The organism is Paenibacillus vini, assembly GCF_018403325.1.
In the GTDB taxonomy this organism is placed as follows: Bacteria; Bacillota; Bacilli; order Paenibacillales; family Paenibacillaceae; genus Fontibacillus; species Fontibacillus vini.
The window spans coordinates 117,284-174,954 of record NZ_BOSL01000010.1; the positions used below are offsets into that span (position 1 = coordinate 117,284).

Annotated in this window: 52 protein-coding genes and 1 riboswitch (1 of these 53 cut by a window edge); of the genes, 14 read left to right on the forward strand and 38 right to left on the reverse strand. The window is 51.2% G+C overall.

Annotation, left to right across the window (positions count from 1 at the left end):
- The 11 genes from KJS57_RS16000 to KJS57_RS16050 form a co-directional block, all read right to left on the reverse strand.
- On the reverse strand, positions 1 to 816 hold the 5' portion of the coding sequence (locus tag KJS57_RS16000) for an ATP-binding cassette domain-containing protein (RefSeq protein WP_306434237.1). The gene continues 108 nt to the left of window position 1, outside the view; only the first 816 of its 924 coding nucleotides appear in the window; it begins with the start codon at positions 814 to 816; its stop codon lies beyond the left edge, outside the window.
- Positions 813 to 1,226, reverse strand: coding sequence for a GntR family transcriptional regulator (locus KJS57_RS16005; RefSeq protein ID WP_211023789.1), 414 nt, complete (start codon positions 1,224 to 1,226; stop codon positions 813 to 815). The genes KJS57_RS16000 and KJS57_RS16005 overlap by 4 nt, the downstream gene beginning before the upstream one ends.
- 42 nt (positions 1,227 to 1,268) lie before the next feature.
- Positions 1,269 to 1,991, reverse strand: a complete 723-nt coding sequence (locus KJS57_RS16010) for a hypothetical protein (protein ID WP_213655560.1) — start codon at positions 1,989 to 1,991, stop codon at positions 1,269 to 1,271.
- A gap of 555 nt (positions 1,992 to 2,546) precedes the next feature.
- Entirely contained in the window at positions 2,547 to 3,011 is a 465-nt protein-coding gene (locus tag KJS57_RS16015; RefSeq protein ID WP_211023792.1) for a DUF420 domain-containing protein, read from the reverse strand.
- Positions 3,012 to 3,045: 34 nt separating this feature from the next.
- A complete protein-coding gene (ctaG, locus tag KJS57_RS16020) occupies positions 3,046 to 3,960 on the reverse strand; it encodes a cytochrome c oxidase assembly factor CtaG (protein WP_213655561.1) in 915 nt (304 codons plus the stop codon).
- 319 nt (positions 3,961 to 4,279) lie between these two features.
- Positions 4,280 to 4,600, reverse strand: coding sequence for a cytochrome C oxidase subunit IV family protein (locus KJS57_RS16025; RefSeq protein WP_213655562.1), 321 nt, complete (start codon positions 4,598 to 4,600; stop codon positions 4,280 to 4,282).
- A gap of 3 nt (positions 4,601 to 4,603) precedes the next feature.
- On the reverse strand, positions 4,604 to 5,233 hold the full coding sequence (locus KJS57_RS16030; RefSeq protein ID WP_213655563.1) for a cytochrome (ubi)quinol oxidase subunit III: 630 nt from the start codon (positions 5,231 to 5,233) through the stop codon (positions 4,604 to 4,606).
- Positions 5,230 to 7,080: a cytochrome c oxidase subunit I gene (ctaD, locus tag KJS57_RS16035; protein WP_211023926.1), complete on the reverse strand. Its 1,851-nt coding sequence runs from the start codon at positions 7,078 to 7,080 to the stop codon at positions 5,230 to 5,232. The genes KJS57_RS16030 and ctaD overlap by 4 nt, the downstream gene beginning before the upstream one ends.
- Positions 7,081 to 7,174: 94 nt before the next feature.
- Positions 7,175 to 8,233, reverse strand: a complete 1,059-nt coding sequence (coxB, locus tag KJS57_RS16040) for a cytochrome c oxidase subunit II (RefSeq protein WP_211023801.1) — start codon at positions 8,231 to 8,233, stop codon at positions 7,175 to 7,177.
- A gap of 363 nt (positions 8,234 to 8,596) precedes the next feature.
- Complete coding sequence (gene map, locus KJS57_RS16045) at positions 8,597 to 9,352, reverse strand: type I methionyl aminopeptidase (protein WP_213655564.1); 756 nt, start codon at positions 9,350 to 9,352, stop codon at positions 8,597 to 8,599.
- A gap of 150 nt (positions 9,353 to 9,502) precedes the next feature.
- A complete protein-coding gene (locus tag KJS57_RS16050; protein WP_114498473.1) occupies positions 9,503 to 9,691 on the reverse strand; it encodes a hypothetical protein in 189 nt (62 codons plus the stop codon).
- Positions 9,692 to 10,107: 416 nt separating this feature from the next.
- Here KJS57_RS16050 and KJS57_RS16055 point away from each other — a divergent pair, with 416 nt between their 5' ends.
- Genes KJS57_RS16055 through KJS57_RS16065 form a run of 3 tightly spaced genes read left to right on the forward strand, consistent with a single transcriptional unit; the run spans position 10,108 to position 12,634 of the window.
- Complete coding sequence (locus KJS57_RS16055; protein ID WP_213655565.1) at positions 10,108 to 11,061, forward strand: serine hydrolase domain-containing protein; 954 nt, start codon at positions 10,108 to 10,110, stop codon at positions 11,059 to 11,061.
- A 16-nt stretch (positions 11,062 to 11,077) separates the two neighbouring features.
- A complete protein-coding gene (locus KJS57_RS16060; RefSeq protein ID WP_244861590.1) occupies positions 11,078 to 12,253 on the forward strand; it encodes an MGDG synthase family glycosyltransferase in 1,176 nt (391 codons plus the stop codon).
- 42 nt (positions 12,254 to 12,295) lie between these two features.
- On the forward strand, positions 12,296 to 12,634 hold the full coding sequence (locus KJS57_RS16065) for a DUF4870 domain-containing protein (RefSeq protein WP_211023808.1): 339 nt from the start codon (positions 12,296 to 12,298) through the stop codon (positions 12,632 to 12,634).
- A gap of 39 nt (positions 12,635 to 12,673) precedes the next feature.
- Here the strand turns inward: KJS57_RS16065 and KJS57_RS16070 are convergent, their stop codons facing one another.
- The 4 genes from KJS57_RS16070 to KJS57_RS16085 all read right to left on the reverse strand — a co-directional run bounded on the left by KJS57_RS16070 (position 12,674) and on the right by KJS57_RS16085 (position 16,512).
- Positions 12,674 to 14,008, reverse strand: coding sequence for a nucleobase:cation symporter-2 family protein (locus KJS57_RS16070; RefSeq protein WP_213655566.1), 1,335 nt, complete (start codon positions 14,006 to 14,008; stop codon positions 12,674 to 12,676).
- 78 nt (positions 14,009 to 14,086) lie between these two features.
- Positions 14,087 to 14,677: a xanthine phosphoribosyltransferase gene (locus KJS57_RS16075; RefSeq protein ID WP_213655567.1), complete on the reverse strand. Its 591-nt coding sequence runs from the start codon at positions 14,675 to 14,677 to the stop codon at positions 14,087 to 14,089.
- A gap of 171 nt (positions 14,678 to 14,848) precedes the next feature.
- Positions 14,849 to 14,948: riboswitch (purine riboswitch) on the reverse strand.
- A gap of 132 nt (positions 14,949 to 15,080) precedes the next feature.
- Entirely contained in the window at positions 15,081 to 15,386 is a 306-nt protein-coding gene (locus KJS57_RS16080) for a hypothetical protein (protein WP_211023814.1), read from the reverse strand.
- Positions 15,387 to 15,711: 325 nt separating this feature from the next.
- Complete coding sequence (locus KJS57_RS16085) at positions 15,712 to 16,512, reverse strand: zinc-ribbon domain-containing protein (protein WP_213655568.1); 801 nt, start codon at positions 16,510 to 16,512, stop codon at positions 15,712 to 15,714.
- 218 nt (positions 16,513 to 16,730) lie between these two features.
- Here KJS57_RS16085 and KJS57_RS16090 point away from each other — a divergent pair, with 218 nt between their 5' ends.
- A complete protein-coding gene (locus KJS57_RS16090) occupies positions 16,731 to 17,102 on the forward strand; it encodes a hypothetical protein (RefSeq protein ID WP_213655569.1) in 372 nt (123 codons plus the stop codon).
- 283 nt (positions 17,103 to 17,385) lie between these two features.
- Positions 17,386 to 18,096: a GTP pyrophosphokinase gene (locus KJS57_RS16095; protein ID WP_244861591.1), complete on the forward strand. Its 711-nt coding sequence runs from the start codon at positions 17,386 to 17,388 to the stop codon at positions 18,094 to 18,096.
- Positions 18,097 to 18,145: 49 nt separating this feature from the next.
- Here KJS57_RS16095 and KJS57_RS16100 read toward each other — a convergent pair whose 3' ends face one another.
- Entirely contained in the window at positions 18,146 to 19,126 is a 981-nt protein-coding gene (locus KJS57_RS16100) for a hypothetical protein (RefSeq protein WP_213655570.1), read from the reverse strand.
- Positions 19,123 to 22,260, reverse strand: a complete 3,138-nt coding sequence (locus KJS57_RS16105; protein WP_213655571.1) for a DEAD/DEAH box helicase — start codon at positions 22,258 to 22,260, stop codon at positions 19,123 to 19,125. Before KJS57_RS16105 ends, KJS57_RS16100 begins: the two co-directional genes overlap by 4 nt.
- Before the next feature lie 209 nt (positions 22,261 to 22,469).
- Between KJS57_RS16105 and KJS57_RS16110 the strand changes: the two genes are divergently transcribed.
- The gene (locus KJS57_RS16110; protein WP_211023827.1) at positions 22,470 to 23,225 is read left to right on the forward strand and encodes a TspO/MBR family protein; all 756 of its coding nucleotides are present in this window, start codon (positions 22,470 to 22,472) and stop codon (positions 23,223 to 23,225) included.
- 122 nt (positions 23,226 to 23,347) lie between these two features.
- Here the strand turns inward: KJS57_RS16110 and KJS57_RS16115 are convergent, their stop codons facing one another.
- The 5 genes from KJS57_RS16115 to KJS57_RS16135 form a co-directional block, all read right to left on the reverse strand.
- Positions 23,348 to 23,725 (reverse strand): RidA family protein, encoded by a 378-nt coding sequence (locus KJS57_RS16115; RefSeq protein ID WP_213655572.1) that lies wholly within the window; start codon positions 23,723 to 23,725, stop codon positions 23,348 to 23,350.
- A 39-nt stretch (positions 23,726 to 23,764) separates the two neighbouring features.
- A complete protein-coding gene (locus tag KJS57_RS16120) occupies positions 23,765 to 25,246 on the reverse strand; it encodes an ATP-binding protein (RefSeq protein WP_213655573.1) in 1,482 nt (493 codons plus the stop codon).
- Between the two features lie 130 nt (positions 25,247 to 25,376).
- Complete coding sequence (locus tag KJS57_RS16125) at positions 25,377 to 25,646, reverse strand: hypothetical protein (RefSeq protein ID WP_211023831.1); 270 nt, start codon at positions 25,644 to 25,646, stop codon at positions 25,377 to 25,379.
- Between the two features lie 96 nt (positions 25,647 to 25,742).
- Complete coding sequence (locus KJS57_RS16130; RefSeq protein ID WP_211023833.1) at positions 25,743 to 25,943, reverse strand: CsbD family protein; 201 nt, start codon at positions 25,941 to 25,943, stop codon at positions 25,743 to 25,745.
- Positions 25,944 to 26,107: 164 nt separating this feature from the next.
- Positions 26,108 to 27,607, reverse strand: a complete 1,500-nt coding sequence (locus KJS57_RS16135; RefSeq protein WP_306434242.1) for an HD-GYP domain-containing protein — start codon at positions 27,605 to 27,607, stop codon at positions 26,108 to 26,110.
- A gap of 166 nt (positions 27,608 to 27,773) precedes the next feature.
- On the opposite strand from KJS57_RS16135, the gene KJS57_RS16140 reads away from it, so the two are divergent.
- The 5 genes from KJS57_RS16140 to KJS57_RS16160 all read left to right on the forward strand — a co-directional run bounded on the left by KJS57_RS16140 (position 27,774) and on the right by KJS57_RS16160 (position 34,067).
- The gene (locus tag KJS57_RS16140; protein WP_213655575.1) at positions 27,774 to 29,294 is read left to right on the forward strand and encodes a potassium/proton antiporter; all 1,521 of its coding nucleotides are present in this window, start codon (positions 27,774 to 27,776) and stop codon (positions 29,292 to 29,294) included.
- A 294-nt stretch (positions 29,295 to 29,588) separates the two neighbouring features.
- Entirely contained in the window at positions 29,589 to 30,497 is a 909-nt protein-coding gene (locus tag KJS57_RS16145; RefSeq protein ID WP_211023839.1) for an FMN-binding protein, read from the forward strand.
- A 50-nt stretch (positions 30,498 to 30,547) separates the two neighbouring features.
- A complete protein-coding gene (locus tag KJS57_RS16150) occupies positions 30,548 to 32,425 on the forward strand; it encodes an NAD(P)/FAD-dependent oxidoreductase (RefSeq protein WP_213655576.1) in 1,878 nt (625 codons plus the stop codon).
- 158 nt (positions 32,426 to 32,583) lie between these two features.
- Positions 32,584 to 33,036, forward strand: a complete 453-nt coding sequence (locus KJS57_RS16155) for a hypothetical protein (RefSeq protein WP_213655577.1) — start codon at positions 32,584 to 32,586, stop codon at positions 33,034 to 33,036.
- A 44-nt stretch (positions 33,037 to 33,080) separates the two neighbouring features.
- Positions 33,081 to 34,067, forward strand: coding sequence for a polyprenyl synthetase family protein (locus KJS57_RS16160; RefSeq protein WP_213655578.1), 987 nt, complete (start codon positions 33,081 to 33,083; stop codon positions 34,065 to 34,067).
- Positions 34,068 to 35,469: 1,402 nt separating this feature from the next.
- Here the strand turns inward: KJS57_RS16160 and KJS57_RS16165 are convergent.
- The 8 genes from KJS57_RS16165 to KJS57_RS16200 all read right to left on the reverse strand — a co-directional run bounded on the left by KJS57_RS16165 (position 35,470) and on the right by KJS57_RS16200 (position 43,525).
- Positions 35,470 to 36,342, reverse strand: a complete 873-nt coding sequence (locus KJS57_RS16165; protein WP_211023849.1) for a UbiA-like polyprenyltransferase — start codon at positions 36,340 to 36,342, stop codon at positions 35,470 to 35,472.
- Positions 36,326 to 37,654: an aspartate aminotransferase family protein gene (locus KJS57_RS16170; protein WP_213655579.1), complete on the reverse strand. Its 1,329-nt coding sequence runs from the start codon at positions 37,652 to 37,654 to the stop codon at positions 36,326 to 36,328. The genes KJS57_RS16165 and KJS57_RS16170 overlap by 17 nt, the downstream gene beginning before the upstream one ends.
- Positions 37,655 to 37,922: 268 nt before the next feature.
- Entirely contained in the window at positions 37,923 to 40,010 is a 2,088-nt protein-coding gene (locus tag KJS57_RS16175; RefSeq protein ID WP_213655580.1) for a peptidase U32 family protein, read from the reverse strand.
- A 39-nt stretch (positions 40,011 to 40,049) separates the two neighbouring features.
- Complete coding sequence (locus tag KJS57_RS16180; protein WP_211023855.1) at positions 40,050 to 40,850, reverse strand: energy-coupling factor transporter transmembrane component T family protein; 801 nt, start codon at positions 40,848 to 40,850, stop codon at positions 40,050 to 40,052.
- Positions 40,851 to 40,852: 2 nt separating this feature from the next.
- On the reverse strand, positions 40,853 to 41,746 hold the full coding sequence (locus tag KJS57_RS16185) for an energy-coupling factor transporter ATPase (protein ID WP_213655581.1): 894 nt from the start codon (positions 41,744 to 41,746) through the stop codon (positions 40,853 to 40,855).
- Positions 41,722 to 42,561: an ATP-binding cassette domain-containing protein gene (locus KJS57_RS16190; RefSeq protein WP_213655582.1), complete on the reverse strand. Its 840-nt coding sequence runs from the start codon at positions 42,559 to 42,561 to the stop codon at positions 41,722 to 41,724. The genes KJS57_RS16185 and KJS57_RS16190 overlap by 25 nt, the downstream gene beginning before the upstream one ends.
- A gap of 33 nt (positions 42,562 to 42,594) precedes the next feature.
- On the reverse strand, positions 42,595 to 43,149 hold the full coding sequence (locus KJS57_RS16195; protein ID WP_211023862.1) for a Gx transporter family protein: 555 nt from the start codon (positions 43,147 to 43,149) through the stop codon (positions 42,595 to 42,597).
- The gene (locus KJS57_RS16200; RefSeq protein ID WP_211023864.1) at positions 43,133 to 43,525 is read right to left on the reverse strand and encodes a NusG domain II-containing protein; all 393 of its coding nucleotides are present in this window, start codon (positions 43,523 to 43,525) and stop codon (positions 43,133 to 43,135) included. Before KJS57_RS16200 ends, KJS57_RS16195 begins: the two co-directional genes overlap by 17 nt.
- 231 nt (positions 43,526 to 43,756) lie before the next feature.
- Here KJS57_RS16200 and KJS57_RS16205 point away from each other — a divergent pair, with 231 nt between their 5' ends.
- Entirely contained in the window at positions 43,757 to 44,848 is a 1,092-nt protein-coding gene (locus KJS57_RS16205) for an FAD:protein FMN transferase (RefSeq protein ID WP_213655583.1), read from the forward strand.
- A gap of 478 nt (positions 44,849 to 45,326) precedes the next feature.
- Here the strand turns inward: KJS57_RS16205 and KJS57_RS16210 are convergent, their stop codons facing one another.
- The 3 genes from KJS57_RS16210 to KJS57_RS16220 form a co-directional block, all read right to left on the reverse strand.
- Positions 45,327 to 46,589, reverse strand: coding sequence for an ABC transporter substrate-binding protein (locus tag KJS57_RS16210; protein WP_211023868.1), 1,263 nt, complete (start codon positions 46,587 to 46,589; stop codon positions 45,327 to 45,329).
- 78 nt (positions 46,590 to 46,667) lie between these two features.
- Positions 46,668 to 47,504 (reverse strand): carbohydrate ABC transporter permease, encoded by an 837-nt coding sequence (locus KJS57_RS16215; protein ID WP_211023870.1) that lies wholly within the window; start codon positions 47,502 to 47,504, stop codon positions 46,668 to 46,670.
- Positions 47,504 to 48,385, reverse strand: coding sequence for a carbohydrate ABC transporter permease (locus tag KJS57_RS16220; RefSeq protein WP_211023872.1), 882 nt, complete (start codon positions 48,383 to 48,385; stop codon positions 47,504 to 47,506). The genes KJS57_RS16215 and KJS57_RS16220 overlap by 1 nt, the downstream gene beginning before the upstream one ends.
- A gap of 152 nt (positions 48,386 to 48,537) precedes the next feature.
- Between KJS57_RS16220 and KJS57_RS16225 the strand changes: the two genes are divergently transcribed.
- Positions 48,538 to 48,696 (forward strand): asparagine synthase, encoded by a 159-nt coding sequence (locus tag KJS57_RS16225; RefSeq protein ID WP_114499079.1) that lies wholly within the window; start codon positions 48,538 to 48,540, stop codon positions 48,694 to 48,696.
- A 76-nt stretch (positions 48,697 to 48,772) separates the two neighbouring features.
- Here the strand turns inward: KJS57_RS16225 and KJS57_RS16230 are convergent, their stop codons facing one another.
- The 3 genes from KJS57_RS16230 to KJS57_RS16240 all read right to left on the reverse strand — a co-directional run bounded on the left by KJS57_RS16230 (position 48,773) and on the right by KJS57_RS16240 (position 51,742).
- Positions 48,773 to 49,783, reverse strand: a complete 1,011-nt coding sequence (locus KJS57_RS16230) for an anti-sigma factor (protein ID WP_213655584.1) — start codon at positions 49,781 to 49,783, stop codon at positions 48,773 to 48,775.
- A gap of 2 nt (positions 49,784 to 49,785) precedes the next feature.
- Complete coding sequence (locus KJS57_RS16235; protein ID WP_213655585.1) at positions 49,786 to 50,280, reverse strand: RNA polymerase sigma factor; 495 nt, start codon at positions 50,278 to 50,280, stop codon at positions 49,786 to 49,788.
- A gap of 130 nt (positions 50,281 to 50,410) precedes the next feature.
- Complete coding sequence (locus tag KJS57_RS16240; RefSeq protein ID WP_213655586.1) at positions 50,411 to 51,742, reverse strand: ankyrin repeat domain-containing protein; 1,332 nt, start codon at positions 51,740 to 51,742, stop codon at positions 50,411 to 50,413.
- 470 nt (positions 51,743 to 52,212) lie between these two features.
- On the opposite strand from KJS57_RS16240, the gene KJS57_RS16245 reads away from it, so the two are divergent.
- Entirely contained in the window at positions 52,213 to 56,082 is a 3,870-nt protein-coding gene (locus KJS57_RS16245) for a carbohydrate binding domain-containing protein (RefSeq protein ID WP_213655587.1), read from the forward strand.
- Positions 56,083 to 56,145: 63 nt separating this feature from the next.
- Here KJS57_RS16245 and KJS57_RS16250 read toward each other — a convergent pair whose 3' ends face one another.
- Together KJS57_RS16250 and KJS57_RS16255 are read right to left on the reverse strand one after the other, a co-directional pair.
- A complete protein-coding gene (locus KJS57_RS16250; RefSeq protein ID WP_213655588.1) occupies positions 56,146 to 56,904 on the reverse strand; it encodes an SDR family oxidoreductase in 759 nt (252 codons plus the stop codon).
- Positions 56,905 to 57,060: 156 nt separating this feature from the next.
- The gene (locus KJS57_RS16255) at positions 57,061 to 57,648 is read right to left on the reverse strand and encodes a TetR/AcrR family transcriptional regulator (RefSeq protein WP_213655589.1); all 588 of its coding nucleotides are present in this window, start codon (positions 57,646 to 57,648) and stop codon (positions 57,061 to 57,063) included.
- Between the last annotated feature and the right edge of the window lie 23 nt (positions 57,649 to 57,671).

Sequence of the window (57,671 nt, forward strand, 5' to 3'; positions counted from 1 at the left end):
CCATTCTTCAAACTCCAAGCTATCGCTTACTACAAGCTTCGTAATGGAAGGACCGTCCTCCCTGCAGGTCAAAACGCCGGGAATGCTCTTCAGCTCATCTGATTGCGCTCCGCGAATCCAGACCTCTTTCCAACTGCCAAAAAGAGCGTCCTTCTCAGCCATGCCTACAATCTGTCCATGATGGACCAGTACGATATAATCGGCGAGTCGTTTGACTTCCTCCACGATATGGGTGGACAGGACGATCGTCACATCCTCCCCGTCCAAGCACGCCCGAAGCTCATCGATCATATCCTTCCAGGCGAACGGATCGAGTCCGGACGATGGTTCATCCAGCAGCAGCAGCTTCGGCTTGGCCGCGAGTACGGCAGCGATTTCGAACTTGCGCCGCTCCCCCTTCGACATCCGGTTCAGCCGTTCGCCGCGCGGTACTTCAAACCGGGTCATCAGTGCTTCAAACCGCTCCCAATCCCAGGTCGGATACCAGTGGGCTCTGAATTTAGCCGCACTTTCAGCGGTCATAAAGTGCTCTTCCCGCGTCGGATTCTCGGGAACGTACCCGATTTGCTGTCTTATCGACAGGGGCAGGGCTTCTTTAGCCTTTTCCCCAAACCAGGAAATCTCACCGGCATCCGGATGAATGGTTTGCAGCATTAGGTTCAGCATAGTGCTTTTGCCCGAACCGTTGGGGCCGACTAGAGCGACTACATAACCTTGTGGAATCTGCAGGTTAATCGGCCCGATCGGTTTTCTCGTTCCTCTTTTTAAGGCGCCGTTAAACTCGATGGCCATCTTCTGTTCCATTATTCCATTCATTGGGATGCCCCCTTTCCGTCAGTGCCTTTGTACTTTTTATTTAAAATTTGTAAAAACAACTGCTTCAGTTCTTCCTCTCCATACTGGACCGAAATCCCCGTGTCCACGGCCACTTCCACCGCCTCTTGAACGACTGTCCGGCGATATTCATCGCGTTCCCCCGCTCCGACGCTCGCCACAAACGTCCCGGTCCCCTGCCGCGTCCGCAGCAATCCTTCATTCTCCAGATCTTGATACACCCTTCGGACCGTAATGACGCTGCAATTCAAGCTGCCGGCAAATTCACGAATGGAGGGAAGCAGAGTTCCTTCTTCGATTTGTCCGCTTACTATTAATGACCTGAGCTGTGTTTCGATTTGATGATACAATGGCTCAGCGCTGTTTTCATTGATTTGAATGGGAATCCACACCTTCCTAACTCACCTCCGCTTTTGGCGACACACCCACATTCTTCATCGTGCCAAATCCCGCTTATTCAGCGACCTCCGTGTTATCGAACAGAATATGCTCAAAATCACGGCTCCTACTACTAGAGTTCCCCACATGACCGGGGACAAAAGCGCATGCCGCTCGGAATAATCCAGCGTCCATTGCAGCAAATTGCCGTCAAACCAGCTGACCGCAAAGGCGCCTACAGCGATAACAACCAATTGGAGCACCATCATCCACAAGTAGGTTCTGCCTTTTTTCATAAATTCAAAATAGATATAAAGACCGTTCATTGCCAGCACATAACCGATCCAAGTCAATACAAAGGCGAGGTACTGGGCCAAGCCCATCTTGATGCCCATCGCAACGAACATGAAGTAGACCGTCGTGAACAAGATCAGGCTGTTTAACGGAATTGCCGTGGCGAGCTGGATCAAACGGCTCTTCATAATCGTTGTGTCCGGAATCGGCAGTGTTCTGTAATGGAGAAGCATTTTGGTGTACGAATCCTCTTTAATGTAGTTGAATGATCTTCTGGAAAAATAAAATCCGACCATCGGCACCAGTATCAGCAAGAGGAAATCCGCCATCGGATTCATCACCGCCCGGGCCTCTTCCCGGGAGTGGAACAATGTGCTCATCATGATTCCGGTGTAAATCATAAAGACTAAGTTCCATACTAGATACATCCGGTCTAGCCGCAAATCCTTTGCAAAAATTATCCAGGCGTCTTTCCATTCCTTCAAGTTCAATCACCCTTCTTCAGCTAAAAATGTAATCCGGCGACACTGTGAATCGCGCCCGGCTTATAAGTGTTCCTTTAGTGTTCACTAGGTGTGCTTACTGTTTATATCTTTATACACAGTATATACTGTGCTTATCCCTCCGTCAACCCTATTTTTTCCACAAAATAAAATGGCAACTTCCACCCCACACGTCCTCTACCTACCTGCGGTTTGTTCTGACCTCACGCATTTAACGAACCCAGCAAACCTTATTTGGTCATAATTCCGCTGATTGTGATTCTAAGGAACTCCAGTAACCTTATTCCGAGCAAAGAGCCACTTCTGACGCCTAAACTAGCTCAATAACGCCGCTGGAGTTCGTTAGATTAGGTAATGGGCCATTTTTCTGCTAATAAGCACACTACGGTTCGTTAGAGTGATGGGCCGGCATAGGAGAGACAGTGCATGAAAGACGGTACATGAGCGACAGTGCATGAACGACGCTACACAATAAAAGCAGCACAAAAAAACCGCCGGAGCAAAATCGCTCCAGCGGCTTCTTGGCTAAGTCCAGCTCTATAATCCAAAAATAACTTCCCATACCGGCTTCGTATGTCCGCCGGGATACAGCATGTACAGCAGCACGTATACCATCACACCGGTAATTGCGGTGAAGAACCAAATTACCGAAGTGGTTCTGCCCCATTTGCGGTGTTTCGCATACTTTGCCTTGAATCCGAGAACGAGGGTCGTAATCCCGAATACCGCAGCCACCGTGGCCAATATGATATGAAAAACGAGGAATACTTGGTAATAGACCTTCAAATGTTCAGGTCCGCCCCATGACGTATTGCCGATAAACACGGTCCGCGACATGTAGATGATAAAAAAGAGCAGCGCCGCAACGGCCGCGGCGATCATCGTTTTCTTGTGCGCCTCCCGTTTTCCCTTGATAATCAAGCCCCAGCCAATCGCAACAAGCACGGCGCTGATTACGATAAACGAGGTGCTGATCGTCGGGAATAAGGTAAACAAATCCATTTGAATCCTCCTGTCCACAATGCTTCCATCAATATCAAATTTGATTCAGTTTTAAATCGTCGGGCAGCTGTTCGTCCTCTTCCTCCCGGTTCTCCTGCCTGTACCATTGGAAGAATACATAAGCCAGCATCGATGCAAAGATGATCTCCTGAATGAATTTCATCAGAATGCCCCCGACCTGCTGGTCGATCCGCGGCTCCAGATAGCCGAAGAACTCAGGTCCTCCAAAACGGTCAAGCAACATCGACGTATCTCCGGGAATGCAGTATCCCATAGCCTTGGACCAAATGACAGGATCGCTGTAGGTAGCATACAAGGTTTCCGGCGCAAAAATAATCAGTCCGCACGCAGGCGTCAGCAAGACCATATTGAGGAAGATGAAGCCCATCTTCTTCAAACCCTGCGCATCACCGTGAGCCGGCAACGGTTTGACGAGCGTCCACCACATGAGCACCGCGGCTATGAACAGTACGATGTAATACAGGCGGTGAATCCCAAAATGAAGCATCACATAATCATGTACCACAGGCAGGTGATAAAAGGAAAACAGCCCGTTAAACACGACGGCGGCAACGACCGGGTGAGTCAAAAACTTCAAGCGGCGCAGCGGGCCCTTGCCAAGAAAGGACGAAATCCCGCGCCAGATCCACTCGGGAAGACCGAGCATCAGGAGCGGCGGGGCGACCAGATAAGACAGCGCCATGCTGATCATGTGGAAGCTGAACATCATATGCCCCAATAGTTCCACAGGCCCGCCCTGAGCCATATACAGCACGCCCATTCCCAGCACGAATAAAACCTTTTTACCGGCGGATACAGGCTTTCCTTGTCCGAATTTCTCGTTAAGCGGTCCCGTCAGCACCAAATAACCCGCCGTGATGAGCAGCATGACCGCCAGAAATACAGGGCTCCAAACATCCGCAAATTTAAAGTATTCTAACCCCAGCACGCTTAACCCTCCCTCCGTCGCTTTGTTTTTCTGTCCAATTTGTGAACTGGCCCTAATAATACGAATTCAAAAAGTCTGGTTTGCAGGACCAAAGCAAATCCTTCCGAAGTGCGTTTTTACAAAACGCTTTAGGTTGAATAAAGCTAGGGACTGAGTAGCGGAGCGTACAAAGGTACGTGAGCAACGGAAGGCCCGGCTGAATTCAAGATTCGACGTCGAATCCGCTTCATAATCTGCTTCGTCGTGGAAAGTTGACTTTTTGAATAACCTCTAATAGGAAGAAAGAGGCGGCTTGGTATCAAGCCCACCTCTTTGTATTCTACCACCACATCCAATATAGCGCGGCAATAATCGCAAGTCCTGCGACAAAAAATCCTCCGGCCATGAATAAGATTGGCATCATATGGCCTTTATCTTTCAAATGCATCCAATACCCGAGCTGGACCAGTACCTGAAGTACTGCCATCACCAGCAGGAGCAGCACCGTAAACGCGATGTTGACGCCGCCGGCGGCCACTGTAGCGAAGGCGATCAAGGTCAGGATGATAGAGAAGACGAAAGCAATGATATGCTTTTGCGGTCCCTCATGACGATGGCGGTGCTTAACCGCGCTTCCGTCGTTCAAATCGTGGTTTGTCATCTTTTACCCTACCACCTTTCCGAGCAGGTAAACCACCGTGAAGATGAATACCCACACGACGTCGATAAAGTGCCAGTACATAGCGGATACGTATACTTTCGGTGCCGTAACCACGGTCAATCCTTTCTTGAACAACTGTCCGATCAAAATCGAAATCCAGAGAATCCCGAACAATACGTGCGCCCCGTGAAACCCGACGAGTGTATAGAACGCCGAGCTGAACGCACTCGTGGTCATTCCATAATCATCGTGAATTATATACTCCGCGAACTCGTATATTTCCAGAGCCAGGAACGCAAGACCTAGCAATACGGTAAGTCCGAGCCAACGAACCAACGATGTCCGGTTGCCCCGATGCATCGCCTGAATTGCAAAGACGCTCGTCAAGCTGCTGACTAGCAGGATGAACGTAGCGGCCGCGGTAATCGGCAGACTGAACAATTCGCTTGCGGAAGGCCCATCGGCCACTTGATTCCGAAGCGTCAGGAAGGTAGCGAACAGGGTTCCGAACAATACCGCCTCGCCCCCAAGAAAGAGCCAGAAGCCAAGCACTTTGTTGCGTCCTTCCAGCGTCGCTTTCTCCGGTTCATGGGGAAGCGCGCTGGAAGCCTGTTGTGCATGAGGTGTCGTCATGCTTTTACCCCCTTGTCGTTCAATTCTTCGGGTTCAACATGCCAGCCGTGATCGTCGAAGAGCGAGCGAAGCAGCATGGAACCGAAAGTAATTGCCAGGCCGATGCCTGTAATAATGTAGTTGCCGAACAGGAAGTTCAGCAAGCTGTTGCCAAAGTCGTCATTCGTGAACATGAAGCCGAGACCGGCGATGAACAATCCAACCGACATGACGAACGGTAAAATCGTCGGGGACGGCATATGAATCGGACCGACCGGTTCAGCAGGCGTCATTTCTTTATTGCCGGCCATCTTTTCTTTCCAGAAAGCATCGATTCCGCGAACAAGCGGAGTCTGCTTGAAGTTATATTCAGGCGGAGGCGAAGGAATCGCCCATTCCAGCGTACGTCCGTCTTTCCACACGTCGCCGTCCACGCCTTTCGGTTGCTTGAACGAAATTGCAATATTGATCAGGAAGACAATAACGCCAACGCCCATCAGGAACGCCCCGATTGTACTGATCAAGTTCATCAGGTCAAAGCCCTGATTCGGCAAATACGTAAATACGCGGCGTTGCATCCCGATAAGACCAAGGAAATGCTGGATGAAGAACGTCAAATGGAAACCGATGATGAACGTCCAGAATTCCAATTTGCCGAGTCCTTCATTCAATACGCGCCCGAACATTTTCGGCCACCAATAATGCAACCCGGCGAACAAGCCGAGTACCAGACCACCAACGATAACATAGTGGAAATGCGCTACTACGAAATACGTATCATGGTATTGATAATCCGCCGGCGCCGAGGCGAGCATCACCCCGGTTACCCCGCCCATTACGAAAGTCGGGATAAATCCGGCAGCAAACAAATTAGCCGTATTGAAAGTAATTTGTCCGCCCCACATTGTAAACAGCCAGTTGAAGATCTTGATCCCTGTCGGAACCGCGATCAGCATCGTCGCGATGGAGAACAGGGCGTTCGCCACCGGTCCCATACCTGTCGTGAACATGTGATGCGCCCAAACCATGAAGCCCAGGAAGGCGATCAGGATCGTAGCGAATACCATCGAGCTGTATCCGAACAGGCGCTTGCGCGAGAAGGTACTGACTACCTCGGAGATAATCCCGAACGCTGGCAGAATCAGTATGTAAACCTCAGGGTGACCGAAAATCCAGAAAATATGCTGCCACAATACCGGGTTCCCGCCCTGGGCAACATCGAAGAAGTTTGCGCCAAGGATCCGGTCGAAGGTCAGCAAGACGAGACCAACTGTGACTGCCGGGAATGCGAACAAAATCATGGCCGAAGTGACAAAAGCGGTCCATGTGAACATCGGCATACGCATAAAGGACATACCCGGTGCACGCATCGTAATAATCGTCGCCAGGAAGTTAATCCCCCCGATCAGCGTACCGAGACCGGCGATTTGCAGACCGATCGTGTAGAAGTCCACCCCGTGAGTCGTACTATACGTCGAGGATGACAGCGGCGTATAAGAAGTCCATCCGGCATCCGGAGCACCGCCCATAACCCAGCTAAGGTTAAGCAGCAGTCCGCCGAACAGAAATGTCCAGAACCCGAGAGAGTTCAAGAAAGGGAACGCTACGTCCCGCGCCCCGATTTGAAGCGGTACTACCGCGTTCATGAGGGCGAAGATAATAGGCATAACCCCTAGGAAAATCATGGTCGTTCCGTGCATCGTAATCAATTCGTTAAATTGCTGGGCTGTTACGAAATCATTCATAGGTTTGGCAAGCTGTACCCGGATCATCAGCGCCTCAATCCCGCCGATGCCGAAGAACAATCCGCCCGCTACCAAATACAGGATAGCGATTTTCTTGTGATCGACCGTTGTAAGCCAATCCATCAAACCCTTGTGCCGCTTGACACTGTGAGCGTGAGCCAAGGTTTGTACCCCCTTTAAGTTCCTATACCATCAATGCCGCCAGAGGCACCAAAGATTAATATGATAATTTGTAATCGGCCAGATATTGGGCAATGGCGTCGATTTCCTCATCCGTAAGACCAAGATCCTCTTTCGGCTGAGGCATTTTGTTGCCTGGCTTCACCTTTTGCGGATCGGTCAGCCATTCAACCATATTATCCTTCACCGGCTTGCCTCCGACCGGTTTCCCGGAACCTTCCTCGTTGAGCAAAATGCTGGCTACGGATTCCCTGCCGCCTATACCCGTAAGGTTTGGTCCGACAGGACCGCCTTGGTCACCTACAGCGTGGCAAGTCAAACATTGATTCTTGAACACTTCGGCAACGGCCGGATCTTCCGGCAGCACCGCAGGCGCCTTCATGGATTCCACCCAAGCTTTAAAGGAATCCTCACTGACCGCCTTCACTTTAAATTCCATGAATGCGTGCGAAGGGCCGCAAAGCTCCGCGCACTTCCCGAGATAGACGCCTTCATTTTTAGCTTCAAGCCAGGCGTTATTGATGGTTCCGTCCGTATTGGTATCGGTTTTACCCGCCAGAGACGGCACCCAGAACGAATGCAGCACGTCGGCTGTTTTCAGTTCAAGCGCGATTTTCTTACCAGTCGGAATAATCAAGTCCTGAGCGGTGGTCACGCCATATTCCGGATAGGAAAATTCCCACCAGAACAAATGGGAAGTAACCTTCACCTTGACCGCATTCTTGTCGTTAGAATAATTTTCTCCATACGCAAACACTTTTTGAACGGTTGCAACGGCCAAAATCAGTACCAGTACGAGCGGAATAGCCGTCCAGATGATTTCCAGCTTAAAATTGCCCTCCACTTGCTTTGGAACATCGGTTTGTCCCGGTTTCCGGCGGAATTTAATCCAAACATAAGCTGCAATCCCGAACACAATGATCATGACCGCCACCATGATCGTGATCGAAAGTTTAATCAAACCCAATTGTCCCTCAGCTACCGTACCCTGTGGTCTGAGCACCGACAAGTCCTCACGGCCGCATGCGGACAACAATAGCGCTAGCCCGACAAACAGAGGTACGAGCCGCTTTACAGCCTTCCACGGTTTCATCATTGATCTACCCCACTTTTCCGTTTTCTTCCGGTTATGTACAGGCATTTGGCATATCCAGTTAAATACTACCTGCCCTATCACGGAAACTGTATTCCTGTCAATTAAAACAATCACCTATTAAATATATGATTGAACCCCTCCTTTGTCAATGATTCAAGGGGAGTTCACAAATTGTTCAAAAAGCCGGAGAGGCGCATCACAAAAGGGTTTGCGAACGTTTTCACCTATGGATTACCCGCCCGCTTGACTCCTGAACCGAATCTGCTCCTTCCGGATTTCAGCGAGATGTACTCTTCATTCATTTTTGACATTTCCTCAAACTTTATTAACAAATTCAAAAAAAAAGAGAGCATCGCTCTCTTTTCAGGACGTAAGGATCACCGGGCCGTCTTCCAGAATTGCCAAAGTATGTTCATAATGCGCTCCCAGACTGCCGTCTGCCGAACGAATCGTCCAGCCGTCATTGTCCCAAAACACCGCTCCGGTTTCGCCAAGCGTAAAAATCGGCTCTATGGTAATGACCATCCCCGGCTGAAGCTTCGCTCCGGTATGCGGCCGCCCGAAGTTGGGCACATCCGGCGGCTCGTGCATCCGCTGACCGATTCCGTGTCCGATGAGCGGTTTAACAATGCCGATGCCCGCTTCCTGCGCAACTCGCTGGACCGCATACCCGATATCGCCGACGCGATTACCCGGCAGCGCCTGCCCGATTCCGGCAAAGAGCGCCTTCTCAGTCGTCTTTAAAAGGTGCTCTGCCTGAGGGCCAACCTCCCCGACCCGGTAAGACCATGCCGAATCGGCGAGCCATCCCTTCTTGTTGACGACCATATCGATCGTAACGATATCTCCCTTTTGCAACTTCTGGTCTCCGGGAAAACCATGACAAACGACTTCGTTAATTGAAGCGCAGGTGGCGTAAGGAAATCCCCGATATCCTTTCTGTTCGGGAGTCGCTCCTTTTCCGGCAAGAAAGGACTCGACGAAGGAATCGATTTCCTCCGTCGTGATGCCCGGAGCGATCAGCTTGGCAATCTCTCTGTGGCATTCGGCCAATATCGAACCCGCTTCGCGAATGCGTGCAATTTCTTCTTTGGACTTTAAATTGATTTTCAAATGCATAAACTCCCTTCGCGGCACTTAGCTGCAGACCTAGAAAAATAAAATCATAATACTCTAATATATGTAGAATTCGGAATCCAATGAAAAAACGCCCCGGCTTCAGCCGGGACGGTAGCTACCCCATTTGATTTCAATGTTTTCCACAATGTATCAAGAGACGGATGAGTCCAGCTTGCCCATCTCCATTTCCACCAGATGAGTCAATTCTTCCTCATAACCTCCGGTAATCCGGTATTTACGGACGTATTCCTTCACGAACTTTTTCGGGTCTTTCGGTTTGAATATCCGGGTCATCTCCCGCAAACTTTCCTTCACCTCATTGTGACCTTTCGTTGCCATACCAAATTCCCTCCCAGAACGATTCTAGTTCAATGCTCCGATCTCGAGAATGCGTAACAAGCAGTAATTCATGAAGTAGCTCGCGGTCGAACCTGTTTAGCTGGCGCATGACACTATACATACCCGAACGAATTGCCGATGAATCATGCACGTTAAGGACAGCGTCTTGCAAATTGTATTCCGGTCTTAACGAATACCATTTGTGGAAAAGACCTCTACCTCCCATATTGTAACATATTCAGCTTGTTGTTACAGCTTTCTTCCAAATACCTATTTCTTTAACGCTTAAAATTTTTGTTATTTGGATTTGTCCGGGCTGGTTAAGATAAGGTTAGATCGAAATAATTTTGCGCCCCCGTCCCATTTAATCCGGGGTTAATCTAACTGCTGTACACTCGATTGGAGGGCATGTGCCAATGAACTCCGCAATCGCAGATAACTCCTTTTTGCCTGCCGATAAAGCCATTTGTAAAAGCTATCCCGGTATACGCAGCTTTCTCGTCGCGCAAGAAGGAACCTTAAGATTTGAAAACTACTACAACGGATATCATTCCTTGACGCTGCATGACCTCAGGTCCGCGACCAAGAGCGTGATATCCTTACTGCTCGGAATCGCCGAAGCGCAGGGTCGTTTGCCGGCCCTCGACCGTCCGGTCTGGGACAGTGTCAAGGAGCATGCACCGCAGCGTCCCGACCCCTCATGGGCGGAACTGACGCTGCGGGAACTGCTGACGATGACAACGGGTCTATACTGGCAAACCGGCCCCCGACTGGGGGAACGGTTTATCCGGCGCTTCCATCAGAGCCGCAGATGGGCCGACTTTATTTTACGGCTTCCGGTAGTACCGGAGCGGCGCGGAACCTTTCAATACTGCAGCGCCGGCTCCCATTTACTCTCGATACTGCTTACGAAATGGACAGGGTTTAGCGCGCTTGAATATGCGAGCCGGTACTTATTCAGCCCCCTGGAAATATCCCATGTTGCCTGGGACAGCAGTCCGGAGGGACATTCCAGCGGACACATCGGGCTTCACATGACGGCGCGCGATATGCTGAAAATCGGCCTTCTCTGCCTGGGAAAAGGAACATGGGAAGGCCGGAGCTTGCTGTCCGCTCATTGGCTGGATGAATCCATGGCACCCCACTGTACCCCATTTAACAATTATGGGCGATACGGGTTTCATTGGTGGAGCGCAGAAAGCGGCGGAACGCACTACAGTTACGCCCATGGTCATGGAGGTCAGCAAATTTATGTAATTCCCGAACTGGAAGCCGTCGTCGTGTTCACCTCGGAGAGCCGGGTCAACCGGTTTAAAAACCCGAAGGGCTTGCTGGAAAAATTCATTTTACCCGCGCTCCAAAAAACGTGAACAGGAGGAATCTCCATTGATCGATAAACCTCCCAAAATCATGATCCTGTACGCAAGCTACGGAGACGGGCATCTGCGCGCCTCCAAAGCGGTAGAGACATGCTTTCACAGCAAAGGGATCAAGGATGTCGTGCTGCTCGATTTGTTGGCAGAAGCGCATCCGATGCTGAACGAGCTAACGAAGTTCATCTATTTAAGCAGCTTCAAGGTACTTCCGGCCGTCTACGGAGCCGCTTATGAAATAACGAAGGATCTTCCGCCCAAGGCTTCCTTTCTGCGGGCGCTGAACTTCTTTGGAACAGGAAAGCTGAAAGAGGCCCTACATCTGCATGAACCCGACCTCGTCATCCATACTTTTCCGCAAATGACATTACCGGGCATGATCAAGAAAACGGGCAGGAGCCTGCCGCTCGTTAATATCATCACCGATTTCGACGTTCATGCCAGATGGCTTCATCCGGAGATAGACCGGTATTATGTAGCAACCGAGGATATGAAAAGAGAAATGATCAACCGCGGAGTATCCGGGGATCGCATACTTGCCAGCGGAATCCCGCTGCGGCCTGATTTTTGCCATCAGCCAGAGGAGACGGCCGAATTCCGTATCAAGCTGAATCCCGACAAAAAAACCGTGCTGCTCATGGCCGGAGCCTACGGTGTCATGCAAGGAAACCGGGATATCTGCAGAACACTTTTGGAAAAAGGCGATTATCAAATTTTGGCGGTCTGCGGACGAAACAGGGAATTGTACAAGGATCTCGAATCCCGGTTCGGGGAATATCCGGACTTTCACTTATTCGGATTTGTGCAAGAAGTTTCTCTCTTGATGCAGGCCAGCGACTGCATTATTACGAAGCCCGGGGGAATCACGCTGTCGGAAGCGCTGGCCTGCCGGCTGCCGATCTTCCTGTATCGGCCCGTTCCCGGCCAGGAGCTTAACAATGCCCGATATCTGCGTAATAAGGGTATCGCCTTCATTGCGGAGGACGCTCCGTCGCTTTGCCAGGGGATCGATACTCTGCTCCTTGACGAAGACCGTCTATCCCTCGTCCGGGCAGAAATGGAAAACCTCCGCAGGCCGGAAGCCGCAGAGGTCATTGTAAACGATATTCTGGAGAAATGGTTCGGGTCAGAGACCCGTAAAGCGCCTGTCGAAATCGGTTCTGCCCGCCCTAGGCTCGTCATACATTGAGACTATGGAAGGTTATCCGTTATTGGAAAGCAGGTGTTTACCGTGTCCCATTTCAAGTCTTCGACAGGCCTGTCCGAGAATTTCGCCGGATTTCTATGTTATTTGTTTGCCTTCGTGGGCGGCATCGCCTTTCTGGCCATAGAACGCAGAAGCCGCTTCGTGCTCTTCCATGCCTTGCAGTCCGTCATTCTGTTTGCCGGATTGATGGTCTTCCATGCCTTGGCCGGCTTTTTGCCGATCATCGGCATCGTGGTAGGCCTGCTCCTTTCCCTGCTGGGTCTGGTGCTCTGGCTGATTCTTATGCTGGCCGCGTTGCAAGGAAAATGGTTGAAGCTCCCCTGGATCGGAGAATTGGCCGAAAAACAGTTAAACCGCATGTAATCCAGGCGTTACTGCACGGCCTATCGATGTTAAGGGCGGCTATTCCTCCGTCACGGGAGCCGGTTTCCGTTGGCCGCCCTTCAATCCGTTAAACAGCAGGTTCATTACAATCGCGGTAAAGCTTCCCGCCACGATGCCGTTATCGACCAAAATGCGAAGCCAGGCCGGCAAAGCATCAAAAATTTGCGGCACGACCGTAACGCCGAGCCCCATACCTACCGAGCAAGCAATGATAAGCAGATTCTCGTGCCGGTTGAGATCCACTTGATCGCCCAGCATCCGGATTCCCGAGGACAGCACCAGACCGAACAACGCGATCATTGCTCCGCCAAGCACGGAAGTAGGCACGAGTTGGGTCAGGGCTGCAATTTTCGGGACAAAGCCGATCAGAATCAGCAAGCCGCCGGCAACAACGATAACGTCCCGGGTTTTGACCTTGCTCATTTGGACGAGTCCTACATTTTGCGAATAAGTCGTATATGGAAATGAATTAAATACGCCGCCGAGCATGATGGCAAGGCCTTCGGCGCGGTAACCGCGCGAAAGGTCTTTCGAGGTGATATCCTTATCCACGATTTTGCCAAGCGCCATAAATACCCCGGTGGACTCCGCCACGCTGACGATGGCGACAAGGATCATCGTTAAGATGGCCGAGGCATGAAACGTCGGAACTCCAAAATAAAACGGCTGGACCATATGGAACCAACTCGCTTCCTTCAGTGGCGTCAGATTGACTTCGCCCATCAGAGCCGCTACCAGCGTCCCCGCTATCAATCCGATCAGAACGGAAATGGATTGCAGGAATCCCTTGGCGAACCGGTTCATCAATATAACGAAGATAAGTACCCCAAAACCGAGCGCCAAATTGGTCGGACTGCCGAAATCCTTCTGGGTAACGTCCCCGCCGCCAAGGTCGGTCAGCGCCACGGGAATCAAGGTGACCCCGATAATCGTAACCACCGAACCGGTAACGACCGGCGGGAAGAAAGCGATCAGCTTGCCGAACAATCCCGAGAACAGGAACACGAACAACCCGGAGGCGATGATCGCCCCGTAGATTGCCGTTACGCCCATCCCCTCTTCTCCTCCGATAGCAATCATCGGTGAGACGGCCTGGAACGCGCAGCCTAGCATAACCGGCAGCCCGATGCCGAAGAAACGGTTACCCCAAACCTGCAATAAGGTCGCTACCCCGCAGGCAAGCAGGTCAATCGAAATCAAGTAAGTCAGTTGCTGATGAGAAAATTCGAGTGCCCCGCCGACAATCAGCGGTACGATGACTGCTCCCGCATACATAGCCAATACATGCTGAATTCCCAGCGAAAACGTTTTGAACGGGTGCCGGTTTCTTTGAAAAATACGCTCGCGTTCCATCTGAATATGGCTCCTCCCCATGATGACTCATGATATCTGTCTGTTTTTAGACTCCTATGTTATATAGCCTTGTTATCGTTATAAGCTTTCATGCACTTCGTCAACAAAAGTAACCGTTCCGTTCTCCAGAGAAGCAATACGAACTAGCGAATCGACGCGGTAGCCCGCTTCTCCCAACAATCGCGCGCCCGGCTGGAACGATTTTTCGATCACAATGCCTATGCCTGCCACGCTCGCCCCTACCTGCTCCGCAATCCGTGCCAAACCGAACGCCGCTTCCCCGTTAGCCAGGAAATCGTCGATGATCAGCACCCGGTCCCCGGGAAGCAAAAACTTCTTCGACACCGTAATTTCATTAGTTTCCCGTTTAGTAAACGAGTACACCTTTTCGACCAGAATATCGTCTTTCAAAGTAAGCGATTTATGCTTTCGGGCGAAGATCATCGGTACCCCAAGCTCCAAAGACGTCATGATTGCCGGGGCAATCCCTGACGATTCAATCGTCAACACTTTAGTTATGCCTTCTCCGGCAAATCTCCGGGCGAACTCACTCCCTACTTCCCTCATCAGTACCGGATCCATTTGATGATTCAGGAAAGAATCCACTTTGAGCACCTGATTCCCGAGCACGATGCCCTCCGTCATCACTTTGTCTCTCAACAATTTCATTTGGCGTTTCCTCCTCGTGTTATTGCTTGATGCTATTGAAAATAATTAGGTTTACAGCATGAAAAGCCCATTTCCCATACCGGAAAATGGACTGACAAAAGGCAAAAAAACAGGCTGCGCCACGCTGTTCAACCCGAGCCGACTAGACAAGCCCGTCGACCGGCAACCGCCACAACCATGAATTTTGCCCGTAGTCCGATCATTCCGGTGATCGGGTAGAGACATGCAGGCCTATTCCTGCACATATACGAGAAAATATATGAAAACAAATGTCGATTTTCATGCAATGTTAGAAGTATAACGCAAACCGGGCCGGGAAATAAAGAGGAAATTTTTTATTCCACTCGGTCTCTTATAGTGCGTATCTGCTTCGTCGTGGAAAGATGACTTTTTGAACAACCTCTTAAATCGGTCTGGACTCTCCTTGGAGGAAATTGCCTAGCAAAGAACGCAGTTCCGTATCCTCCTTGTAGCTCTTCACTCCCGTATCAAGACGCCGAATCCGTATTTTACTGTAATTCGCTCCGGCCTCTACCGGTTTGAACACCAGATTATCCCTGTCTTCCAGACGGAGCTTATACCCCATTTCCTCGAACATTGTCAGAAAGTCCCTTTCGGACGGCACCTGGCCTTCCTTTAAAAAGATCAAACCTCGCAATTCTTTGATTTCATTCGGATGATGTACCTCAAAGTGAACAATGCATTCCATGGTTCAAGCTCTCCCTTCATTCTGATTCTAAACTTAAGCGTTCCCCCGCCGGCGTTGCCTCATCCCGAAGACTGCGCAATAGAAGTGCGTGTTCAAAAAGTAATTCAAGATTCGACGTCGAGTCCGCATCCTGATCTACTTCGTCGTGGAAAGATGATCTTTTGAACAACCTCTAAACGGGTAAAACGCAAGCGGCACGGTGCAAGAGAATAATCTCTGCTCCCCGTGCCGGCGGAAAAACTGCGCCTAACTCCTACTACGGATCATACCGCAGATTGCATGGCGCCACTTATTACAACTTGGTGAATCTTTCGAATACGAAGCTTCAGATTTGCTCAGCGCCGCAATGCGGGCACCATTTCGTCCCCTTGACCAGGGCGGCGGAGCAGATTTGACAATCTGCCGTCGGGATCCCGGTTTCCATCGAGGATGAAACTTGCTCACGCGGCTTTTCTACGTCCTCTTTCCAGGTACGGATACGACGGTCCAGTTCCTCCTGGCGCTCCCGTTCCCGTTCCAGTTCACGCAAACGCCGTTCTTCATGCTCCCGGTCCACAGGAGGCTGCTGCTCCTTAGGTTCTTTATAAATGAGGGTCTCATCCGTCACAGGCCCCTCGTACAAAGAAAGCGGATCGATAGGCGTCTTGGCTTCCTTGACCGGTTCCGGATCTCTTGGATACTCCCTTGAATACTCTTCTGAAGGCTCTTTCGAAGGCTCTTTCGAAGGCTCACGTTCAGGCTCATTCACCCGACTCGCCGTTGAGGGCTTCGGTTTCTCCAGCTTATGGCCGCAGTATTGGCAGAACAGCGCATCCTCTGTAATCGCTTTGCCGCAAGCCCCGCACAAACGTTCATTTTTCAGTTCGGCGATTTTGGCCCGGATTTCATCCCGCTCCTCCGACAGCAGATCGCAGGTTTTGGCGAGCTCTACCATTTCCTTTTCCGCGTTGGACATATCCTTACGGGTATACCCTTCATAGAAAGCCTCGCCCATCCTTTGAAAATAAAGCCCCATCTCTCGTTCGATATTCGAAATTTGTGTGTTCAGACGCCCGATTTCCACGGCATTTTGCGCGCGGTCGGTCACTTTCCCAGCACCGTCTCTAATTCGCTGTAAAAAATTCATGACTGAAGTCCTCCCATTCATCTGCTTCCTCCTAAGTCATCCGCAAGGAAGCTATTTACCCTTTTCAATAGTTTAAACAGTTAGTATAAATATGAATTCTAGAAGTTATCATACCAGATTTACAGCTTCTGTGAAAATCAGTCCTTTGATTCACAAGAATAGGCTCCGTGTAAAAAAGAGTAGAATCGCATCCCATCCAAGAGAGGAGGAATCGGCAAGTGACCATTCCAAGAACCCCATACTATGTATCCGTTACGCACCGGCTCATTCAGGAAGTGCCGAACGATTCTACCGAGTTCGAAGTGCTTCTTGACGAAGAAGAGCTAACCTTGCTAAGGGATAAAATCGCCGGGCTGCATGACGAAGACGAATACACCTTAAAACGCGCACCAGTGCCGTTCAAATCCGCGGACCATGACGAGGCTCCGGAACAGTTCAACCGACAGCTGACCGAACTTTACGTACTCCTTTACCGGACCGGAAGCGAGCGGACCCGCAAGGCCATCATGGACATGGGCGTACTGAACAACCTGTCAAATACGGACTACAATCATCCCGGATACGGCGAAGGCTCGCCCTTGAACAAATAACGTGCATTGCGGTTGGAGCGGAGCGGTATCAAATCGGGAAAGCTGTCTTGGGGAGTTGGATAACTACCCCTAGGCGGCTTTTTTTGCTGTGTTATGGTGCCGTTGCCGGAGGTTTCCCCTCTATTTCTCATCATAGATGAGATGGCGTTAGATTAGACCCAAAAAATCCCCCTAATTATATACACCCCCATTAAAGATTGAATCTTATTTTGAAATCTACAAGCCGATCACGTTACAATAAGAAATAGGTACGACAAAAGAAATGGGAGTAGATCAGACGAGTATGTCAAACGAAGATAACAAGGATGGCCTGCTGAACAAGTTGGATTTACGGGAACTGTACCGGTGGGAGATCGGCGATGACGAGCTGCGCAAGCTGGAAGAATGGAAGAAGCTTCCGATCCTGTATCAGCTTGCACTGGATGAATTAAAGAACAAAATTAAGCTGATTCAGAGCGAGTGGAAAATCCATAACGGGTACAGCCCGATAGAGCACATTAAAACCCGAATCAAGGAGCCAAGAAGCATCCTGGAGAAGTTGGAGCGCAAAGGCTTCGAGTTGAATGTCGACAGTATGGTGAATAAAATCCATGATATCGCGGGTATGCGGATCGTGTTCTCTTTTGCCCAGGATATTTACAGTTTACTGGAGCATCTCCGCCAGCGTGAAGATATCCGGATTCTTGAGATTAAAGATTACATCATGAATCCAAAACCTAACGGTTACCAAAGCCTGCATGTGATCGTCGCTGTTCCGCTTACATTATTCGAAGGGCAGCGCTGGATGAAGGTGGAGATCCAGATGCGTACGCTAGCTATGGATTTTTGGGCCAGCATGGAGCATATCTTATTTTATAAATATGAAAAGCAAGTGCCGCCCCATGTCATCCGGGAGCTCACTGAAGCCGCCAAAGCGGCGGACGCCCTGGACAAAAAAATGCACGGGCTCCGCAAGGAGATTATGGGAGCCGCCGGAGCGCCGCTCCCTCAATAGCAAGAGCCTGCGGCACGATTCTCCGCAGGCACAAGAAAGCCGCGCCATTTCAGCGCGGCTTGTTTTGCTGCGCAGCGGCGAGTTCCGCCGCGCGCTCCATGACCCGGCCGGCGACCAGGGACAAACCCCTGGCCGCTCCGGAAACGCCGGGCAGCAGCGCTGCCCACGGGGCCGAATCGGGCCCCGGCTCGCGGCTGGTGCTGGCGGGTTCCACGGTGCGTGCGCGGCCAGCCTGCGGGACAGCCGGTTCCCCTGCCGCCGCAGGGGAACCAAGCTCCCGCAGGGCCGCCTTCACATCGTGGAACTGCGGCCCGGGCTGGTGCAACCGCCCCTGCCCCGCCATCTCCGCGAGCCATTCCGCGATGTTCGGCCCATCGCCCGCGCCCCCGCGCGATGCTGCCTCCGGCCCTCCCGCCGCCTGGCGGAGGGCCTCTTCGGGATCGGGCAGCGGCTGAAGCGCTGCCCACCGGTCCAGGACGGCCGCCGCCAGCGTCTCCGGCGTCCAGCCGAGCAGCGCCAGCCGCAGGCCGGCGTCGGCCGCCCAGGCGGCGTCGCCATAGACCATGGCGCGCTCGGCATGGCCGCAGCCGGGGGCGCCGCAGGTGCACGCCGCCGGGCCGGCAACGGCCGCCGCTTCCGAGCCGGGTCTCGCTTCTGGCGACCCGGCCTTGCCAACGCCAGCTGCCGTTGCTGCGCCGCCGGCTTGAGTCGCAACGCCAGGCTGGCGCCAAGGCGGCTGCACGGGCAGCAGGGCGTCCAGCACCCCCGCCCCTTCCTCGAGAAGCCCGGCCAGAACAAGCGGGCTGCTCTCCAACTGCCGCAGCAGCTCCCGGCTCTCCAAGCCGCCGGGCGAATATGCCGGAAGTACGACCGTGCAGACCGGCACCTCATCATTCCCTTGAGTAGCAGTGCCGCTCGCTCGTCGCGGACGCTTTCTGTCTTCCGTCATCTCAACAGGAAGTACGATCTGCAGTCCTCCCGGCACGGGCTCCATATGAACGTTCTTTGGAACAGCAAGTGTCCGGCTCATCTCACTTCCTCCTCAATGATGCTCCCCGATTGAAGCGCGATCAGATTACGGAGCTCGTCGTCGGACATTTCCGTCAGCCATTGCTCGCCTGAGCCGACGACCTGTTCCGAAAGCGATCTTTTGCGCTCGATCAACTCATCAATCCGCTCCTCTAACGTTCCCTGGCATATCAGCTTGTGGACCTCCACATTTTTCTGCTGTCCGATCCGGAACACCCGATCCGTCGCCTGATTCTCGACCGCCGGATTCCACCACCGGTCATAGTGGATCACATGATTCGCGCGTGTCAGATTCAGCCCGACTCCGCCAGCCTTAAGCGAAAGTACGAAGATCGGGACTCCCGAGCCTTCCTGAAAAGATCTGACCATTTCGTCGCGCTCCTGCTTTACGACCCCGCCGTGCAGAAAAAACGGAGTTTTACCGTAACGCCGGGCCAACTCTTCCCGAAGCAGCTCGCCCATCTGCACATACTGCGTAAATATGAGCGCCGCTTCGCCATTATCCATAATGATATCCAGCAGCTCCGTCAACCGCTCCATTTTGCCTGACCGTTCCATCCCCGCGGCAGCACCCGATAAAGGTCTTCCGGCTGCCAACCGCGGGTGATTACAAATCTGCTTAAGCCGGGTCAGCGAGGACAATACAAGTCCCTTGCGGGCGATTCCCCCGCTTTCTCCGATTTTGGACATCAGCTCCGCCGTTACCGCCTCGTACATTCCGGCCTGCTGCGCAGTCAGGGAACAGTATGACTTAAGCTCGATTTTCTCCGGCAAATCCTTGCGGATATCCGGATCGCTCTTTAACCGCCGAAGCAGAAACGGAGCTACCAGCCTCCGCAGCCGGCCCAGCTCGGCTGGCTGTCCTTCTCCGGAGGATGTGTATTTGGCACGGAACGAGGCGCTCGTTCCCAGATAGCCGGGATTCAAAAACTGAAAGATCGACCACAGCTCGCTCAACCGGTTCTCTACCGGCGTACCCGTCATGGCGATCCGCTGCGGCGCACTCAGTTTCATTACGCTCTGAGCCTGCTTCGTGCCATAATTTTTAATATACTGCGCCTCATCGAGGACGATGGTTTTCCATTCCAGATTGCGGAGCTCCATACCGTCCCGTCCGGCCAATTGGTAGGTTGTCAGAACCACATCGCTCTCATGGCATTCTCTCATTAGGGGTTCTCCATGCAGCCGATCGCTCCCGTGATGAACATACACCTTCATTTCCGGGGCAAATCGCTCCAGCTCCCGCTGCCAATTCCCAAGGAGCGAGGTGGGGCAAACAATCAAGCAGGTACCCGGTGAAGTTTCCATTCCGTCGAGCAGCTCCGTGATGACCTGGACCGTTTTACCGAGCCCCATATCATCCGCAAGCAGCGCACCAAAACCAAGCTGACGCATCGACGAGAGCCATTGAAAGCCTCTCTCCTGATAAGGGCGGAGCGTTCCGTTCAGCGCTTCGGGCACCTGGCGTGACGAAAATGACCGTACCGTTTCTCCGGACATCAAAACGGCCAGCAGTCCTTCCGCTTCCACCGTCTCCACTTGCAAACCATCGAACCGGTTATCCTGATCGGCTCCGGAAGCCAGATACATTAACTCCCGAAACGTCATGGTCCCGCTCTCTTGACGTTTCATGAATTTCAGCACCTGGCGAATTTCCTTAACGTCAATCTCGATCCACTCTCCGCGGAAAAAGACGAGCGGGGATTTGGAGGCGGCCAGCTCCGCCAGTTCCTCCCGGCTCAGCTCCTCCCCATTCAGCACCGCTCCGGCTTCAAAAGCAATCAACTGTCCGATTCCAAGCCCCGTTTCCGGCTCTTTATCCCCCCGCTCCTTCTCCCAGCCTGACGCCTTGATTTTCACGCCGGCGCTGCGTCTGCCTTCCCGGGTCCACCGGGAAGGCATTTGCACGTTCACGCCATGCTTGCGAAGCAGGGCAACGGAGCGGCTCAGGAAGGAATACATCTCCTCGGGATACAGCTCCAACACTTCGGGCCGGGCCGTTTCCATCGCAGCGGCCAGCTCGTTTGACAAATCCGCCGCCTTTTTCAAACGAAGAAGAAAATTCTGGTGCACATTCCGATACTTCCGTCCGCGGATGTTCATATCCGGAGCCGGATAACTCCAGATTAAACCCGCAGGAAGCAGCACTGAGGGATCCTCTGTTCCTTCTCCCCATAACGACAGCTTCCAACGGAAATCCTGCTCCCGTTCAAATCCGCCGTTATCCAGAATCGGTTCGACTCTCAAGCATAATCTCAGCGAGCCGGCGTCTCCATCTCCCCCATCTTCATCTGCCGCGCTCGGCCGCGCTCCCCCGGCTTCCGCAATCTCCTCTGTCAGATGCTCAATTTCAGCACTGTTTCCTTGAATATCCGGCTGAATTGCAGCACTGAGCAGTCCGTTCCACCACAGCTCGGTAAGCGGAGAATATCCCCTGCGATAATCGGCCCGCGCCGGATTCAGCTTCCGTCCCAGGTCCATGACCGCTTTTCGGACCTCATAATCTATCATCGCTGTCAAAAAGGAATGCAGCAGCGCTAGCTGCCGATCACCGAGTGAGCCGTTTTCCAATAACGCAAGCGGCTGTACTGCGGCCAAAGCCACGGGGGGCATGGAACCCGCCAACTGACGAAAAGTCACCTCGTCATCATCTATCAGGTACGGTCCCCAAACCGCACTTATGGCGGCCTGCGTTCCCCGTCTGCGCCCCAGCACACCCACTCCCGGCTTCGAACCCGGAACGATTTTGCCCCGCAGCAGCAAATCCAGCGCAAACCGGGCCGCCACACTCCAGTACTCCAGTTCTGGACCCGGCTCTATTCCGTTAGCTGCAAAATAGCTCTCATCCCAGTTCAACAACAACTGCCAAGTTTCCTGAACCGGCAAAGCCAGCCCTTCCAGCGTTCTGCCAATCAACCCTTTGCGGTCGCCGGTTGCCGTCATTCTGCGCCCCGAGGAGACCGGGTACCGAATTTCCGCAAGTCTTAGCGCGGCATGCTGAAAAGGGCGTACTCCGGTTGTCGGCTCCAGCGGTCTGACCGCCGCCGTCCACGCATCGACTTTGGTTTCTGATATTTCACCGGAGAAACAAAACAATACATCTCCGAGCCAAATTCCATAAAGGCGTTGATTCATGATGATCTCCTGTCATTTCCTGATTCGTGTCCAATGGACTAAAAAAACGCACTAGTTCTATCTTATACGAAACCGTGTCTATATAAAACCGCAGCCGAATCCCTGTTTTCTTTTTCATCGATCCGGAAATCATTTCCTGCGTTTTGGGTATATTCATATAGTAAACGGGAACAACCCTCTTATAACTGCCCGAAGGAGGTTTCTATAATATGTTCAAAACAAAGACCCTTCTGTGGTGGAACTGCCTGTTCTTTCTGGCCGTCATCGCCATGAATATTCTCGCGGAGGCCATCCCGCTGGGCGGGGCTGGTACCGGTGAGCTGTCAAAACGTTATTTCACCCTGCTGACACCTGCCGGTTATGCCTTTATGATCTGGAGCCTCATCTATGTGCTGGTCGGCTGCTCCCTAGTGTATCTCTTTCGCCGTAAAGGCTCCCGGGATCCCTGGATTACTTCCTACTCGTTATGGTTTATTCCGTCCTGTCTGTTAAATATGGGATGGCTTCTGCTCTGGCATTATGAATACCTTGTTCTTTCCTTTATCGCCATGGTGCTGCTGCTCATTTCGCTTGCGGGGTTATACCGGCTCACGCGGACAATCGAACGCCCTACCTTAGGGGAAACCTGGTTCCTAAGGCTCCCGTTCAGCCTATATACGGGCTGGATCGTAACAGCCACTTTGGTCAACCTGCAGGTCATCATTCAACACGCCGGGCTGTTTCCCGGTCTTGCTCCTTCCACATCAGCGATCGCCTTGCTTATCATCGGGGCCATCGCCATTATTCTCATCGGCAGCATGACAAGGGACGGTGTTCTCCCTCTTCCCGTCGCCTGGGGATTTGCGGCTATAGCCGCTAAACACTATGAAGAACGCATCCTATTTTTCACCGCCGGCTTGGCGGCCGCCATCCTCTTGGCGTTTGCCATAGGCCTGCTTTTCATCCGGGCCAGGGATCGTGACTGAAGCTTCTTTGGTTTCATCAGATCAAACAGAGGATCAGATTTACAATTCTACGAAGACAAAGGGGTACAAACCATTACAGGTCTGTACCCCTCTTGTTATTGGGGCTATGGCCCCAGTCTATCTTATTTAGAAGCGATCACTTCGATCTCCACCAAACCGTCTTTAGGCAAGCGTGCTACTTGGACCGCACTGCGGGCAGGGAAGGGCTCGGAAAAAAAGCTTCCGTAAATTTCATTCACTTTGGCAAAGTCATTCATATCTTGCAAGAATACCGTGGTTTTAACGACCTTATCCAATCCGGATCCCGCCGCTTCCAATATAGCACCTACATTGCGCAGCGCCTGAAGCGTCTGTCCTTCAATGCCTTCGGCAAGTTCGCCGGTCTCGGGAATCAAGCCCAGTTGCCCCGATGTAAACACAAAATCGCCGATTTGAACAGCCTGTGAATAGGGTCCGATCGCTCCTGGTGCTGATGTTGTTGAAATGACTTGCTTATTCATTTGCTATCCCTCTTTTGCTAGAATTTCTTATTATTGTAGCTAGGAATGGCTGCCTAAAGCAACCGTATCCGTTTTTATCGGATCGATCTCCCTGGTTCCTTGCTCCTTCATTTCCGAAGTCAGAGGTAAATAAAGGGAAAATGTACTGCCTAAGCCAACCTTGCTCTGCAAACGGATGAACCCTCCGAGCAATCGGGCCAAGTCTCTGCTGATCGGCAATCCGAGACCCGTTCCCCCGTATTTACGGCTGATGGAACCATCCGCTTGACGGAAAGCTTCAAAAATGGTCGTATGCTTATCTTCGGGTATCCCGATCCCGGTGTCGGTTACGGCAAAGACAATCCACTCTCCCTGCATCATGTCGCTTGCACCCGTCTTGCGGATTTCCAGTTTGACTTGTCCCTTCTCGGTGAATTTAAAAGCATTGGACAGCAAATTACGCAAAATTTGCCCGATCCGCTGAGCATCCGAAAGAATGGTGCAGGGGAGGCCTTCCTCAATGCGGATTTCAAACGCCACGTTCTTCCGATCCGCCGCATGTTCGAAGTGCATGTCCAGCATCTGCGCCATCTCAGCGATGACGACATCCTCCTGCACAACCTCCAGTCGGCCCGCTTCCACCTTGGACAGATCCAAAATATCATTGATCAGCTTAAGCAGATCTTGTCCCGACTTATAAATGATCGTCCCGTAATTAGGCGTGTCATCTCCATTCGCAGCCTCGTCCCCGCCTTCGCTTTCGGAGATAATCTGGGCCAGATTGATGATTCCATTCAATGGCGTTCTCAGTTCATGAGACATGTTGGCCAAAAACTCCGACTTATACTGCGAAGCCAGCGCAAGCTGATTCGCCCGTTCTTCCAGTACGATTTTCGCCGTGCGTAGTTCTTCCGTCTGCTTACGCAGTAATTCATTAGCGTACTTGAGTTCCAGCGTTTGCCTCCGTTCAATCTGGAAGTCCCAGAGAATCAGCGCAAATACCACGCTAAGCACCAACGTCAACGGAAAGGTAACCGGCACGATCTCCAGCATGTACTTTTTCATCGGTAGAACGCCGAATACGGCTATGTTAATCGTGTTAAGAATATTAACGATCCCTATCGTAATAGCTCCCTTTACTATAAGCCGATAGTTGCTTCGTCTCATCCAAATACTTAGACCGGCACAAACAACCCCTAGTATCGAAAGGTTGATAAGGCCCGCAATAGCGGCATCATTCACGCCGAAGGTCAATCTTGCCAGCCCGATCCCTACACCGATAACCATAAGCGCCAGCGGTTGCATATAGACGCCCGATGCAATAATCAAAGGTACGACGCGTAGGTCAAAAATTACATCTTTGTTTAATTGAAAACCGAATTTCATGCAAACCCAGCCTGCGAAAATGAATAAAGCCAACGATAAAAAATAATTGATTTTAAAAGAAATTTTGGTGAAAGCATATTTGTATATTACATTTACCAGATAAGCAACCGTGATCAGCAGCCCCAAATTAAGCAGAAACATCTTGCCAAAGCCCATATGCTCACTCCCGTAGGTCATGTAGTTCTTCGCAGCCTATTTCCATATTAACACATGCAGAAAAAAGCAAAATGAGTCAATTGGCATTTTTTCGGAAAATAGTTGATTTTTGCACAAAAAAAAACGCAAATCAGATGCGATTCGCGTCTTTTTTCCAAAATAACGGCCAGGGAAGAAATGCGGTCCCTGCGCCCTCTCGTGCCCAGCGTCGAAATCGGCTTCGGAGTCCGCCGGGTTCGGGACAGAGCTCGGGACTTGCCTCGAACTCAGGCTCAACTTCGACATCCCTGAGCGTATAATAGCGGAGATTGTAGGTGTTGACCGTGTCTCCCTGAACCGTCACCACACTGTCTCCCCGCATCTCGATAATTCTTCCGGTAACTACGCGGGAAATATACATCCGTTTTCGCCTCCATTATAGAGGTAATTCAAGAAGTCGTCTTTTGATACCCGACTTCTTGAACCTGTACTTTATAGGCCAGACTAGATGCGAAGGCTACTCGCGGTTTCGGGCCCAGTCATTGTATTCACGCTCAGCGGCATCCTTCGTGTGCCCGTAACGTTCCTGGAGCTTACCCACCAATTTATCCTTTTCACCGTCAATGACATCCAGATCGTCATCCGTCAACTTGCCCCACTGCTGCTTTGCTTCCCCTTTTATCTGATTCCATTTACCTTTAAATACGTTGTGATCCATCTCGCATCAACTCCTAATCCGTTATAGTCAAGGCTGATTGAGTTTCGGAAACATTCCCGTTTCCGTGTATTTGTAAATACCCTTCCCCGCTTCATTTGAACCGGAGACGGGCTTTCTATACTATTCCAAAATTATCCTCATTACGTAAAAAGACCCCGCGGGCATCACGGGGCCTTTTTTGATTCTTTATTTTTCCGGTAGGCTTCCACAAACAGCTTTGCAAAATGCGGATCCCATTGAGTTCCGCCGCCTTTCTCTAAAATCGCAATCGCCTGCTGCTCATCCAGCCCTTTCCGGTAAGGCCGGTTGGAAGTCATGGCGTCAAAAGCGTCAGCCACCGCAATGATCCGGCCAAACAAAGGGATGTCCTCTCCCTTTAATCCGTCCGGGTATCCGCCTCCGTCATAACGTTCATGGTGCGATCTTACACCAGGCAAGAACGGAGCCATGGCATCCGCCGGCTCGATCTGCTTCAAAATGGCCTCTCCAAGCGCGGGGTGCTGTTTGATCTGCTCCCACTCCTCGTCGGTCAAGCGGCCCTCTTTTAACAGAACCGCATCACGCATTCCAATTTTGCCGATATCGTGCAGCAGCGCTGATTTCCTCAAGTCATGAATTTCCTCTTCCGGAAGCTTGGCAAGCAGGCCAATGCCGACCGCATATTCCGCAACCCTCAACGAATGTCCCGCCGTATAAGGGTCGCGAGCGTCAAGGGCTGCCGCCAAGGTTGCGAAGTAGCTCTCCAGCAGCTGATTGTTGCGCTCGGCCTGTATTTTTATGCCGCGCAGCATATGGTTAAACCCGGAAATGAGCCGTGAGAATTCATCCGAGAATAAATCGTTGGCCCCGCTCCGCAAATGACCGATCTTCACTTCGGCCATCTTTTCGTACAGATGCTGGATCGGCAGCACGATCTCCCGGGTGAGCAGCCTCGAGCCGACAAAGGCAAAACCGAGACCGACAAACAGGATATAAACGGCCCACTGCCAATACGAAGTGTCGCCTAGATTCCAGGCTCCTATCCGGAACTGAACCGCCAAGCTGTAAAGCAAGAGCGGAAAGGCTCCGATGAGAAAAAAGCTCCATCTCAGCTTGCGCTTAATCGAGATCAGCACTCTTCCTCCAAGCGTTAATTCTTTGCCAAACAGCCGCAGCGACCATGCTCCCAGTTCGAGAAGAACAGGTCGTATGACATACGAAGTTAAATAAAACTCGATCAATGCATGCATTCCGGCGATAAGCACCACACTCATTGAGGCAAGCAGGACATAAAAATACGGAATGGCTAATTTTCCGGTATAGATGAGCCATATCGTCATAACCGCCGCAGGCAGCATCAATCCAAATAAATGCGGGCCTAGGATCCGCTTAACGGCCAAGGCGGGTAATCTATGCGTTCTTATGTATACGTTTTGCAGGGTGGAAAAGCTGTCGACCTCGGCTGTAAAGCAATTTATGATCGGACGGACCTGCAAAGAAAAAACAACCCACTCCAGCATAATCATGATAGAGAGCGATATGACGAGCACGCCGGCCAACAAAAAATATTGTTCCCTGGGTATATTCAGCGGAGTGAAGAGCATCAGGCTTCCGACCGCGATCAACGCTAGCAGCGTGCCCGCTGCATAATTCAGCTTCAAGCGTGAAATAAATGTCTTGTACACCGTCAAGGGAATAGTCCTTCCTTCCGTTAAACCGCTTCTTACATCATTATCGGCAGGATAGGTGAAAGTTTACAGTGATCAATTTGTAGGCAAACCGTATAAATTTGTCTAAATATTTAATAAAAACACGATTTTGTGATGACCCTAAATCTAAAAGGAGGAAGCTATGGACTTAACCGATTATACCGACTCCATCGTCATTCTGCTGGCCGGCTTACTCCTGATCGGCGTATTCGCCACCAAATTTTCCAGCCGCTTTGGTCTGCCCTCCCTTGTATTTTTTATAGCGGCAGGAATGGTTCTGAGCCGATTCATATACTTTGACAATGCCTTTATCGCCCAATTGGTCGGTACTTTCGCCCTGATCGTCATTCTCTTTGAGGGAGGCATGCAGACCAAATACATCACAATCAAGCCGATTATCCCGAGCGCCTTGTCACTGTCAACCATCGGCGTCATTCTTACAACCTTGATCATCGGAATAAGCGCCTACTATATATTGAACGTTCCGTTCGAGGAAGGCCTGCTGTTCGGCGCCATTGTCGGCTCTACCGACGCCGCAGCGGTTTTCTCCGTCCTCGGCGGAAAAAATATCAAAGAGCGGCTTACATCCACGCTGGAAGCCGAGTCGGGCAGCAATGACCCGATGGCGGTGTTTCTGACTGTATCCTTGATTGAATGGATTCAGCATCCCAATCATGATCTGCTACCGCTGATTTTTTCCTTTTTCATGGAAATGGGTCTCGGGCTGCTGCTCGGGCTTGGCTTCGGATGGGTCGCCGTCAAAGTCATCAACAGCATCGATTTCGATTCCTCCGGACTTTATCCGGTCATAGCCGTCGGTTTTGCCATTCTGACATACGGCATTACGGCAGTCGTTCACGGCAGCGGGCTGTTGGCGGTTTATGTCATGGCTCTGGTTCTCGGCAATTCCGACCTGACTTACAAGCAGTCGATTCTTCAATTTAATAAAGGGTTTGGCTGGATCATGCAAATCACCATGTTTACGCTGCTCGGACTGCTGGTGTTCCCTGCCGAATTGCCGGGAATCATGCTCCCCGGTCTCGTCTTATCCATGGTCTTGATGCTCGTGGCCCGCCCAATCGGTGTCTACGTAAGTTTGTTATTCGCTAAATATTCATTAAAAGAGAAAGCTTTGATTTCCTGGGCGGGGCTTCGCGGCGCCGTGCCGATCGTGCTGGCGACCTATCCCTTGATGAGCGGGCTTCCTAACGGCCCCTTGTTCTTTAACGTCGTTTTCTTCGTCATTTTAACTTCGGCTATCATTCAGGGAAGCACCATCTCCCCTTTTGCCGGCAAGCTGGGATTGGCCGGAGAAAGCGATTCACAGCCCCATTCACTTCTTGAACTGGTAGCGCTCGGCAAGACCAAATCGGAAATCAATCATCTTCATATCCATGCCGGAATGAAAATCATAGGTAAGGAATTGCAGGAGCTGGACCTTCCTGAAGAGGTTCTGGTCACCGCGGTCATCCGGGGCGAACAAATCGTCACGCCTCGCGGCAACACGATTATTGAAGAGGGAGATACGTTGTACATCCTCGGGCCTAAAACGCAACGGGACAAGATCAAAAAAATATTCAGTTATCGCGGCTCCCCTTATGCTCCGGTAGTGCCCGAAGTCGAATTAATTCCGGGGCAGGAAGACTCGGAAAAGCGTCTTTGAAAAAAATTAAAATTTTTAAAAATTTAATTTTAGAGTTAAGCAACCGCTTACAACCCTGAAAGCTCATGCAGTGCCTTGCCTGCCGGGTTTTTCAGGGTTATTTTATATCACATACCACGTGATATTTTTCACATTAACCCATATGTATATATGCTAAAATTCCATCGAGCAAAGGTTTTCGGACTCCTTTCAGGCCTTGAAAATCCTGTAACGGCGCCGTCTCCCCCGCTTCGCAAGTTATTAAAATGTCTTCACATTTTAATATATATATTTTATAACTGGAGGTCATTTATTATGAAAAAAGCATCCATTCTACTGTGCAGTGCCTTACTGCTTGGTCTGCTTGCAGGCTGCGGTTCCGACAAAGACGGAAATAATGCAGCACCTGCCAACAACACCCCTGTTGAGAACAGCGCCGCAGGCAACGCAAACAGCACGGATACAACGGCAGAACAAGGCAAGTATCAAGACGGCGTTTATTTTGCACAAGGCGAAGCTGACGCAAAAACCGGCTGGCAATATTACGTTACCCTGACAGTATCCGGAGGCAAAATCACGGAAGCTAAATGGAATGGAATCAATGCTAACGTAGGCGTAGACAAAGTGACTTATTCCAAAGAAGGCAAATACGGCATGAAAGCCGGCGGTGCTTCTTCCGAATGGCATGAGCAAGCCGAAAAAACGGAGCAATACCTGATCGAGAAACAAGATCCTAAAGCCATTACGCTGAATGAAGAAGGCAAAACCGATGCAATCAGCGGCGTATCTGTACATGTAAATGAATTCTTCGACTTGGCTGACAAAGCCCTGACCGCCGGTCCGGTTGAAGCCGGAACTTACAAAGACGGCACCTACCATGCTGAAGGCGACAAATTCGACGAGCATTCCGGCTGGAAAGAAACAGCTGACGTAGTCATCGCTGCAGGCAAAATCGTTAAAGTCAACTTCAGCGGCGTGAACGAAGCCGGCGAAGACAAGAAACAAAACTCGGTTGACGGCAAATACGGCATGAAGGCTAATGGCGGAGCGCAAGCCGAATGGCATGAAGAAGCAGCCAAAGCTGAAGCTTATCTGGTTGAGCAACAAGATCCAGCTTCCCTTACATTCAATGAAGAAGGCAAAACCGACGCCATTTCCGGCGTATCGATCAGCTTGAAATCCTACTTCGATCTGGTGACAAAAGCGCTGGAACAAGCGAAATAAATAACGCCTGAACTACATGTTTTCCACCATATAACGAGAAGGTGAACCTCTTGAAAAAAATAGTCGTTCTCGGCGGCGGTTATGGCGGTGTCGTTACATCCAAGCACCTGGCCAAACTGTTCAAAAAAGACAAAGACGTAGAAATTACGCTGATTGACCGCAATCCCTACCACACTCTTTTGACAGAACTGCATGAAGTCGCAGCCAACCGGGCACCGGAAGATTCAGTCAAGATCGAGTTGAAGAAGATTTTCGCCGGTCAAAAGGTAGACGTTGTATTGGATTCCATCGATCATATCGATTTTGCTTCCAAACAACTCCGTTCCGAGAAAAACACTTACAAGTACGATTACCTGGTCATCGGTACCGGTTGTAAGCCAACCTTCTTTGGCATACCGGGTGCCGAGGAGCATTCCCTGACCCTTTGGTCTTATGAAGACGCCGTTCGCTTGAAAGAACAGATCCGCAACAAGTTCGGTCTGGCAGCGAAAGAGACCAACCCGGCCAAACGCCGGAAAATGTTGTCCTTCGTCGTCGTTGGCGCCGGCTTTACCGGTGTCGAGCTGGTCGGCGAAATGGCGGAGTTCCGCGATGAGCTCTGCAAGGAATTCTACATTGATCCTAGTGAGGTTCGTCTTGTTGTAGCGGATATGGCACCGAAAATTTTGCCGATCCTGCCTGACAAGCTGATTGAAAAGGCTACAAAACGCCTTAACAAAATGAATGTCGAAATCATCACCAGCGCCAAAATTACCGGCGTAACTCCTACCGGCGTCGTACTCGGAGACAAAGAACTCGAAGCGGATACCGTAGTATGGACCGCAGGCGTCGAAGGCTCCGAACTGGTAGGCAAGCTGGATGTGAAACAAGAAGGCCGTAAACGGATCGTTACGAACGACAAGCTGCAAAGCGTCGATCACGAAAATGTTTACATCGTCGGCGACAACATTTTCTTCATTCCGGAAGGCGAAACCCGCCCTGTACCGCAAATGGTAGAAAACGCCGAGCAAGCCGGACCGTTGATCGCCCATAACATCCATGCCGATGTTCATAACAAACCTAAGAAATCCTATAAACCGGGCTTCCACGGTACGATGGTATGTATCGGCAGCCGCTACGGCGTCGCCAACGTGGGTCTGCCGAACAAAATGTTCATGCTCACCGGTTTCATGGCGATGTTCTCCAAGCACTTAATTAATATGTATTATCTGTTTACAGTAGCCGGCTTCGCCAAAGTTTGGACTTACATGATGCATGAATTCTTCCATGTAAACAACCGCAGAAGCTTCGTCGGCGGACATTTCGCAAAACGTTCTCCAAACTTCTGGCTCCTCCCGCTCCGCGTCTTCGTCGGATACAAGTGGTTGGAAGAAGGTCTGGATAAACTGCCGAAGATTTTCAAGGATCCGTCGAACATCTTCCTGATTCCTGCTAACCCGAATGCGGGTGACGCGGTCTCCGCAGCCAGTGAAGCCGCTTCGAACGTTACGCAAACCGTAGATGCCCAAACCGCGGCTTCGGCTGTCGAAAGTGCTTCTACAGCGGTTACCGCACTGCCGGTACCAGGATTCGTTAAGAGCATCGTAAGCTGGTTCATGGATGTCTTCTTCTATTCCTCGGACGGCGGATTTACCGCTTTGGCCACGGTGTTCCAGTTCTTCATGGTATTCATGGAAATCGCCCTCGGCGTCATGATTATTGTTGGACTGTTCACAGCCGTAGCTTCCGCAGCAACTGTGGCTCTCGGCGTCATGATCTGGTCGTCCAGCATGGCTTCGTCTGAAATGCTCTGGTACATGACCGCAGGCGTCGCATTGATCGGCGGCTCGGGCAGCACATTCGGCCTTGACTACTACGTTCTGCCTTGGCTCAAGAAACATTGGAAGAGAATTCCACTCGTTCGAAGATGGTACTTATATACGGAATAGCCTTCCGACTATAGAAAGTCGACTTTCGAACTTGCACTTTTAAGTATTTTAACTGATCTCAAAAAGAGTAATGTGCGTCGTCGCACATTACTCTAATTTTTACACTATTACCTAAGATTTTAACTATCGCGGCATTTCAGCCCGAGGAGTGTGCCCTTATGACCCATGAGCTCATCCAAGACGCATGTCATTTGTTACAGGGCGAAATTTCGCCCGATACCGGGATTCAATTGAATATTTCTAATGAAGACGTACTGCCGTTTGCAAAATTATTGGAAAAGTACGAGATGACTGCGGTACGCCGCCAGCGTCTCTTGTCCATTTACATCGCAATCAAGCTCGCCCTCTCTCGCCATAGTGCCTGTGACGCTGCCTCCAACGGAGAAGCTCTGACACGCTTGGTGCTGGACGGCGACTACTTATACAGCTTTTATGTCCAACTCTGCCTGGGGTGGCAGGAGATCGACCTTCTGGTCCATCTGGCTCCCGTCATCAAGCAGATTCAAATCAAGCGGGCTGGCGGCAAATTTGAAGACGAACGTTTATTTAAAGGGATGGAATTATATTTGCGGTTAGAGAGCAACCGAGCCCGACAAAGCCAGGCAATATAGAATATTCCGCGTTTATCCGTCAACATGAAGAAGGAGGGTTCAGCATGAAGCTTAAACTGGATGAGGCGCTAGACATTCCGCTCCGGTCGGTCGACAGGGAAATTGAAAATATAGTCAAGCATGACAAGGATGTCCCCCGTTCCTCCACGCTTGCCAAGAGTATTATCGATCTGGTCCGTTCCGGGGGCAAGAGAGTCCGCCCGCTCATGGTCATTGTCGGCAGCCGCTTCGGCCCTTCTCCTGATGAACGCAAAATATGGAGACTCGCGGCGGCCGCCGAATTCATCCATGCGGCTTCTCTGATTCATGATGATATTATCGACGACTCTCCGGTTCGCCGAGGACAAAAAGCCCTGCATGTTAAGATCGGCATTAACGAAGCGCTGCATGTCGGCAATTATATGTCCGCCAGAGTCATCGAGCTCATCTCGGTCTACTCGGCGGACCGGGAGCGGTACGTTTACGACCTCTCTTCTCTGGCTACCACGCAGCTCTGTCTGGGAGAATATCAACAGTTGGTCCATCTATACGATTACAACGTAACCGTTGAAGAATATCTGGAGAAGTCGAGAAATAAAACCGCCCAGCTCATGGCTACTTGCTTGCGGATCGGTGCCCAAGCCGCCGGAGCTAATGAGGAAACGGCCGACCTGCTCTACAGCTTTGGTGAAAAGCTCGGCATGGCCTTCCAGATCCGCGACGACATCCTGGACTTCACGCAGTCCGCGGAGAAACTCGGGAAGCCCGCCGGCAGCGATCTGCGTAAAGGCCAGGTCACCCTTCCCGTTCTCTATGCACTGCAGGACGAGGAATTGGCACCATCCATCCGCGCCATCTCTGCGGATACACCTGCGGAGGTCACCGACCTCGTCATCGCTGCGATCCAGCACTCCGACGCGCTTCAGAAGAGCGAATGCCTGAGCGCCCAGTACCTGGACGAAGCCCGTGACATCATCAACCGTCTCAGCCATTACCCCGCCCACCGCGATTTGCTGGTGCTGCTCCAATACTTCGGGGGCCGCGAAAGCTAGGGAGGCTTCCTCAGGATAGAACAACAACGATGATAAACGCCCTGACCCGTCTGCCGACGTGGTCAGGGCGTTTTGTATGCCTTGGGGCGGGTTGCTAGGCTTGGATCGTGTTGCTGCGCTTGGAGCATTTGCTGCGCCTGAGAACACCTTGCTCGGCTCGGGTGTACCGCTCGTTTTAGGGCGTATTGCTGCTGTCTTAGAGCAACTTGCTCGTCCTGCGAGCATATTGCTGTTTATGGGGCATCATACTCCTACCTTCGAGCACATTACTGTTCATTGGAGCACCCTACTTTGCCTACGAGCACATTACTATTCATAGAGCACCATACTCCTCTTTCGAGCACATTACTGTTCATTGGGGCATCATACTTCGTCTTCGAGGTCATTACTGTTCATTGAGCACCATACCTCGCTTTCGAGCACATTACTGTTCATTGGAGCATCATACTCGCTTTCGAGCACATTACTGTTCATTGGAGTATCATACTCCGCCCTTCGAACACATTACTATTCATAGAGCGCCTTGCCCCGCCTTTGAGCAAATTACTGTTCATTGAGCACCATACTTCGCCTTCGAGCACATTACTGTTCATGGGAGCATCATACTCCGCATTCGAGCACATTACTGTTCATTGGAGCATCATACTCCGCCTTCGAGCACATTACTGTTCAATGGGGAATCATACTCCGCATTCGAGCACATTGCTATTCATTGGAGCATCATACTCCGTCTTCGAGCACATTACCATTCACTGGAGCATCATACTCCGCCTTCGAGCACATTACTGTTCATTGGAGCATTATACTCCGCTTTCGAGCACATTACTGTTCATTGGAGGATCATACTCCGCTTTCGGGCACATTACTGTTCATTGGAGGATCATACTCCGCCTTCGAGCACATTACCATTCACTGGAGCATCATACTCCGCTTTCGAACACATTACTGTTCATTGGAGCGTCATACTCCGCCTTCGAGCATTTTTCTGCGTATTGGATCGCTTGTAGCATCATCCCTCCCTGCATGTGCCCCCTTTTGCAATTCTAACGGACACCAAAGACGCTATTTGGGCTAAAACCGAGGTTTTGAAATTCTAACGGACATAGCGGACCTTATCGACCTGATTTGAGAGCAAATTTGCTCCCTTTCGCATATTTAAGGTCCCTGGTGACCGTTAGATTTCAAAAAGCAGGAAATTGGCGGAGATAAAGGCTCTCATGTCCGTTAGAAATCCAAAATTCGAGATTCGAGGTTCGAAGTCCGAGATCGTAGATCCGAGTTCCGAAATTCGAGATCAGAGATTCGAGGCCCTAAGCGGAGACCTGAAGAACAAAAAAACACGGCAGTTCCCCAGGGAGCAACTACTCCCGTCGGACTGCCGTGTTTTTTTAAATGATCTAGCTTAAATCAGAAAATAGTCGCAAAGGGTAAACAACAGGATCACCATGCTGATCACCTGATTTAAGTTGTAGGAAGCTACGTGCATCACTTTGCGATTCGAAGGCTTGATGATTTTGTGCTCGGTCATCAGCAGAAAGATAGCGATCGCAATCCCGGCGATATACAACCAGCCCAGATGTCGGATCGGGATTAACGCGATCAGCAGCATAACCATGATTAAGTGCAGACCTGCGGCGATACGAAGGCCGTTTTTTAAGCCAAAAATGCTCGGTATGGACCAAAGTCCATGATTACGGTCGAACTCAATATCCTGGGAGCCGTAAATGATATCGAAACCGGCAATCCACAGCATCACGACGGTGCCGAGAATGAACGGAGTAAAAGCAAACTGGCCGGTCACGGCAAACCAGGCGCCGATCGGAGCCGATGCGATAGTAAAGCCTAAATACAGGTGGCTCAGGTACGTGAATCGCTTCGTATAAGAGTAAGAAGATATCAGGAAAATGGCAACCGGCGACAAAATAAAGCACAACGTATTCAGCATGGCCGCCGCAAAAATAAAGATGGCGTAGTTGACGACCACAAACAGCAAGACTTCCTTTTCGCCTAGCAGCATGCGCGGCAGGTGGCGATGAGCCGTGCGCGGATTCTGCGCGTCAAAGGTACGGTCCACGATACGATTAAACGCATTGGCTCCATTGCGGGCCCCGATAAGGGCAATCAGCCCCCACAGCATGACGCGCCAGGTCGGGAAGCCTTCCGCAGCCCAGATCATCGAGATGATTGCAAAAGGCAGAGAAAACAACGTATGCGAGAACATGACCAGCTCGCTGTACAGCTTGATTTTGGATCCGACCTTACGGGCGTACTCCATTATCTTTCCCTCCTCTTGCCTCATGCACCGCATCCAATGAGCGCTCAAGTGCAACCAGCATTTCGGCAATATCGTCCTCCGTAATGACCAACGGAGGCTGGAAAGCCAACACATTGCGGCCTACGCCGTTCTTGCCGATGATGAACCCGCGGTCTTTCATCTCCTCCAGCACATCGTCGGCCATCAGAGCGCCGCGCTCAGCGTCATCGGCGCAAAGCTCAGCGCCGATCATCAGGCCGGCGCCGCGCACCTCGGAGACGACATGCGGATAGCGGGCGGCGACATCCTTCAGACCGGCGAGCAGCAGGCCGCCCAGGCGTTCGGCGCGTTCAGGCAGGTGGTGCGCTTCGATGTAATCGAGCACCGCCAGCGCGGTGACGGACGAGACCGGATTGCCGCCGAACGTGGAGGCCGAAGGCCGCGTAAAGCTGGCGGCAATGGCGTCCGTCGAAGCGAACGCGGCCACGGGGACGCCGCTCCCGAGCGCCTTCGCCATGGTCACGATGTCGGGCGTGACACCCCAGCGATCCATGGCGAACATGCGGCCTGTGCGGCCGAAACCGGTCTGAATCTCATCGGCGATGAGCAGTACGCCGTACTGCTCCAGCAACGCCTTCACTTCAGGGAAATACCAGTCCGGCGGCACGATGATGCCTCCATTGCCCTGGATCGGCTCCACGATCATGGCGGCGATATCGCCGCCTTTCTCCGCGAGCACCGCCTTCAGGGCATCGATGGAGCGGCGTGCCGCTTCATCGGCGTTCATCCCGCGTTCGTACGGCCGCGGGATGAACGTCACGTCCGCATCCGCGCCAAGCTCCGCGAGCTGCGGGTCGGAGCGCCACATCCGGAGGCCTGTGACGCTCATCGTCAAATGCGTCCGGCCGTGCAGGCCCTGCTCCAGCGCGAGAAAGCCCTTCCGCCCGGTATGCAGCCGGGCGAGCAGCAGCGCGCCTTCATTGGCCTCCGAGCCGCTGTTTACAAAGAACGTCCGGCTCAGCTCGCCGGGCAGTACCCCCGCCAGCCGTTCCGCCAGTTCGACGTTCGGCTGGGTCAGATAGATCGTGCAGGTATGCTGCAGCGTTCCAAGCTGCTCTGCAGTCCGTTTCACGATCTCCGGATTACAATGCCCGCCGGCCACCACGGAAACGCCGGCAAAAAAGTCAGTATAACACGTACCGTCATGACCGTATAAGTACTGCATTTCTCCCTTGACCAGCTGTGGCGGATTCCGGTAGAAATGACTGGTACATGGGTAAAAGTACTGTTTCCGTTTAGCCAATACACCCTCAGGCCCCAAATAATTTTGCATGTTCACCGCTCCCTTCGCAACTTTCCCATCTCTGTCTTCTCTTCTCAAAAAATAACTGGATAGAATACATCTATTTTTCGGTTTTTCAGCCTAATTAAAAATATAGATGGAAAACCTACAGCTATTTATCCATTTCAGGACCATTAAGGGGTAGAATCCCGAAATTAGATGTAGGTTTTCCAGTTAAATTGGTGCAGGGACTGTTTTCTCGTAAATTAACTGTAGATTTTCCAGTTAATTCACCTTCAATCGAGCCCCAGGTTTTACTTCACACCAGCCCGCTTGTTACGAGTCCAGCCGCTGCCTCAGTATCGACCTTATCAGCTCCAGCTCCGGCCCCAACTCCAGCCACGCCTCCTGCCGGTCCGCCGTCAAATTGCAGCGCGCCCAGCGTGTAGCCGGCGTATACCGGCTTTAATGCCGCGAACAGCTCGACGGCTGTGTCCGGCTCCGCCAAAGCGGCCTTATACGTGGCGACGATTGTCCCCAATTGCTCCGGCCGGTAGGTCGCTCCTTCGATCCGGAAGACGGACAATCCGGCTTCCTTCAATTCCTTCACCAGCGGAAGAAGGCAGAGCTCCTTCGCTAAGGTCAGATGGTTGCGGCCATAGGCGTCCCGGTAAACGGGGTTTTCACCTTTATCCGTCATCAGCACAAGTACGCTGTTGTCCACGAATTGGTTGTCTTCCTCGCCGATCGGCTGGAATACATCGGCATTCTCGTACAGGTCATGCTCCATGTACATCAGAGCAGGAGAGCCGTGGACTATAGCTTCTAGCGGTACAGGGGAATTTGCGAGCAGCGCTGTGAAATCCAGCAGCGGCAGTTCCATCGATGCCGTTAATCGCTCTACACCCAGCTCGCTATAGAATCCGGCAGACAGCCGGTTATAAACATTCAAGTTGAAATCGCCCACAAGAGGATATCCTTTGGAGGCAAATTTGCGAACCGCTCCCAGGTTGGTTACCATGACCCCGTCAATCGGGAGGCGTTCCCCAGACAGCAGCGCATCGTAAATATCAAAATGCAGCTCCGTCATCATCCGCGGCAGACACACATACAGCTTTGCCTGCCCCTTAACTGCTGCCAATTCCATAATCTCCGCCTTAGTAAACGGACGATCCGGTTCAAAAACATCGCCCGACAAATAAATGTGGTCGGCCCCGGCTTCCAATGCTGCTTTGGCCTGCGTTACATTATTTACATGCACCGATACTTCGGCAAGGGACTGCTTCTCAGTTCGCCCCGAATCCGTAAGTAACGTTGCACTCAACTTGTCGCTATGCCGTCCACCTTCATCCATACTTCCGCCGCTCCATTTGTCACGGATTTCATCGAGCCGTTTCACGCCCAACTCCCGTTCCTCCGTCGGCGTACTGAATACTTTTCCCGTACTGTAGAACTTACCGGTCCCCTCATACCGTTTATTGATATTGGACAGCCCTGGGCGCCCAAAGGCATAGGCCGTGGAGAAATCGCGTTTGCGATTCTGATACAGCAGCTCCGTATCCTTACTCCGCTCGAACCCGGCCGGATCGTTGATATAGCGATCTATCGCATCTCCGTAGGCATTTACCAGCATGATGACGAATTCTTTGTCCCGCATGCGTCCTTCGATTTTAAACGAAGTGATTCCGCCGTGAATGAGTTCCGGAATATGCTCGTACATGAACATGTCTTTTACGGCAAGCGGGTATTCGGACGGATAGACGTTACCGTCTTTTTTGATGCGGTAATCCCAGCGGCACGGCTTGAGGCATTTGCCCCGATTGCTGCTCATTCCGAATACCAGGGAACTGAAATAGCAATTAGCCCCATGGACAGAGCACATATCGCCGTGGATAAAATATTCCAGCTCCATACCGGTGACGGCCTGTAAATAGCGTGTCGTATGCAAATCCATTTCGCGGGACGTGACGACCCGAGTGACGCCCATCTCTTGAAGCGCTCTAACCATTTCCACGTTATGTACATTCATCATGACCGAGGAATGCACCGGGATCGACAGGTTCAACTGCTTGATCAAAGCAAGTACGGCAAAATCCTGGACGATAATCGCATCCGGAGCCGCCTGCTCAAGAAACCGCAAATAGTCTTTCGCCTCTTCGATTTCGCCTTCATTTAACAGATTATTTACGGTCACGTAAGCCTTTTTGCCCAAGCTATGAGCGATTTTGACCGCTTCCGTAATTTCCTCCAGCGTAAAATTGTATCCCTTGCGCATCATACGCATATTCAGACTGGGTCCGCCGAAATAAACGGCATCGCAATTCGCCTTGATAACCTCATTGAATATCTCGAATGTTCCGACCGGTGCAAGCAGTTCGACTTCTCTACCGTTAAAATAACGCGCCACGGTGTTCTCCTCCTCCGTTTTCCCGCTGTATTAGCAGGTCTATATCCATCTAATTGACAGCACAGCCGCAACAAGCGCCACGTAAGACACCACAAACAAGGTGTCCCGCAAACGCCAGCTCAGCAAATGGTATTCCGATCGGGGCGCCCCGATCACGTACCCCCGGGACTCCATCGACAACACGAGCTCTTCAGCCCTGCGAAAGGCGCTGACCGTGACCGGAACCAGCAGCGAGACCAGCATCTTCCCTTTTTCCTTCCAGGGCATCTCTTTCAGATCCGCGCCGCGTGCAGCTTGAGCCTTCAAAATTTTGTGCGTTTCATCCAAAATCGTCGGAATGAACCGCAGTGCAATGCTCATCATAAGCGTCAACCGTTGGGCCGAGATCCCGATAACTCTAAGCGGAGTAAGCACGCCCGCCAGTCCCTGGTTCAGCAAGCCCGGCGTTGTCGTAAACGTAAGGATCGCCGTAAAGGAGACCAGCAGCGCCATCCGCGAGGCGGCGATCAGCCCGCTGCTTAAGCCCCCCGTATACAAAGCCCACGAGCCCAGGCGAAACAGCTCATCCCCCTGTTTCACCGTCAGGCATTGGACCGCAAAAATAAAAACCATCAGTACCCATAAAGGCTTGGCGGCTTTGGCGTAATATTTCAGGGGAATCCGGGTTGAGATCATATACGCCAGCGAGAAAGCCGCTGCGATACCGAGCGCCGGCCAGGAGCCGACGATGACGATGGCGGCCAGATAAAGTATCATTCCAGTCAACTTCGCCCGTGGGTCTACGCCATGGACCCAGGATCCGGTATCGATGCTTCGCCCGAACAGTAATTTGTTGCGCATTACTAACCGCCCCCTTCCCTCATGATGCTTTGCCCAGGCCTTTCCAGTAGCCGGGCGACACGCCAAGCCAGCTTCTCCGAGGTCAGGCATGGCTCTTCATCCTCCAGCCCGAAGCGCGCTGCAATGTTGTTCCATGTCGTAATGCAGGCGGGAACCGCCAGCCCGCATTCCCTTTCCAACCAGCCCGACTCACGGACCAACTCGGCCGGGGAACCCTGGAACACCTTGGCTCCCCCCTTCATCACGATCCATGTATCTACGTAAGGTAGCATCTCTTCCATCCGGTGGGTAACGACGATCACCGTCTTGCCTTGCTCCCGCTGGAGCCGGGACAGCAGCTCGGCCAGTTCGGCCCGGCTCTGCGGATCCAGCGTTGCGGTCGGCTCATCCAGCGCAATAACATCCGGGTCCATCGCCAATACGGAGGCAATGGCCACTTTGCGCATTTGCCCGCCGCTTAGATGAAACGGGTTGCGGGGAAGAAACGAATCGTCAAGACCGACCAAGGCGAGCGCCTTGCTGGCCCGTTCCCTTGCTTCCTCCGCCCCCATCCCGAAGTTCAGCGGTCCGAAGCAAAGGTCCTTCTCCACCGTATCTTCAAACAATTGCTGTTCCGGAAATTGGAACACCAGTCCTACGCGCCGCCGCAATTCGCGCAGCGGAGGCTGCTTTTCCCCGGCCTGCAAGGTGAAATCCAGCACCCGGACTTTACCCCCGGTCGGTTTCAATATGCCGTTAAAATGCTGCAGCAGGGTCGATTTGCCGGAGCCGGTTGAGCCGGCAACGGCGGCAAACACGCCTGTTCCCAGTTCCAGGCTAACCTCTTCAAGCGCGCTGTGGCGCCAAAGGCTGCGTTCATCATAGGCGAAGCTTACTTGTTCGAATACAATTGCCATAGCGCTTCCGCCACCTCCTCGCCGCAGTATCCGGCCGGCAAGCGGATACCTTGCCGGCAGAGTTCCCGGACCAGCCGGACTTCGTAAGGAGCGATTAACCGGCAGGAATCCAGTAGCTCTTCATCGCCGAACAAATCCCTTGGCTTAAGGTCGGCCGCGATCCTTCCATCCCGCAGCACAATCGCACGGTCCGAAGCCATGATTTCCTCCGCGTCATGGGTAATGGAAATCATCGTGTATTTTCCGCTATGCTTCATTTCACGCAATATGTTCAACAGCTCTCCCCGTGCCTTCTCATCCAGCATGGAGGACGCTTCATCAAAAATAACGATCCCTGGCTCCATTGCCAAAATAGCCGCCACAGCAACCCGCTGCTTCTGTCCCCCCGACAATTCGGCGGGGTGTTTGGCCAGCAGGTGGCCGATCTCCAGCTTATCCGCATAACGCTTCACCCGCTCTACCATCTCCGCCCTTGGCAAACAGCGTCCCTCCAAGCCGAACGCAATGTCCTCCTCTACGGTAGCTCCGATAAATTGGTTGTCGGGATTCTGGAATACCATGCCGATCCGAGGGCGAATTTGCTGGACGGTTTCCCTCAACAGAGGAGTTCCTTCTACTATAATGCTGCCGCTGTTTACGGCCAGAAGACCGCCAAGCAGCTTGGCGAGCGTCGATTTTCCGCATCCGTTAGGCCCTACCAGCGACACCCAACTTCCTTGAAGAATGTCGAGAGTTACATCACCGAGAACCGGTTGCTCCGGCCCATATGCAAAAGATACCTGCTGCAATTCGAAAGCAAGCCCGGTCCCTTCCATCGTCTTTTCCCCTTTCCGACATCCATTCTGTAATTAAGCCGCTTCCGTCAGAAATCCGTCGAACAGCGAAAGCTTGGATAACGAAGGAATCAAATACCGTACCGCAATGCCTACGGCAATCCCGGTGAGTACTCCCATAATGAGCAGCATCGGCAGATAGTAGAATATTTTTGTAGTGTTAAAATACAGGGATGCGGCCGTAAGCTGGCCGATATTGTGGGCGATCCCGCCGACAATACTGATCCCGATGGCGCTAAGCCGCTTCCGGCCGACCAACAGCAGAAACCACATAGCCGCAAAGCTGAACAGCGCCCCCATGATGCTGAACAAAAAGCTCGAAAATGTACCGAATATAAATGCCGTAAGCAGCGTCTTGAGCAAGACCATCATTAATGCATCCCTGGCCCTTAGAAAATAAAGGCAAGTTAGCACCATGATGTTGGCCAGACCCAGTTTGGCGCCGGGTACGCTCATATTGATCGGTATAAGTGATTCCACCAAACTAAGCACCACCGCAACCGCGGCGAAAATAGCAACGATCACCGTTCTTTTTAATGCCAGATTCGATTGTTCATTTAACGATGACATCGACATCATCTCCTTCACCGGACGAACCGCTAATTTCCACAATCAACTTATGCGGCAAACACACGATCGTCCCTCCGTTTCGCTCCACGAACCCAAACGTAAGGCAAACTTTGTCCGGACAATCGGCATCGATCATTTCTATTCCATAATCATGGACTTTTAACAGGTTGTATCCGAACTCGGTTTTGATTTCCACGGTTTGCTCTTCCCCGGTCAACTCCACCGTACGGAACAACTTTCCGTCAACCGTAATTTTTGCTACGCGTTTTTCATTGTGATCTTTTTCACTTGAGTCCCCACCGAGCCACCTCGGGACCAAAAACGCTGCGGCAATGACAACAATTAAGCCGATCAGTAGGATATCTCCGCGTTTCATGGCAAACTCCCTTATTTTTTAATTATATAAATCTTAGATGAACCCATTATACCTGTAACATTCCTCACGGCCGTGTGATATTTGTCGCTTTCCAAGAAGCTTTTCACAAAATCCTCACTTAAGAAGGAATTTTATAGGATAATTATTACTTTGTGAATAAAAGTACTTTTAGCACCGATTACTTTCTGCTAAAATCAAGGGCGAAATGACAGGAGAAAAGAGGCTACGAATATGAAAAAAAACAAATCGGCAATCCTGTTGGTGGCTTTATCCATGGTCGCGGCATTGCTGGGCGGATGTTCCGGAAACGGTACTTCGTCAGAGACCGGAACCGCTGTCGGCTCGAAAGCATCGAAAAACCAGGCTGTTGAACCGTTGGGCCAAACCTTTTTTATTTTTGATACCGTGGTAAACGTCAAAATATATGACAACCGGGCTACTTCGAAAAATTTCGAGGAGCTTGACGCCTTGATGCAAGAAATAGATGGCAGAATCAGCCGCACGGCGGAGGGAAGCGAGATTTACCAGGTCAACGCCAATTCCGGTGTGGCACCAGTAAAAGTGTCCGAGGAGACCTATGATCTTGTCTCCACGGCGCTGGACTACGCCAAACGGACGGACGGGCGATTCGATCCGGCGATCGGGAACCTGGTGACTTTGTGGAATATCGGTCATGAAGGCGCCCATGTTCCAGCAGTTGAAGATATCGCCATTGCCCAGGCGCTTTGTGATTACACCAAAATCGATATGAACGCCGACAAGCATGAAATCTTTTTGCAGGAAAAAGGAATGGCGATCGATTTAGGCTCTATAGGCAAAGGCTACGCCGCAGACCGGATTTACGATTATCTGGCAGAACAAGGCTTTAACAGCGCCATTATCGATTTGGGCGGGAATGTTTACGCTATGGGGAAAAAGCCGAACGGGAACCTTTGGACTATCGGAATTCAGGATCCCGACCAGGAACGGGGCAACCCGATCGGTAACATTAAAGTCGAAGACAAAACCGTAGTCACCTCGGGGATCTACGAGCGTTTCTTTATCGAGGACGGCCAGTTGTACCAGCATATCATCAATCCGAAAACGGGTTACCCCGTGGATAATGGCATCAGCAGCGTAACGATCGTAACCAACCGGTCCACGGACGCCGATGCGCTCTCCACGACACTGTTTGTCCTTGGCATAGAGGAAGGTCTCGCCTTCATCGAGAATACTCCCGATACCGAAGCTTTATTTATTTCGAAAGACAAGAAATTATACGCCACTTCGGGCTTCAAAGAGCTTCTGACCAAAACGAACGACGACTATGTATTTGCGAATTAATTTTGCCGGCTCGCCTTATTCATCATCCCCTCTCCGCTTCTTTGAAGCGGAGTTTTCTTATGCTGTTTTGAAAATCACAGTTGACTTTTCATGAAATTTGCAGTAATATGAATAATTAGATTGTTAAACCCCATATAGCAGTTCCTCAAAAGATTATAACTCTCCTAATACCAGATCGGTATAAAATTCCTTATTTGATTGACCCAAAGAGTAAGAATTTTCGTGTATTTCTAATTCACGCTGGCGCGGTCATCGGAGCCGCAAGGACAAATGAGAGGTAGGGCTTTTGTTGTTTTGGAAACCGTTAAACAGTTGCGGTTGTAGTCTAGGCAGGAACCATAACGTTGCACCTTCAACGTGTACATGAAGGCGCGGGTTGCAATATAAATCCCATGGGAATATACAAAGAAACCAAAAGCAAGCGTCACGCGGATGTGTCTCATCCGTATGACGCTTGCGTCCATTTTGTGGCCTTTTTTCACTCCACGCTCAGGTTATCCCAGTTCATCTGAAATTGCTCCAGCATTTCCTGCTTATCGATTTTTCCGCCGATATAAGCCTGAATGCTGCTGGCGATTTCAGGCGCCATCCCGTTCGGGAACCGGAACCAGTTCCAGGTCAGCGCTTTGTCGGCGTCCGTATAGTTCAGCACTTCCATCCCCAGCACTCCCAGATCTTCCTCATTTCCTTGAATGCTGTCGAACGCCGGAATGAATTTGAATTCCTTGGTGATGTATCTTTTGCCCGTCTCGGAAGTCACCAGCCAATTAAGGAATTCCTTAGCCTCTTCTTTGACCGGGGAATCCTTATAAATGACCCAGTTGTTCGGCACGCCTACAAACAGCTTGTCGTTGTCTTCCGCCGAATCATCGACCGGCATCGGCAGAATACCCATGTTCAGGTCCGGGTTGATCCCGTCGAGCTGCACCTGGGTCCAGTTCCCTTGCTGCAGCATGGCCGTTTTTCCTTCCGCAAACATCGTTACCTGCGTATTGTAATCCGTGGTCAGCGGATTCGGGTTGCCGTATTCCAGCGTCAAATCGAGCAGCTCGGTCCACTGCTTGAAAACCGGATCATCCGCAAACTTATACTTGCCGTCCGTTAATCCCTGAATGAACTCCGCCGGATCCTTTTGATTGGCGAATGCCGCATTGACGTTATGGTTTCCGAGCACGAACCACTCCTGGTATCCGTTGGAGAACGGTATGATTCCCGCCGCCTTCAGCTTCTCGGCCGCTTCCCGCAGTTCGCTGAGTGTCACAGGCTTCTCCTTGATTCCTGCTTTTTCAAACAAGTCCTTATTATATATAAAGCCGTAACCTTCCAGGTTCACCGGCTGTCCGTAAAGCTTGCCGTCCTTTGTCATCGGCTCCTTGGCAATTTCCTTGGCGTCCTTCACCCAAGGCTCGTCCGACAAATCTTCCAGGTATTCCTGCCACATTTCCATCTCCGTAAATCCGCCGATATTAAAAATATCCGGTTCTTCGCCCGAAGCGAATTTGGACCGCAAGGATGCTCCGTAATCGCTCCCGCCGCCGACGGTCTGGATATCCAGCTTGATGTCCGGATGTTCTTTTTCATATTCCGCCTTCAGGCGTTCCATGGCTTCCGCAATTTCCACCTTAAACTGAAAAATATGCAGTACTTTACGCTTCCCGTCCATCTCCGGCCCGCTTTTGCCGCATCCGGCAACCAGCAGCGCCATGACGAGCAGGAGCAAGAGTTGTCTGCCCAGTTTCATTTCGGTTCACCCTCCTTTGCCCTTCTTTGCCCTTTTGCTTTATCTATCAAGCATAATGCGCACTAAGATGCGATAACGTTATCCTTTTACCGAGCCTTGGGCGATGCCCTCGATAATATATTTTTGCATGGCCAGGAAAAAGATAACTACCGGCGTAATGCCCAGAACTAAAGCCGGAAGCGCTAAATTCCACTGCTTGGTATACTGCCCGAAGAAAGCGAACGTCTCGATCGGGATTGTAAACAACTCCGGTTTCTGCAAAATCAGGGACGGCATCAGATAATCATTCCAAATCCATAAGGTGTTCAAAATGATGACCGTTACCGCAATCGGCTGCATGAGCGGCAAAATAATGCGGAAAAATGTACCGTAAGCGGTGCATCCGTCAACCCGGCCGGCTTCTTCAATATCCAGCGGAACCGATTTGACGAACCCATGGAGCATGAACACCGTAAGCGGTGCGCCAAAGCCCAGATAGCAGATCACCAGTCCCCAAATCGAGTTCATGATGCCTAGCAGGCTGGACACTTTGACCAGCGGAATCATGATCGCCTGAAACGGGATGACCATCGCTGCTACAAACGCCGCATATAAGAACCGGTTATACCGGGTCGGCTTGCGGGCCATCCGGTACGCAGCCATCGAGCACATCAAAACGAGCAGCAAGTTACTCGCCACCGTGACGAGCAGCGAATTGCCGAAGGCTTTGGGAAACGAGGTCTTTTTCCATGCTTCCGCATAGTTCCCCCACTGAAAAACGTTCGGCCATCCGGCCGAATCGGTCAGAATTTCGCCAAAGCTTTTTAATGAATTCACGATCAGAAAATAAAAAGGCACCAGAAATACCAGTCCGCCGAGAATGAGCAGCGCTTCGATCAAAATCATTCCTCCGCGATAGCGTTTGGCTGTATCCATTACATTTCAACCTCCCTGCTCTTGGTCGCCCGGACCTGAAGAATCGAAATCAGCGCGACTATAACGAAGAAGATGATCGCCTTTGCCGAGCCCATGCCGAATCGGCTGATATTGAAGGCTTCGTTGTAAATGTTCAGGGCTACCGATTCCGTCGATTTAAACGGTCCGCCTTTGGTCAGAGAGAGGTTCAGATCAAACAGCTTGAACGACCATGAGAGTGCCAGGAACAGGCACACCGTGACCGCAGGCATAACGAGCGGAATGATGACACTTCTCAGCACCTGTCCGCGCCCGGCCCCGTCAACCTTGGCTGCTTCGATCAGGCTCTTCGGTACATTGTTGATGGCGGAAATATATATAACCATGAGATAACCCGCGTTCTGCCAGACGAACACAATGACGATCGCCCAGAAGGAAGTCGCTTCCGTCCCGAGCCACGGGAGATTAAAAAAGGACCAGCCGGTAGCCCCGCCGATCGACGCAAAGCCCCGTACGAAAATAAACTGCCAGATAAAGCCGAGCAACAATCCCCCGATTACATGGGGCATAAAGAAGACCGTCCTCATCACGTTACGCGTATATAGTCTCTTTGTTAAAAAATAGGCGAGCAAGAAGCCCACTACATTCGTGAGCAACACGCCTAACACCGTAAATTTCGCCGTGAACCAGAACGAATTCAGAAAGGCGGGATCCTTGGTGAAAATATGGGCAAAGTTCCGAAGCCCCACTCCATCCACTTGTCTGGAAATCCCGTTCCAGTCCGTAAATGCATAATATAAGCCCAGAAAAAACGGGACCGCTACGATCAATACAAAAAATATCGTCGAAGGCCCCACAAACACCAACTGCTGTATCTGCTGGGACGTCTTTCTCCGTGTCATCCAGGTCTCACCCCTTAGCTAACTGTTTTGACCTCTTTTTACCCTTGGGGGCAAAGGATTGAATCTTCACTCTCCGTTGGCGATGAATAATTCAGGCGCTCCTATCCCAGAATAAAGTTGTCTTTCCAATCCAGTCCAAAGGGGTGTTTTGCATGCGTGAAGGCTTGATTCCTACTGTTCTTGGAGCTGTAGTATCCGCTTCTGCCGCATCACTGCTTGGAAGCAAGTACAAACTTGCTGCAACCGGAGCTCTCGGTTTCGGCCTGGCCCATATCGTGCTCGGCGCCATCGATTTAATCGAGCACCGCTAGCCTTGACAGAAAGACAAAAAGAGAGGGACTACCCCGCATGCAGCTCGTTCTGCTGAAGGATAGTCCCTTTTTTAACTTAATAGGTTTCGGTAACCGCCCCTAGGGCAACCGCTCTTACGTAACTCTGTCCACGAAGGGATTGCAGTTCCTCTGCCGTTCCGGTCACGACGACGCCAAGAAGGCGCACGTCGCTTTCATCCGGTTGCTGTTTGTCTTTTTTGAGATAGTTATTGATGCGTTCATATTCCTTGGTGTAACGGCCCTTTTGCTTCAATCCAAATTGCAGATCCTGCAAAAAATCTTTGACCTCAACCTGCTCCCAATCCGGCCGTACGCCAAATCCATAGACGCCAAAAGTCTTAGTCATCGGAGTAGGGTAGCTGGTCTCGCCCCGTTCATCTTTATACGGCTTGAAATTGAAGGTTTCCCGATTATCGAAAGTGTCGACCCAATACCAGACCGGCGTTACTTCTCCCGGGAGCATGGCCCGAACCTCATCAAGTGAGTAGTCCTTATCAAACGAAATCGCCATCTCTGCCGCCTTGTTCACACCCATTTTCCCCACCAAGTCGAGGTCATTGACTATTTTCCCGTTATAATCCACGCCCGGCACATAAAACATCAATTCCCGTTGTCCATTGGAGGCATTGTAAGGTCGATAGTACATATAATTTTTCGCTTTCAAATCGGGGTCTACTACGGTCACGTTCCCAATGTTTCCGCTTAATCCCGTGAATTTCAGGAATCCGGGTACTTTGTATTCCGCCATTCGGCTTCCCCAGGGAACCGGTACGCCCTCGACGATTTTATAGCTTGAAAATTCAAGCGTGCCTGATAAAAATCCCGTTTGATTCTTATATCCCGATTCGTATTCGTTCGGACTCGTCATCGTCATATGCAGCCATTCTTCATTCAGCGCTTTGTCGCCTGCCCGATAAGTCAGCTGAAGCGCGCCGAATTGCACAAGAGTTATGGCAACGATACTCGCAACGAGCGAGATGAGGATGTTGCGAATCCAGGTCTTCCTCTTGGCTCTTTTAATGACTTTGCCGAATTGTTTGTCATCTTCTTCCCAAGGTTTCGTCATATTTATTTCTCGCCTCCGTATTTATTCTTGAATTGCTGCCGGGCGCGAAACAGCGTGGCCTTTACGGCTTCCGTCGTCATTCCCAGCAGCTCCGCAATTTCTTGATACGATAACTCCATCTCGTATTTCAGCAAAATCAGCTGCTTGTGCAGCGGCTTTAACTGCGCCAGCGTCTGTTCAATTTCCTCGCGCCGTTCACGCTGAAGCAATCGTTCCTCCGGCTCTTCCTTTTCCGGCGCCTGAACGTCGGGAATTTCGGCCTGATAGGCGTAACGCTTTTCCCGTCGGCATAAATCGAAGTACCGGTTGATCGCCACCTTATACATCCAGGCACTGAATTTGTTCTCTTCAATGGCCTCTATATAGAGAAGCGCTTTATATAACGTTTCCTGTACAACATCTTCCGCGTCGGCTGCAGAGGCACCCAAACGAATTAAATACCTGCGGATTTCTCCGCATTTATGTTGAAGCACTTGTTGAAGCTGCCCGGGCCCCATTCTGCACCTCCTTTCGGTTGTATAACGGCCGAAGCCGGGAAATGTTATTAAAATAAATTAAGAGCCTGCGAATTCTGCAGGCTCTTTACTCTTGCTGCTCTTTCCCCTCAGGGCCCATGATTGTTTCAGTTTACAGGGGTTGTCCTACCGTCTTTTGATCTCCCGGATTGATGTAATATACATACACTTCCTTCTCCGGTCCAAGAACATAAACAGAACTATACCAAGCGGATTGGTCCTCGTTCCAATGAATAAACAGGTGCATTTTCATTTTTCCGGCTTCCAGGCCTTCAAAATCAATGCTGCCAAAATCTCCGGTTGGACGCTTGTACCCTTTTGCAGTGACTACGTACTCCCAAACCTCGGAACCGTCCATCTCATCCACGCCCGCAATATAATCCGTTCCAAATAAATCGACAGCCTCTTTTTGATTAATTCCCTTATGTACTTTTTCGAAGACGGAGGTGACATACGGATTGACCGGAGTGACTAATTGTTCTTGAAGCTCCATATTCAAGATTTTAGCAATCCCCGTGGCGTTCTGATTCCGGATTTCATCATAAACCGTCTCGCCCTCGTTATTTTTCAAATCGGGGTCAGCTCCATGCTTCAACAGGGCCGCAAATAATTCTTCGTCTTTTAACAAGTAGAACAGAACGGTATTCCCGAGCCGGTCCGTAGCATTCACCTCGGCTCCCGCCTCAAGAAGCGGAATGCACGCCTGAGGTAAATACAACCCCGCAGCAATTAACGCAGATTGTTCGGAGGACTGGGCATTGGGATCCGCTCCTTTCGCAAGCAGCAGTTCAACCATTTCCAGCGCTATTTTCTTTCCTGTATTTATGAGATCTGGATCCGGCATGTCTGAAGGAAAATCCCCGCGAAAGATAGCCAACTGCAGGGCGGAAGCTCCATACTCATCCACAGCATTCGGGTCCGCCCCCTGCGAGAGCATCTGTTCAACGGCTTTTGTGTCCCCGCTATTTATGGCCTCAACCAGTTGAGCATCGATGCTTAATTCCAGATTTTCACCACTACTATGTATACTTTCCGTGGAACTTATGTTATTTGAAATATCGGCTAAAGCAGCTTCCCCCTGCTCCTTGATTAAATCTTGATGGTCCCGAATCCAGTTCATGGCATCCAAAAGATTACCATATCGGCCCTCTTCCTCTGTAAAATAAATCAAAACCAGCTCGGTCCAAAACTCGGCTTCAACATCGGGATTTTCAAAAAAAGCTTCTATTTCAACCCCTTGATTTCGCCAATCCTTAAGAATACCCCCCACAAGCACCCGCAATCGGTCATAACCGACCTGCTCTTCCCAATTGGCCGCAGTGATTCCGCTCGACAAGGCGGATAAATTATCACTCTGGAGTCCATCCTCCCTGCCCGAAATCCCGGAACATGAAGTGACTATTAAAGTTAATGCAACAAATACCGAGATCAATAAAGTCCGCAAAAAAACACGCTCCATATTCAATGTCAATTTCCGTCATCATTCCCCCTATTATGTCAGCTCTCCTTTAAATGGGGCAAGACTTTTTTCCTGTAGTTCTTTGGGATTATTGCCCAACTTTAGGTTGACTAATTAAAATTTGCAGTATAACATACGCATTAACCAACCTACATAAGCCTCTCTAAAACCGTTCCAACACGATGCTTCGCTTTCTCTTTTGCGCAAACGTTTGCCCAATAGTTTGGACTGCAATTATGAATCGCTACGGTTATTGGCTGCCCTCCAACTACGGATCCCTTTTACATTAGCCCATAATCGCTCCAATATTCTGCAAAGCAGTCACACCTTGGCGAGAGCAATGATCTTCCCCGGCAGAACCACTCCATCAGAAAGGAGGACAGGGATTTATACGAATCTATTATTGAAAGCGCATTATATGTCATTAACCCCAATAAAAGGAGTGATAACACGTAATGGATTTGAGAAAAGCATGGTTTGGAATATTCATGGCATTCATTCTAGTTTTATCAACCTTCACCCCTTCTTTTGCTGATTCGGCCAGCCCCTCGGCTACCGCGTTGGATAATGCTGCCGCGGCTTCGCCTAGCTTAAAGATTCACTTCAAAAAACCGGGAAACTGGGGAACTCCCCAACTTTATTACTACCAGACCAGTCCGAGCGTTACCGAACCCGCCTGGCAATCATCCCCGACCATGAACGCGGAACAAGGCGACTGGTATGTTTACACTATTGAAGGGGTCTCCAGTGCAAGAGTGATTTTCAAAGACAGCAACGGCAACCAGATGCCGGCGGCTAACCAGTCCGGTATGTTCAGGGATAAAGAAGGATGGTATAGCGGGACCAATTGGAGCGATAGCAACCCTAATCCTGTAGATACGGTTCCCCCGGATGTACCATCCGGCTTGACGAGCACGGCCAAAACGGACACCACCGTGACGCTATCCTGGGCCCCTGCTTCGGATAATGCCGGCGGAAGCGGATTGTCCGGGTATCTGGTCTACCGGAACGGGGCGCAAGTCGGCTCGGAAACGACCGCTACCACCTTCACGGATACCGCGCTCCTCCCAGAGACGGAATACGTCTACACGGTCAAGGCAAAAGACAAAGCAGGAAACGTGTCATCCGCCAGCAACGCTCTATCGGTGACTACCAATCCTGCGGGAAGCACCAACAAAGTATCCATTTATTACAAAATCGGTTATGCCACACCTTACATCCATTACCGGCCTGCAGGCGGTAGTTGGACGACTGTCCCGGGCATCAAAATGGAGAATGCCGAAATGCCGGGATATGCCAAATCGACTATCGATATTGGAGCCGCGGCCCGGCTTGAGGCCTGTTTCAACAACGGAAGCGGGCAATGGGACAGCAACAACGGCAACAATTACTTTTTTAATCCCGGAACCTGGACTTACTCCGCTGGAGTAATCACCCCGGGTGCTCCTTCCGGCGGTTCAACGGACACCACGCCTCCCGCCGTGCCGGCCAATTTGGCCGTGACGGGCAAGACTTCCACGACCGTGACATTATCGTGGTCCCAAAGCTTGGATAATGAAGGCGGAAACGGCCTTCAAGGGTACGAAGTTTACCGGGACGGTACCTTGGTCGACGCCAATGTAACGGCGACATCTTATACATTTAACGGCCTGTCGGCATCTACCGCTTATTCGTTCACAGTACTGGCCAAGGACAAAGCGGGGAATAAATCCTCCCAGTCCGCCCCTCTTCCCGTGACGACTTCAGAAGCGGGCGCAGGTAACCAGGCTATCGTCTACTATTACACCAAGACGCGGGCGTGGTCTCAGGTCAACATTCACTACTCCCCTGCCGGAGCCGCATGGACGACTCCTCCCGGAATAAAAATGGCGGAGGAAGCCTGCGGCGATTGGACCAAAATCACGATCAACCTCGGGGAAGCGACCAGCATGAAGGCCACGTTTAACAACGGTTCCGTTTGGGACAATAACAACGGCCAAAATTATGTGATCGGCACGGGAATCACAACCGTTAAGGACGGTGTGGTCACCGCCAATGCAATCAGCCCTTGCGCCCCTTTACCTGAAGATAATCTCCCCCCTTCGGTACCGGGAAATGTGACAGCGGTTGCAAAAGACCTCAGCATTACCTTGACCTGGAGCGCTTCGATCGACAATGAGAACGGAAGAGGCGTAGCGGGGTATGAAATCACGCGCACAGGCGGAAGCGACGGTCAAAAGGTATATACGACTACCCGAACCGATTTCACGGAAACAAAACTTGAGGCACAAACGACTTACACCTATACGGTAAAAGCCTTTGACAAGGCTGTTCCATCCAACAAATCGGCGGCCAGCCAGCCGGTCTCCGCCAAAACAGGCGATGCTCCGCTTCCTCCAGTCGGCGGGACGCCGCTTGGAGGCGATGCCCGCGAAGATTCCATTTACTTTGTCATGACCGCCCGCTTTTATGACGGGGACTCCTCGAATAACCGCGGCGGGCAGTATAATGTACCTTCGGGAAATGCGGCCAACAATGATCCGATGTTCCGGGGCGATTTTAAAGGATTGATGGAAAAGCTCGATTATATCAAGGCTCTCGGATTCTCGGCGATCTGGATTACGCCCGTCGTGCTGAACCGCTCGGATTATGATTTCCACGGTTATCACGGTTACGATTTCTACCGGGTAGATCCTCGCCTGGAGTCGAGCGGGGCAAGTTATCAGGATCTGATCAACGAAGCCCATAACAAGGGAATCAAGATCATTCAGGATGTCGTGTACAATCACTCCAGCCGATGGGGAGCGAAAGATTTGTTCACGCCAACCGTATTCGGGGTTCGCGATTCGCAGTGGAGTTGGTATTATGACGAAAAAATTCCGGGGCTGGAATATGACGGCCTTTATCCGAATGACGTTTCCGCCAAGGCTTATAACGGCGACATATGGTCTACGGAGGAGCCTGCCGGGAACACCTGCCGGAATTGGGGAACGCCGACACAGTTCTACAGCAAGGAAGGTTATCGCATTTATAACTGTCAATGGCCTAATGCAACTTCCGGCATGTTCCCTACCGAATACTATCATCCATGCTGGATCGGCAACTGGGAAGGCGAAGATTCCCGCAGTTGCTGGCTCCATGAGGATCTGGCCGATTTCAACACGGAAAGCAAGCCTGTGCAGGATTATTTGATTGGAGCCTATAACAACTTCATCGATATGGGCGTGGATGGTTTCCGGATCGATACCGCCGTCCATATACCTCGAGTGACGTGGAACCGCCACTTCCTTCCTGCCGCTCAGGAGCACTCCGCAGCGAAATTCGGTGATAAGGGAGAAAACTTCTTCATGTTCGGCGAGGTCGGTGCGTTCGTCAACGACAAGTGGAATCGCGGATCAGTCAACCATTCCGCCCAATTCTTCACCTGGAAAGAGCGCAAAGAATATAGCGCCAACGATGAAGTCGCGGCTTTAGAGCAATACAATTACGAGAATCAACTCGGTACGGCCAATCAGCCTACCTCGGACAATGCTTTCCTTCGAGGAAACAATTATCATGAGCCCGACCACAGCAAGTTCTCCGGCATGAACATCATCGACATGCGGATGCACATGAATTTCAGCGAAGCGGTCAATGCCTTCCATAACGGCAGAGATTCGGACGATGCGACCAATGACGCCACCTATAACGTGGTCTATGTCAGCAGTCACGACTTCGGTCCGAACAAATCGAGCACGGCCTACAATGGAGGAACCGGCGCCTGGGCGGAAAACATGAGCTTGATGTGGACGTTCCGGGGCATCCCGACCATCATGTACGGCGATGAAATCGAATTCCAGGCCGGTGAACAAATCGACTGCGGGCCAACCTGCCCGCTGGAAGAAACACGCCGTGCCTACTTCGGTGAAGAAATTGAAGGAACCGTGGTGGCCAGCGATTTCGGCAAGGTGGCTTCCGCTTCCGGCAAAGTCGCCGAAACGCTGCAAAAACCGCTGGTCAAACATCTGCAGCGGTTGAACCAAATTCGCCGGCAGATTCCTGCCTTGCAAAAAGGCCAATATTCAACCGAAGGCATTACAGGAAAAATGGCATTTAAACGCCGGTACACGAATGCCGCGGAAGGCGTTGACAGCTTTGCGCTTGTAGCGATCAGCGAATCCGCGACTTACACCGGTATTCCGAACGGCACCTACAAAGACGCCATTACAGGCGATGTGAAAACCGTGACGAACGGCAACTTGTCCGTTTCCTTGTCCGGCATCGGCAACCTTCGCGTCTACGTGCTGGATCTGCCGGGCAACCCGGCTCCGGGTAAGATCGGCGAAAGCGGCCCGTATCTGAAGTAGTTTGCAGGATTTCAAAAAAAAGCGCGTCTTCCTCTTCGGGAAGACGCGCTTACTCATTTTTTATTAATATGCGGTCCAGCCGGCATCAGCCGTAATTACCGTACCGTTCACAAAGCTGGACTCGTCCGACGCCAGGAACAGAGCTACCTTGGCAATCTCTTCAGGTTTGCCCACACGCGGGTTAATCGCCATGCCGAGCTGCTGTTTACCAAAGCCGAATTGGCTCATACCTTGCATGGAGGCCCCGATGTTCGTTTCCACGCCGCCCGGAGCGATCGCGTTGCAACGAATGCCTTCGGTTGCATACATATAACCCGTGTTTTTGGTGAAGCCGACAACAGCATGCTTCGACGCCGTATAAGCTGCGCCTGCACGAGCACCATTAAGTCCGCCAGCCGAAGCCACGTTGACGATAACTCCCTTTTTCTTCTCAAGGAAGATCGGCAGCACTTTACGAGTCGAACGCATTACGCTGGTCGTATTGATGGCAAATACTCTTTCCCATTTATCATCATTAATTTCGCCGGCCGGCTCCATGCCGTCCATAATTCCTGCATTGTTGATGAGGATATCTACCGTACCGTAATTTTGAACGGTCGTGTCGATCAAGTTTTGAATGTCTTCTTCAACCGCCACATTTGTCTTAATGGCAAATGCCGTACCGCCCTGGGATTTGATTTCTTCGACCGTAGCCTGGGCTCCTTCCAGATTCAAATCCGAAACGGCCACTTTCGCTCCTTCTTTAGCAAAAAGCAAAGCAATTTGTTTACCCATACCTGAAGCTGCACCGGTTACTACCGCTACTTGGTTTTGAAGTTTCACTTTCAAATACCTCCCGAAATATTCACAATTCATAGGTTAGATTGTGAATAATGTTATTGCGCTATGCATCTTCAGTATAGATAAAGCCTGATTTCACTACAATCATTAAACATTCTTCAAATGTTCATTAACGTACAAAGCGCGACCGATTGTTCGTTATCTTCTATTGATTTTGGTTGAAGTCGGCTTCCAGTTAATCATTCGAACCAGCTGATCCTGCATATAATCCGGCGAATATTGGAACCCGCTCTCGATCCAGTGAAAGACAAGGCCTAACAGGGCATTCATCGAATAAATCAAAAGGAACTCCCGATTAATCGAATCATGAGTATAGTCCAAATCCTCCGCGGCAATCTGCATGAGCGAGGCGGATATCTTTTCCTTGAATAGAGGTAAAACCTCACTTTTGAATAAAATCGTATATACGGAAGAGTTTCGATAGAAGTGATCGAAGATTTTCACCGAATTCGCAGGCAATTCGTCGATCCTGAATATTTCCACTTCCTCGTACGGAGCCCGGAAAGACTGCTTCAATTCATCGATCAATTTTGAAAAAACGTCGTCCAGCAGCATTTCTTTGCTTTCATAGTGGGCGTAGAACGTCCCCCGGTTATAGCCCGCCTTCTCGACGATTTCCTTGACGGATATAGCATGAAAGGCTTTGTTCGCCATCAGATCCAACAAGGCTTGCCTTAGAGCGGCCGTGCTTCGGGAAATGCGTTTATCTGTTTTTTGATCGCTCATGGACTAACCCCCCTTTGCACCAC

Bases quoted from the DNA above. Each gene is read 5' to 3' on its own strand.
- KJS57_RS16015 (WP_211023792.1), bottom strand. From the start codon at position 3,011: ATGGATTTGTTTACCTTATTCCCGACGATCAGCACCTCGTTTATCGTA.
- KJS57_RS16025 (WP_213655562.1), bottom strand. From the start codon at position 4,600: ATGACAAACCACGATTTGAACGACGGAAGCGCGGTTAAGCACCGCCAT.
- KJS57_RS16030 (WP_213655563.1), bottom strand. From the start codon at position 5,233: ATGACGACACCTCATGCACAACAGGCTTCCAGCGCGCTTCCCCATGAA.
- ctaD (WP_211023926.1), bottom strand. From the start codon at position 7,080: ATGGATTGGCTTACAACGGTCGATCACAAGAAAATCGCTATCCTGTAT.
- coxB (WP_211023801.1), bottom strand. From the start codon at position 8,233: ATGATGAAACCGTGGAAGGCTGTAAAGCGGCTCGTACCTCTGTTTGTC.
- map (WP_213655564.1), bottom strand. From the start codon at position 9,352: ATGCATTTGAAAATCAATTTAAAGTCCAAAGAAGAAATTGCACGCATT.
- KJS57_RS16050 (WP_114498473.1), bottom strand. From the start codon at position 9,691: ATGGCAACGAAAGGTCACAATGAGGTGAAGGAAAGTTTGCGGGAGATG.
- KJS57_RS16055 (WP_213655565.1), top strand. From the start codon at position 10,108: ATGAACTCCGCAATCGCAGATAACTCCTTTTTGCCTGCCGATAAAGCC.
- KJS57_RS16070 (WP_213655566.1), bottom strand. From the start codon at position 14,008: ATGGAACGCGAGCGTATTTTTCAAAGAAACCGGCACCCGTTCAAAACG.
- KJS57_RS16075 (WP_213655567.1), bottom strand. From the start codon at position 14,677: ATGAAATTGTTGAGAGACAAAGTGATGACGGAGGGCATCGTGCTCGGG.
- KJS57_RS16080 (WP_211023814.1), bottom strand. From the start codon at position 15,386: ATGGAATGCATTGTTCACTTTGAGGTACATCATCCGAATGAAATCAAA.
- KJS57_RS16085 (WP_213655568.1), bottom strand. From the start codon at position 16,512: ATGAATTTTTTACAGCGAATTAGAGACGGTGCTGGGAAAGTGACCGAC.
- KJS57_RS16095 (WP_244861591.1), top strand. From the start codon at position 17,386: ATGTCAAACGAAGATAACAAGGATGGCCTGCTGAACAAGTTGGATTTA.
- KJS57_RS16100 (WP_213655570.1), bottom strand. From the start codon at position 19,126: ATGAGCCGGACACTTGCTGTTCCAAAGAACGTTCATATGGAGCCCGTG.
- KJS57_RS16105 (WP_213655571.1), bottom strand. From the start codon at position 22,260: ATGAATCAACGCCTTTATGGAATTTGGCTCGGAGATGTATTGTTTTGT.
- KJS57_RS16110 (WP_211023827.1), top strand. From the start codon at position 22,470: ATGTTCAAAACAAAGACCCTTCTGTGGTGGAACTGCCTGTTCTTTCTG.
- KJS57_RS16115 (WP_213655572.1), bottom strand. From the start codon at position 23,725: ATGAATAAGCAAGTCATTTCAACAACATCAGCACCAGGAGCGATCGGA.
- KJS57_RS16120 (WP_213655573.1), bottom strand. From the start codon at position 25,246: ATGGGCTTTGGCAAGATGTTTCTGCTTAATTTGGGGCTGCTGATCACG.
- KJS57_RS16125 (WP_211023831.1), bottom strand. From the start codon at position 25,646: ATGTATATTTCCCGCGTAGTTACCGGAAGAATTATCGAGATGCGGGGA.
- KJS57_RS16130 (WP_211023833.1), bottom strand. From the start codon at position 25,943: ATGGATCACAACGTATTTAAAGGTAAATGGAATCAGATAAAAGGGGAA.
- KJS57_RS16140 (WP_213655575.1), top strand. From the start codon at position 27,774: ATGGACTTAACCGATTATACCGACTCCATCGTCATTCTGCTGGCCGGC.
- KJS57_RS16145 (WP_211023839.1), top strand. From the start codon at position 29,589: ATGAAAAAAGCATCCATTCTACTGTGCAGTGCCTTACTGCTTGGTCTG.
- KJS57_RS16155 (WP_213655577.1), top strand. From the start codon at position 32,584: ATGACCCATGAGCTCATCCAAGACGCATGTCATTTGTTACAGGGCGAA.
- KJS57_RS16160 (WP_213655578.1), top strand. From the start codon at position 33,081: ATGAAGCTTAAACTGGATGAGGCGCTAGACATTCCGCTCCGGTCGGTC.
- KJS57_RS16165 (WP_211023849.1), bottom strand. From the start codon at position 36,342: ATGGAGTACGCCCGTAAGGTCGGATCCAAAATCAAGCTGTACAGCGAG.
- KJS57_RS16170 (WP_213655579.1), bottom strand. From the start codon at position 37,654: ATGCAAAATTATTTGGGGCCTGAGGGTGTATTGGCTAAACGGAAACAG.
- KJS57_RS16180 (WP_211023855.1), bottom strand. From the start codon at position 40,850: ATGCGCAACAAATTACTGTTCGGGCGAAGCATCGATACCGGATCCTGG.
- KJS57_RS16185 (WP_213655581.1), bottom strand. From the start codon at position 41,746: ATGGCAATTGTATTCGAACAAGTAAGCTTCGCCTATGATGAACGCAGC.
- KJS57_RS16190 (WP_213655582.1), bottom strand. From the start codon at position 42,561: ATGGAAGGGACCGGGCTTGCTTTCGAATTGCAGCAGGTATCTTTTGCA.
- KJS57_RS16195 (WP_211023862.1), bottom strand. From the start codon at position 43,149: ATGTCATCGTTAAATGAACAATCGAATCTGGCATTAAAAAGAACGGTG.
- KJS57_RS16200 (WP_211023864.1), bottom strand. From the start codon at position 43,525: ATGAAACGCGGAGATATCCTACTGATCGGCTTAATTGTTGTCATTGCC.
- KJS57_RS16205 (WP_213655583.1), top strand. From the start codon at position 43,757: ATGAAAAAAAACAAATCGGCAATCCTGTTGGTGGCTTTATCCATGGTC.
- KJS57_RS16210 (WP_211023868.1), bottom strand. From the start codon at position 46,589: ATGAAACTGGGCAGACAACTCTTGCTCCTGCTCGTCATGGCGCTGCTG.
- KJS57_RS16215 (WP_211023870.1), bottom strand. From the start codon at position 47,504: ATGGATACAGCCAAACGCTATCGCGGAGGAATGATTTTGATCGAAGCG.
- KJS57_RS16220 (WP_211023872.1), bottom strand. From the start codon at position 48,385: ATGACACGGAGAAAGACGTCCCAGCAGATACAGCAGTTGGTGTTTGTG.
- KJS57_RS16225 (WP_114499079.1), top strand. From the start codon at position 48,538: ATGCGTGAAGGCTTGATTCCTACTGTTCTTGGAGCTGTAGTATCCGCT.
- KJS57_RS16230 (WP_213655584.1), bottom strand. From the start codon at position 49,783: ATGACGAAACCTTGGGAAGAAGATGACAAACAATTCGGCAAAGTCATT.
- KJS57_RS16235 (WP_213655585.1), bottom strand. From the start codon at position 50,280: ATGGGGCCCGGGCAGCTTCAACAAGTGCTTCAACATAAATGCGGAGAA.
- KJS57_RS16245 (WP_213655587.1), top strand. From the start codon at position 52,213: ATGGATTTGAGAAAAGCATGGTTTGGAATATTCATGGCATTCATTCTA.
- KJS57_RS16255 (WP_213655589.1), bottom strand. From the start codon at position 57,648: ATGAGCGATCAAAAAACAGATAAACGCATTTCCCGAAGCACGGCCGCT.